Source organism: Methanoculleus sediminis (assembly GCF_001017125.1).
GTDB classification, from domain to species: domain Archaea; phylum Halobacteriota; class Methanomicrobia; order Methanomicrobiales; family Methanoculleaceae; genus Methanoculleus; species Methanoculleus sediminis.
The window spans coordinates 1-53,689 of sequence record NZ_JXOJ01000004.1 but is presented as its reverse complement, the minus strand read 5'-3'; the positions used below and the strand labels follow the sequence as shown (position 1 = coordinate 53,689).

The 53,689-nt window shown below is 61.8% G+C and carries 64 protein-coding genes and 5 tRNA genes (1 of these 69 cut by a window edge); 22 read left to right on the top strand and 47 right to left on the bottom strand.

Annotated elements, in window-relative coordinates; translation table 11 throughout:
• The 4 genes from SZ63_RS08830 to SZ63_RS08815 all read right to left on the bottom strand — a co-directional run.
• Nucleotides 1-587, bottom strand: partial view of a DNA-methyltransferase gene (locus tag SZ63_RS08830; protein WP_082122740.1) — the 5' portion only. Its footprint begins 268 nt before the window's first position; only the first 587 of its 855 coding nucleotides appear in the window; the start codon lies at nt 585-587; the stop codon falls past the left edge of the window.
• A 54-nt stretch (nt 588-641) separates the two neighbouring features.
• The gene (locus SZ63_RS08825) at nt 642-911 is read right to left on the bottom strand and encodes a hypothetical protein (RefSeq protein ID WP_048184362.1); all 270 of its coding nucleotides are present in this window, start codon (nt 909-911) and stop codon (nt 642-644) included.
• Between the two features lie 191 nt (nt 912-1,102).
• Complete coding sequence (locus SZ63_RS08820) at nt 1,103-1,915, bottom strand: phosphoribosylformylglycinamidine synthase subunit PurQ (protein ID WP_048184359.1); 813 nt, start codon at nt 1,913-1,915, stop codon at nt 1,103-1,105.
• Nucleotides 1,916-1,917: 2 nt separating this feature from the next.
• Nucleotides 1,918-4,863: a phosphoribosylformylglycinamidine synthase subunit PurL gene (locus SZ63_RS08815; protein ID WP_052959117.1), complete on the bottom strand. Its 2,946-nt coding sequence runs from the start codon at nt 4,861-4,863 to the stop codon at nt 1,918-1,920.
• A gap of 332 nt (nt 4,864-5,195) precedes the next feature.
• Here SZ63_RS08815 and SZ63_RS12995 point away from each other — a divergent pair, with 332 nt between their 5' ends.
• Nucleotides 5,196-5,576, top strand: a complete 381-nt coding sequence (locus SZ63_RS12995; protein WP_156168463.1) for a hypothetical protein — start codon at nt 5,196-5,198, stop codon at nt 5,574-5,576.
• Nucleotides 5,577-5,833: 257 nt separating this feature from the next.
• Here SZ63_RS12995 and SZ63_RS12990 read toward each other — a convergent pair whose 3' ends face one another.
• The 3 genes from SZ63_RS12990 to SZ63_RS08805 all read right to left on the bottom strand — a co-directional run bounded on the left by SZ63_RS12990 (nt 5,834) and on the right by SZ63_RS08805 (nt 7,321).
• A complete protein-coding gene (locus SZ63_RS12990; RefSeq protein ID WP_156168461.1) occupies nt 5,834-6,634 on the bottom strand; it encodes a hypothetical protein in 801 nt (266 codons plus the stop codon).
• A 290-nt stretch (nt 6,635-6,924) separates the two neighbouring features.
• A tRNA-Thr gene (locus SZ63_RS08810) sits at nt 6,925-6,997 on the bottom strand.
• 51 nt (nt 6,998-7,048) lie between these two features.
• On the bottom strand, nt 7,049-7,321 hold the full coding sequence (locus SZ63_RS08805) for a DUF504 domain-containing protein (RefSeq protein WP_048184357.1): 273 nt from the start codon (nt 7,319-7,321) through the stop codon (nt 7,049-7,051).
• A 133-nt stretch (nt 7,322-7,454) separates the two neighbouring features.
• Between SZ63_RS08805 and mmp10 the strand changes: the two genes are divergently transcribed.
• Nucleotides 7,455-8,681, top strand: a complete 1,227-nt coding sequence (mmp10, locus tag SZ63_RS08800) for a methyl coenzyme M reductase-arginine methyltransferase Mmp10 (RefSeq protein WP_048184355.1) — start codon at nt 7,455-7,457, stop codon at nt 8,679-8,681.
• Here the strand turns inward: mmp10 and SZ63_RS08795 are convergent.
• The gene (locus tag SZ63_RS08795) at nt 8,669-9,238 is read right to left on the bottom strand and encodes a type 1 glutamine amidotransferase (protein WP_048184353.1); all 570 of its coding nucleotides are present in this window, start codon (nt 9,236-9,238) and stop codon (nt 8,669-8,671) included. The genes mmp10 and SZ63_RS08795 overlap by 13 nt on opposite strands.
• Complete coding sequence (locus SZ63_RS08790; RefSeq protein ID WP_048184351.1) at nt 9,235-9,915, bottom strand: diphthine--ammonia ligase; 681 nt, start codon at nt 9,913-9,915, stop codon at nt 9,235-9,237. Before SZ63_RS08790 ends, SZ63_RS08795 begins: the two co-directional genes overlap by 4 nt.
• A gap of 205 nt (nt 9,916-10,120) precedes the next feature.
• Between SZ63_RS08790 and SZ63_RS08785 the strand changes: the two genes are divergently transcribed.
• Nucleotides 10,121-10,312: a hypothetical protein gene (locus SZ63_RS08785; RefSeq protein ID WP_048184349.1), complete on the top strand. Its 192-nt coding sequence runs from the start codon at nt 10,121-10,123 to the stop codon at nt 10,310-10,312.
• A gap of 359 nt (nt 10,313-10,671) precedes the next feature.
• Here the strand turns inward: SZ63_RS08785 and SZ63_RS08780 are convergent.
• Nucleotides 10,672-10,756, bottom strand: a tRNA-Leu gene (locus SZ63_RS08780).
• Between the two features lie 175 nt (nt 10,757-10,931).
• On the bottom strand, nt 10,932-12,359 hold the full coding sequence (locus SZ63_RS08775) for an MATE family efflux transporter (RefSeq protein WP_048184346.1): 1,428 nt from the start codon (nt 12,357-12,359) through the stop codon (nt 10,932-10,934).
• A gap of 364 nt (nt 12,360-12,723) precedes the next feature.
• On the opposite strand from SZ63_RS08775, the gene SZ63_RS08770 reads away from it, so the two are divergent.
• The 4 genes from SZ63_RS08770 (at nt 12,724) to SZ63_RS08755 (ending at nt 16,292) form a co-directional block, all read left to right on the top strand.
• A complete protein-coding gene (locus tag SZ63_RS08770) occupies nt 12,724-13,089 on the top strand; it encodes a tetratricopeptide repeat protein (RefSeq protein ID WP_052959116.1) in 366 nt (121 codons plus the stop codon).
• A gap of 183 nt (nt 13,090-13,272) precedes the next feature.
• Nucleotides 13,273-13,959, top strand: coding sequence for a 4Fe-4S binding protein (locus tag SZ63_RS08765; RefSeq protein ID WP_048184344.1), 687 nt, complete (start codon nt 13,273-13,275; stop codon nt 13,957-13,959).
• 332 nt (nt 13,960-14,291) lie between these two features.
• A complete protein-coding gene (locus SZ63_RS12765; protein WP_082122726.1) occupies nt 14,292-15,155 on the top strand; it encodes a PEGA domain-containing protein in 864 nt (287 codons plus the stop codon).
• A gap of 399 nt (nt 15,156-15,554) precedes the next feature.
• Nucleotides 15,555-16,292, top strand: a complete 738-nt coding sequence (locus tag SZ63_RS08755; RefSeq protein ID WP_156168459.1) for a hypothetical protein — start codon at nt 15,555-15,557, stop codon at nt 16,290-16,292.
• Between the two features lie 193 nt (nt 16,293-16,485).
• Here the strand turns inward: SZ63_RS08755 and SZ63_RS08750 are convergent.
• The 14 genes from SZ63_RS08750 to SZ63_RS08685 all read right to left on the bottom strand — a co-directional run bounded on the left by SZ63_RS08750 (nt 16,486) and on the right by SZ63_RS08685 (nt 27,115).
• Nucleotides 16,486-16,595, bottom strand: a tRNA-Met gene (locus tag SZ63_RS08750).
• Between the two features lie 73 nt (nt 16,596-16,668).
• Nucleotides 16,669-18,144, bottom strand: coding sequence for an acetyl-CoA carboxylase biotin carboxylase subunit (locus SZ63_RS08745; protein WP_048184337.1), 1,476 nt, complete (start codon nt 18,142-18,144; stop codon nt 16,669-16,671).
• 16 nt (nt 18,145-18,160) lie between these two features.
• Nucleotides 18,161-19,909, bottom strand: a complete 1,749-nt coding sequence (oadA, locus tag SZ63_RS08740; protein WP_048184335.1) for a sodium-extruding oxaloacetate decarboxylase subunit alpha — start codon at nt 19,907-19,909, stop codon at nt 18,161-18,163.
• 53 nt (nt 19,910-19,962) lie between these two features.
• Entirely contained in the window at nt 19,963-20,616 is a 654-nt protein-coding gene (locus SZ63_RS08735; RefSeq protein WP_048184333.1) for a hypothetical protein, read from the bottom strand.
• Nucleotides 20,598-21,296 carry an ATP-binding cassette domain-containing protein gene (locus SZ63_RS08730; protein ID WP_048184670.1) on the bottom strand — a complete coding sequence of 233 codons (699 nt, stop codon included), beginning with the start codon at nt 21,294-21,296 and terminating at the stop codon, nt 20,598-20,600. Before SZ63_RS08730 ends, SZ63_RS08735 begins: the two co-directional genes overlap by 19 nt.
• On the bottom strand, nt 21,293-21,964 hold the full coding sequence (locus tag SZ63_RS08725; RefSeq protein WP_048184331.1) for an ATP-binding cassette domain-containing protein: 672 nt from the start codon (nt 21,962-21,964) through the stop codon (nt 21,293-21,295). The genes SZ63_RS08730 and SZ63_RS08725 overlap by 4 nt, the downstream gene beginning before the upstream one ends.
• On the bottom strand, nt 21,961-22,470 hold the full coding sequence (locus SZ63_RS08720) for a biotin transporter BioY (RefSeq protein WP_048184330.1): 510 nt from the start codon (nt 22,468-22,470) through the stop codon (nt 21,961-21,963). The genes SZ63_RS08725 and SZ63_RS08720 overlap by 4 nt, the downstream gene beginning before the upstream one ends.
• Nucleotides 22,471-22,603: 133 nt before the next feature.
• Complete coding sequence (locus tag SZ63_RS08715; RefSeq protein ID WP_048184666.1) at nt 22,604-23,584, bottom strand: biotin--[acetyl-CoA-carboxylase] ligase; 981 nt, start codon at nt 23,582-23,584, stop codon at nt 22,604-22,606.
• A gap of 5 nt (nt 23,585-23,589) precedes the next feature.
• Nucleotides 23,590-24,033, bottom strand: coding sequence for a DUF2111 domain-containing protein (locus SZ63_RS08710; RefSeq protein WP_394298775.1), 444 nt, complete (start codon nt 24,031-24,033; stop codon nt 23,590-23,592).
• A gap of 10 nt (nt 24,034-24,043) precedes the next feature.
• Nucleotides 24,044-24,622, bottom strand: a complete 579-nt coding sequence (locus SZ63_RS08705; protein WP_082122725.1) for a BPL-N domain-containing protein — start codon at nt 24,620-24,622, stop codon at nt 24,044-24,046.
• Nucleotides 24,619-26,055 carry an RtcB family protein gene (locus SZ63_RS08700; RefSeq protein WP_048184325.1) on the bottom strand — a complete coding sequence of 479 codons (1,437 nt, stop codon included), beginning with the start codon at nt 26,053-26,055 and terminating at the stop codon, nt 24,619-24,621. The genes SZ63_RS08705 and SZ63_RS08700 overlap by 4 nt, the downstream gene beginning before the upstream one ends.
• Before the next feature lie 9 nt (nt 26,056-26,064).
• Nucleotides 26,065-26,472 (bottom strand): archease, encoded by a 408-nt coding sequence (locus tag SZ63_RS08695; protein WP_048184323.1) that lies wholly within the window; start codon nt 26,470-26,472, stop codon nt 26,065-26,067.
• Between the two features lie 3 nt (nt 26,473-26,475).
• The gene (locus tag SZ63_RS08690; protein WP_048184322.1) at nt 26,476-26,745 is read right to left on the bottom strand and encodes a hypothetical protein; all 270 of its coding nucleotides are present in this window, start codon (nt 26,743-26,745) and stop codon (nt 26,476-26,478) included.
• 55 nt (nt 26,746-26,800) lie between these two features.
• On the bottom strand, nt 26,801-27,115 hold the full coding sequence (locus tag SZ63_RS08685) for a DUF2551 domain-containing protein (protein ID WP_048184320.1): 315 nt from the start codon (nt 27,113-27,115) through the stop codon (nt 26,801-26,803).
• 459 nt (nt 27,116-27,574) lie between these two features.
• On the opposite strand from SZ63_RS08685, the gene SZ63_RS08680 reads away from it, so the two are divergent.
• The 5 genes from SZ63_RS08680 to SZ63_RS08660 all read left to right on the top strand — a co-directional run bounded on the left by SZ63_RS08680 (nt 27,575) and on the right by SZ63_RS08660 (nt 31,859).
• A complete protein-coding gene (locus tag SZ63_RS08680) occupies nt 27,575-28,429 on the top strand; it encodes a protein translocase subunit SecF (RefSeq protein ID WP_048184318.1) in 855 nt (284 codons plus the stop codon).
• Nucleotides 28,426-29,883, top strand: a complete 1,458-nt coding sequence (locus SZ63_RS08675) for a preprotein translocase subunit SecD (RefSeq protein ID WP_048184316.1) — start codon at nt 28,426-28,428, stop codon at nt 29,881-29,883. The genes SZ63_RS08680 and SZ63_RS08675 overlap by 4 nt, the downstream gene beginning before the upstream one ends.
• A gap of 61 nt (nt 29,884-29,944) precedes the next feature.
• Entirely contained in the window at nt 29,945-30,232 is a 288-nt protein-coding gene (locus SZ63_RS08670) for a thioredoxin family protein (protein WP_048184314.1), read from the top strand.
• Nucleotides 30,229-30,879 (top strand): NADPH-dependent F420 reductase, encoded by a 651-nt coding sequence (gene npdG, locus SZ63_RS08665; protein WP_048184312.1) that lies wholly within the window; start codon nt 30,229-30,231, stop codon nt 30,877-30,879. The genes SZ63_RS08670 and npdG overlap by 4 nt, the downstream gene beginning before the upstream one ends.
• 437 nt (nt 30,880-31,316) lie before the next feature.
• Nucleotides 31,317-31,859, top strand: a complete 543-nt coding sequence (locus tag SZ63_RS08660) for an aldolase (protein WP_048184310.1) — start codon at nt 31,317-31,319, stop codon at nt 31,857-31,859.
• Here SZ63_RS08660 and aglJ read toward each other — a convergent pair.
• Nucleotides 31,830-32,756, bottom strand: a complete 927-nt coding sequence (gene aglJ / locus SZ63_RS08655) for an S-layer glycoprotein N-glycosyltransferase AglJ (RefSeq protein WP_048184309.1) — start codon at nt 32,754-32,756, stop codon at nt 31,830-31,832. The genes SZ63_RS08660 and aglJ overlap by 30 nt on opposite strands.
• 39 nt (nt 32,757-32,795) lie before the next feature.
• Between aglJ and SZ63_RS08650 the strand changes: the two genes are divergently transcribed.
• The gene (locus SZ63_RS08650; protein WP_048184307.1) at nt 32,796-33,389 is read left to right on the top strand and encodes an endonuclease dU; all 594 of its coding nucleotides are present in this window, start codon (nt 32,796-32,798) and stop codon (nt 33,387-33,389) included.
• Here SZ63_RS08650 and SZ63_RS08645 read toward each other — a convergent pair.
• The 3 genes from SZ63_RS08645 to SZ63_RS08635 are packed head-to-tail and all read right to left on the bottom strand — an operon-like array spanning nt 33,348 to nt 35,350.
• Nucleotides 33,348-33,809: a universal stress protein gene (locus SZ63_RS08645; RefSeq protein ID WP_048184305.1), complete on the bottom strand. Its 462-nt coding sequence runs from the start codon at nt 33,807-33,809 to the stop codon at nt 33,348-33,350. The genes SZ63_RS08650 and SZ63_RS08645 overlap by 42 nt on opposite strands.
• A gap of 55 nt (nt 33,810-33,864) precedes the next feature.
• The gene (locus tag SZ63_RS08640) at nt 33,865-34,380 is read right to left on the bottom strand and encodes a type IV pilin (RefSeq protein ID WP_241481297.1); all 516 of its coding nucleotides are present in this window, start codon (nt 34,378-34,380) and stop codon (nt 33,865-33,867) included.
• A 58-nt stretch (nt 34,381-34,438) separates the two neighbouring features.
• On the bottom strand, nt 34,439-35,350 hold the full coding sequence (locus tag SZ63_RS08635; RefSeq protein WP_156168457.1) for a hypothetical protein: 912 nt from the start codon (nt 35,348-35,350) through the stop codon (nt 34,439-34,441).
• A 434-nt stretch (nt 35,351-35,784) separates the two neighbouring features.
• Here SZ63_RS08635 and SZ63_RS08630 point away from each other — a divergent pair, with 434 nt between their 5' ends.
• Entirely contained in the window at nt 35,785-36,723 is a 939-nt protein-coding gene (locus tag SZ63_RS08630) for a radical SAM protein (RefSeq protein WP_048184300.1), read from the top strand.
• A 68-nt stretch (nt 36,724-36,791) separates the two neighbouring features.
• Complete coding sequence (locus tag SZ63_RS08625) at nt 36,792-37,511, top strand: PP2C family protein-serine/threonine phosphatase (RefSeq protein WP_048184658.1); 720 nt, start codon at nt 36,792-36,794, stop codon at nt 37,509-37,511.
• Nucleotides 37,512-37,644: 133 nt separating this feature from the next.
• On the opposite strand, the gene SZ63_RS08620 is transcribed toward SZ63_RS08625, so the two are convergent.
• The 4 genes from SZ63_RS08620 to SZ63_RS08605 all read right to left on the bottom strand — a co-directional run bounded on the left by SZ63_RS08620 (nt 37,645) and on the right by SZ63_RS08605 (nt 38,970).
• On the bottom strand, nt 37,645-38,304 hold the full coding sequence (locus tag SZ63_RS08620; protein ID WP_082122724.1) for a HEAT repeat domain-containing protein: 660 nt from the start codon (nt 38,302-38,304) through the stop codon (nt 37,645-37,647).
• Nucleotides 38,305-38,425: 121 nt separating this feature from the next.
• On the bottom strand, nt 38,426-38,551 hold the full coding sequence (locus SZ63_RS13255; RefSeq protein ID WP_277619448.1) for a hypothetical protein: 126 nt from the start codon (nt 38,549-38,551) through the stop codon (nt 38,426-38,428).
• Between the two features lie 221 nt (nt 38,552-38,772).
• Nucleotides 38,773-38,845, bottom strand: a tRNA-Asp gene (locus tag SZ63_RS08610).
• A gap of 18 nt (nt 38,846-38,863) precedes the next feature.
• Nucleotides 38,864-38,970: transfer RNA gene (locus SZ63_RS08605), tRNA-Tyr, on the bottom strand.
• Between the two features lie 147 nt (nt 38,971-39,117).
• Between SZ63_RS08605 and SZ63_RS08600 the strand changes: the two genes are divergently transcribed.
• Nucleotides 39,118-40,656 (top strand): 2-isopropylmalate synthase, encoded by a 1,539-nt coding sequence (locus SZ63_RS08600; RefSeq protein WP_048184296.1) that lies wholly within the window; start codon nt 39,118-39,120, stop codon nt 40,654-40,656.
• A gap of 272 nt (nt 40,657-40,928) precedes the next feature.
• Here SZ63_RS08600 and SZ63_RS08595 read toward each other — a convergent pair whose 3' ends face one another.
• From SZ63_RS08595 to SZ63_RS08540, 12 genes are all read right to left on the bottom strand, one after another.
• Entirely contained in the window at nt 40,929-41,294 is a 366-nt protein-coding gene (locus tag SZ63_RS08595) for a prefoldin subunit beta (protein WP_048184653.1), read from the bottom strand.
• A 146-nt stretch (nt 41,295-41,440) separates the two neighbouring features.
• Nucleotides 41,441-41,695 carry a KEOPS complex subunit Pcc1 gene (locus tag SZ63_RS08590; protein ID WP_048184294.1) on the bottom strand — a complete coding sequence of 85 codons (255 nt, stop codon included), beginning with the start codon at nt 41,693-41,695 and terminating at the stop codon, nt 41,441-41,443.
• Entirely contained in the window at nt 41,692-42,096 is a 405-nt protein-coding gene (locus tag SZ63_RS08585) for a Brix domain-containing protein (RefSeq protein WP_048184292.1), read from the bottom strand. The genes SZ63_RS08590 and SZ63_RS08585 overlap by 4 nt, the downstream gene beginning before the upstream one ends.
• Nucleotides 42,093-42,224, bottom strand: a complete 132-nt coding sequence (locus tag SZ63_RS12760) for a DNA-directed RNA polymerase subunit P (RefSeq protein WP_011844513.1) — start codon at nt 42,222-42,224, stop codon at nt 42,093-42,095. Before SZ63_RS12760 ends, SZ63_RS08585 begins: the two co-directional genes overlap by 4 nt.
• Before the next feature lie 6 nt (nt 42,225-42,230).
• Nucleotides 42,231-42,521: a 50S ribosomal protein L37ae gene (locus SZ63_RS08580; RefSeq protein ID WP_048184290.1), complete on the bottom strand. Its 291-nt coding sequence runs from the start codon at nt 42,519-42,521 to the stop codon at nt 42,231-42,233.
• Between the two features lie 55 nt (nt 42,522-42,576).
• The gene (locus SZ63_RS08575) at nt 42,577-43,278 is read right to left on the bottom strand and encodes a ribosome assembly factor SBDS (protein WP_048184651.1); all 702 of its coding nucleotides are present in this window, start codon (nt 43,276-43,278) and stop codon (nt 42,577-42,579) included.
• 11 nt (nt 43,279-43,289) lie between these two features.
• Complete coding sequence (psmA, locus tag SZ63_RS08570; RefSeq protein ID WP_048184288.1) at nt 43,290-44,012, bottom strand: archaeal proteasome endopeptidase complex subunit alpha; 723 nt, start codon at nt 44,010-44,012, stop codon at nt 43,290-43,292.
• Complete coding sequence (locus SZ63_RS08565; RefSeq protein ID WP_048184286.1) at nt 44,012-44,494, bottom strand: Rpp14/Pop5 family protein; 483 nt, start codon at nt 44,492-44,494, stop codon at nt 44,012-44,014. Before SZ63_RS08565 ends, psmA begins: the two co-directional genes overlap by 1 nt.
• The gene (locus tag SZ63_RS08560; RefSeq protein WP_048184284.1) at nt 44,491-45,135 is read right to left on the bottom strand and encodes an RNase P subunit p30 family protein; all 645 of its coding nucleotides are present in this window, start codon (nt 45,133-45,135) and stop codon (nt 44,491-44,493) included. The genes SZ63_RS08565 and SZ63_RS08560 overlap by 4 nt, the downstream gene beginning before the upstream one ends.
• 30 nt (nt 45,136-45,165) lie before the next feature.
• Nucleotides 45,166-45,756 carry a 50S ribosomal protein L15e gene (locus SZ63_RS08555; RefSeq protein ID WP_048184282.1) on the bottom strand — a complete coding sequence of 197 codons (591 nt, stop codon included), beginning with the start codon at nt 45,754-45,756 and terminating at the stop codon, nt 45,166-45,168.
• A 390-nt stretch (nt 45,757-46,146) separates the two neighbouring features.
• The gene (gene moaC, locus SZ63_RS08545) at nt 46,147-46,641 is read right to left on the bottom strand and encodes a cyclic pyranopterin monophosphate synthase MoaC (RefSeq protein ID WP_048184279.1); all 495 of its coding nucleotides are present in this window, start codon (nt 46,639-46,641) and stop codon (nt 46,147-46,149) included.
• Between the two features lie 58 nt (nt 46,642-46,699).
• Nucleotides 46,700-48,103, bottom strand: a complete 1,404-nt coding sequence (locus SZ63_RS08540) for an NAD(P)H-hydrate dehydratase (protein ID WP_082122723.1) — start codon at nt 48,101-48,103, stop codon at nt 46,700-46,702.
• Between the two features lie 297 nt (nt 48,104-48,400).
• Between SZ63_RS08540 and SZ63_RS08535 the strand changes: the two genes are divergently transcribed.
• From SZ63_RS08535 to SZ63_RS08520, 4 genes are read left to right on the top strand one after another with little or no spacing between them, the layout of a single operon-like run.
• Nucleotides 48,401-49,798: a DHHA1 domain-containing protein gene (locus tag SZ63_RS08535; protein ID WP_048184649.1), complete on the top strand. Its 1,398-nt coding sequence runs from the start codon at nt 48,401-48,403 to the stop codon at nt 49,796-49,798.
• Nucleotides 49,743-50,240, top strand: coding sequence for a PUA domain-containing protein (locus SZ63_RS08530; protein ID WP_048184274.1), 498 nt, complete (start codon nt 49,743-49,745; stop codon nt 50,238-50,240). The genes SZ63_RS08535 and SZ63_RS08530 overlap by 56 nt, the downstream gene beginning before the upstream one ends.
• Nucleotides 50,222-50,563, top strand: a complete 342-nt coding sequence (locus SZ63_RS08525) for a nascent polypeptide-associated complex protein (protein WP_048184272.1) — start codon at nt 50,222-50,224, stop codon at nt 50,561-50,563. Before SZ63_RS08530 ends, SZ63_RS08525 begins: the two co-directional genes overlap by 19 nt.
• Nucleotides 50,560-51,285, top strand: a complete 726-nt coding sequence (locus SZ63_RS08520; protein WP_048184271.1) for a methyltransferase domain-containing protein — start codon at nt 50,560-50,562, stop codon at nt 51,283-51,285. Before SZ63_RS08525 ends, SZ63_RS08520 begins: the two co-directional genes overlap by 4 nt.
• 2 nt (nt 51,286-51,287) lie before the next feature.
• On the opposite strand, the gene SZ63_RS08515 is transcribed toward SZ63_RS08520, so the two are convergent.
• On the bottom strand, nt 51,288-51,476 hold the full coding sequence (locus SZ63_RS08515; protein WP_048184270.1) for a hypothetical protein: 189 nt from the start codon (nt 51,474-51,476) through the stop codon (nt 51,288-51,290).
• Between the two features lie 183 nt (nt 51,477-51,659).
• Here SZ63_RS08515 and pyrB point away from each other — a divergent pair, with 183 nt between their 5' ends.
• Both pyrB and pyrI read left to right on the top strand, forming a co-directional pair.
• A complete protein-coding gene (gene pyrB / locus SZ63_RS08510; protein ID WP_048184269.1) occupies nt 51,660-52,556 on the top strand; it encodes an aspartate carbamoyltransferase in 897 nt (298 codons plus the stop codon).
• Nucleotides 52,553-53,020 carry an aspartate carbamoyltransferase regulatory subunit gene (pyrI, locus tag SZ63_RS08505; protein WP_048184268.1) on the top strand — a complete coding sequence of 156 codons (468 nt, stop codon included), beginning with the start codon at nt 52,553-52,555 and terminating at the stop codon, nt 53,018-53,020. Before pyrB ends, pyrI begins: the two co-directional genes overlap by 4 nt.
• Here the strand turns inward: pyrI and SZ63_RS08500 are convergent.
• Nucleotides 53,013-53,471, bottom strand: coding sequence for a phosphopantetheine adenylyltransferase (locus SZ63_RS08500; RefSeq protein WP_048184267.1), 459 nt, complete (start codon nt 53,469-53,471; stop codon nt 53,013-53,015). The genes pyrI and SZ63_RS08500 overlap by 8 nt on opposite strands.
• Nucleotides 53,472-53,689: the final 218 nt, after the last annotated feature.

The window sequence follows — 53,689 nt, the reverse complement described above, 5'->3', positions numbered from 1 at the left end:
CCCCGGTCCCGGAGATCGCGCTCCGCCGCCTTCCAGCGGCCGATGTTGCTCTTGTCCTGGTAGGGGACGCCGACCGCCAGTCTGTCGATCGCCACGTCCCCTTTCTTCGTGAAGTGGAAGATGTGCTCGTGGCACTGGCTCAGGTAGCGGGCGCTGTTCACCGGCTGGTAGTGGCCGACGGCGATATCGCCGGTGATCTTCTCGTAGCCGCCGACGTCCTCCTTCTCTATGGCGATCGACTTGACCCAGTGAATGACGTTCTGCAGTTCGAAGTGGGGGCGGAACCGCTGGACGGCGTCGAAGGGGATCCAGGGGTCCCGGGGTTTGCCGCCGATGTTGAGGAAGAACGAGCCGTCGTCGGCGAGGACCCGCGCCGCTCCGGCGGCGAACTCCGCGAGCCAGCCGAGGTAGTCCTCGCGGGGCTTTCTGTCGTCGTAGGAGTTGTAGTCCTTCCCGATGTTGTAGGGCGGCGACGTGACGATGACGTCGACGGAGCCCGCCGGGAGGCGCCGCATGCCCTCGATGCAGTCCATGGTATGGATGGTGTTGACGGCAAGCCCGCCCACCCCTCTCTCCTTTTCCGTCACTCCGATCACGTATCGGTTCGCGGTCCCGGGCAAAAAGGTGAACGAAACATGATGTCAGGCGCTGTCGTCGGCGAGAGCCTTCTGCCGCGTCCGCTCGAGCGCGTCGACGAAGTCCTCGACCTCGTAGGGGTTGAGCCCCCCCGAGCCTTCGGGCTCGAGGCGTATGACCTCGAGGAGCGCGTCCTTGAGGATCTCGAGGCGGCTATCGGGAGGGAGGACGATCTCGAACCGGCGGAAGATGCGGTCGGAGATGCAGACGAAGTTCCCGTGGACGGAGGCGAACGAGAGGATCTCGTCTGCGGCAGGAACGTCCGCCTGCTCCACCTCGATCTCCAGGACCGCAGGCGTATCGGCGCTCTCCTCCGCAAAACAGCGGGCGATCCTGATCTTCGTGGCGATTCCCTCCGGTTCCGGCCGGATATTCTCCCGGGAAGATAATATAGTTTTTACGCCGGGGCACGGGAGGTATCCGTCGCGGGTGGAGTTCCGCCCTCCCCTAAAAAAATCGGGAATGCTTATCTCCCGAAGTAATCGACGACGTTACGGAAGAACCGCATGTTCATCGATTCGGTGGGGAGGGGTTTTCCCTCGCGCTTCAGCCGCTCTTTTTGGATCGGCCAGTCGTAGAGGTTCACGAACTCCATGGCCCTCTCGGGGTGCGGCATCAGCCCGAGAACCTTGCCGTCCGCCGACGTTACTCCGGCGATGTCCGCGAGCGCCCCGTTCGGGTTGTAGGGGTACTCCCCTCCCGCGGGGGAGAGGTCGTCGCGGCAGTAGCGGAACGCGACCATGTTCTCTCTCTCGATGCGCTTCAGGGTCTCCTCCGAACAGGAGAAGTTCCCTTCGCCGTGTGAGACGGGACAGTAGAGGTGCGAGATGCCCTTCGTCCAGAGGTTATCCGCGGCAGGCTTCAGGGTGACGAACCGGCACTCCAGCACGCCCTTCCTGTTCGGCATCAGGGCGATCTCGCGGGGGTAGTCCCGGTCGAACGCCGGAACCAGGCCGAGGTTCGCGAGGATCTGGAACCCGTTGCAGATCCCGAGAACCAGGTTGTCGCCCGCGAGGAACTCTTTTACGTCGCTCCAGAGGTTGTTTCGGACGCGGTTTGCATAGGCGTTGCCGGCCCCCGTGTCGTCGCCGTAGGAGAACCCGCCGGGGAAGACCATCAGCCGGTAGTCGGAGAGGGTCTTCTCCCCCGCGATGAGGTCGTTGATGTGGACGATATCGGACGCCATGCCCGCCCGCATCAGGGCTTCCGCCGTCTCCATCTCGGAGTTGATCCCGTAGCCGCTCATGATGAGGGCTCTGGCGTTGTATGCGCGAGCCATGCTCAGTACCCCCCGAAAGGTGCTTTGTACGCAGTTTCCATTGCCTTGATGGGCTGCTCGATGAGGGTTCTTTCTCCCGCCGATACCCGGAACGTTTCGCCGCCGACGCTGCCGAGGAGGTGCGCGTCGCCGCCGAAGATCTCCTCGAAGGCTTTGCGGTCGCCGGGGGCGACCGTGACGACGAACCGCCCGAGCGACTCCGAGAAGAGGTAGGTGTCCGGGCGCATCCCGCCGGGGATTGTCAGATCCATGCCGGCTCTCCCGGCAATCGCGACTTTTGCGAGGGCGGCGAGGAGCCCCCCGTGCGTCGCCGGGAAGGCGGAGGCGACAATCCCTTTTGTGATAGCGTCGGTCATCTTCTCGTAGCGCACCTTTGCGGTCTCGATGTCGAGGGACGGGACCGCGCCCCCCTCGATACCGAGGTGCGCAAGGTACTCCGACCCGCCGAGTTCTTCCCCGGTCTCCCCCACGACATAGACGAGGTCGCCGTCGAACTTCGCGTCCATCGATACCGCGGTCGTGACGTCGGGGTGGACGCCGATCGAGGTGATCAGGAGCGTCGGCGGCACGGAGACCTTCACGGGGTTCGAGTCGGCGTCGAACCCGGAGAAGTCGTTGAACATGCTGTCTTTCCCGGAGATGTACGGTGTCGCGAACTCGACCGCACCGTCATAGCACCCGAACGCGGCGCGCTTGAGCTGCCAGAGCCTTGCCGGCTCGTCGGAGGAGCACCAGCAGAAGTTGTCGAGGAGCGCGATGGTATCCAGCGGGACGCCTATCGCGACCAGACCCCGGATCGCCGCATCGATGGCGGCGAGCGCCATCCGGTAGGGGTCGAGCTCCGAGTAGGACGGGAAGAGGCCCTGCGAGAGCCCGACGCCCTTCATCGAGCCGGGGACGACCTTGGTGAGGGTGGCCGGGGCCTGGACCCGCCCGGCTCCCTGCACCGGCCCGAGGACGTGGCCGCCCTGGACGGTGTGGTCGTAGCGGGTCGAGATGAACTCTTTGGAGCAGATGTTCTTTCTTTTGAGCATCGCGAGGAGGAGGTCGTCGAGCCGGTCGGGGCACGGCACGTCGGGCTCGGGATAGGTCGCCTCCACGGGCTTCGTCCGGAGGTGCTTCTTCGGGAGGCCGTCGTGGAGGAAGTCGAGGCCGACGTCCATGACGGTCTCTCCACCGTATTCCACGACGCATCTCCCCGTATCGGTGAACTCCCCGATGACGGTGGCCTCGACCTCCCTCCTCTTCATCAGGTTCATGAACGCCTCGATCTTCTCTTCCGGGACGGCGAGGGTCATCCGCTCCTGCGATTCAGAAATCCAGATCTCCCACGGCGCCATGCCGGGGTACTTCAGCGGGACGCGGTCGAGGAGGACATGGCACCCGCCCGACTCCTTCGCCATCTCCGCGACGGAGCAGGAGAGCCCTCCCGCCCCGTTGTCGGTGATGCTCCGGTAGAGGTCGAGGTCGCGGGCCTCCTTGACGATGACGTCGGAGAACTTCTTCTGGGTGATCGGGTCGCCGATCTGGACCGCGGTCACGGGGCTCGCGGGGTCGAGGGCTTCTGAAGAGAAGGTGGCCCCGTGGATGCCGTCCTTGCCGACCCTGCCGCCGACCATGACGATGAGGTCGCCGGGCAGAGCCTGCTTCTCGTGGAGCGGTTTCCCGTTACGGGTGCGGGGCATCACGCCGACCGTGCCCGCGAAGACGAGTGGTTTTCCCACATACCGGTCGTGGAAGCAGCACCACCCCTGCGGTGTCGGGATGCCCGAGCAGTTGCCGCCGACGTCGACGCCGCGGACGACGCCCTCGAAGATCCTCCGGGGAGGGAGGATGGGGTTTTCCCGGTTCTTGCCGCGGAAGAGGGCCGGCTCGGTGTCGGGGTCGCCGACGCAGTAGCCGTAGATGTTGATGCAGGGTTTGGCGCCGAGGCCGAAGCCGATGGTGTCGCGGTTCACCCCGACGATCCCGGTGAGGGCGCCGCCGAAGGGGTCGAGGGCGGAGGGGGAGTTGTGCGTCTCGACCTTGCAGGTCACCAGGTGCTCGTCGTCGAAGACGATGGCGCCGGAGTTGTCGGTGAAGACCGAGACGCAGATGTCGTCGTCGCCCTTCTCCTTGCGGACGGTGTTGGTGGCCGCCTGGATGCAGGTCTTATAAAGCCCCCGCGGGACGTCGTCGTCCATCGCCGAGGCAAAGATGGTGTGCTTGCAGTGCTCGCTCCAGGTCTGGGCGAGCGACTCGAGCTCGACGTCCGTCGGCTTTCGCCCGAGCTTCCGGAAGTAGTCGCGGATCGCGTGGAGCTGGGCGAGGTCGAGGGCGAGCGGCCCGCGCCGCTCCCCCGTCCCGGGGTCCAGGATGCCCTCTTTTCCGATGCGGGCGAGTTCCGCGTCGGGGAGGTCGAGGTCGACGGTCCCGGCGGCCTGGAGGTCGTGGAGGTGGACGAAGGGCGTTACCGCATCCATCCCCTTCCCGGCGTACTCCTCGCGGCTCCTGACGTGCACCCGGTTGACGAGCGGGTTTGCGAGGGCGGCGGTGAGCCGCTCCAGGGATTCGGGCGTGAGGTCGCCGCAGACGAGGTAGAGCTGCGACGAGAAGACCGCCTCCCCTTCACCGAACCGGAACCCGAAGTAGTCCTCGATGGTCTGCTTTGCCGTCGTCCCGGCGTTGTCGGTGACCCCGGGCAGGAACCCGACCTCGATCGCGCAGTCGAACCCGGCCTCGGTCGGCCGGTCTACGGAGTACCGCTGGACGACGGGATTGCTGAGCTGCGCGCCGATCTGCGAGAGTTCCTCGGGGGAGAAGTCCCTCCGGGCGGTCGCTATGGTATAGACATCGACGAGATGCAGCTCGCGCAGGGGGAAGCCCAGCGAGCGGAACCTCTCGGTACGCGTCGGCAGCCGTGGATCGCGGGAATATTGTACCTCTATCCGGTGGACGTACGAGGCCATGTATAAATATGGGTTGGGTTGGGTGAAAAGGACTACGATGGGGTGGGGGTGGGGGAGTGTATGGTCGGGGAAATGGAGTATCTCAGGAGAGATTCGAACCCGCGACCTTATCCTTACCAAGGACGCGCTCTACCAAATGGTTGCGTAAGAAGAAGGGATTGCTAAAGATCAACAGTAACGTAATGCAAATAACGAAGAGGGGTTTTTAGAGGACTGTCTTAAGCATACGTGATTATATAACACGTGCTTCAATAGTTGTTTCTAATGGCCTAGCACCGAACGCGGTGGCGCCTGTATAGGGTGAGGAGAGAGTTCACACATTGGGAATATCTATGAAACAAGAAGAATACGAAGAATTTAGGACGTTGACGCTAGAATTCATTGAAAGACTGAACGATGATCCAGAAATGGTTGAGGCCTTGAAGAACTGCCCTGACTCCGTCACAGTACCAATTTTAATCGGGCTGTTCGAAGAACAGGCAAAATCTTCCATAGTAGCACAAGCCTCAATGAAACTTGCGGCAACTGCATCGATAATTGCTACAACCTCAATGGGAATTTCTGCAGTTTCACTTGCTATTGTGTCCGGGAACATAGTTATAGGGATAGGAGTCATCGCTCTGATGGCATTAGCTTGTGTGTACATCAAAGTGGTCAGTGATGAGCCGATATCGGGTTTCAAAAAACCAGATTTAGACAATAAATCGCTTTAAGCGCACGGATAAGAGCGCTGATTTTGAGGGAGTAGACTCAAAACATACTATTTTTACATCCGGGCGGCGAAATGCCTCGTATAGATGATCACATAACTGGCGAGAACTTCTCTATCTTGGCGAGTGGGAGTTCGGTTCTTCGTCGGCGCATTGGTGGTCTGGCTGGTCTACTGATCCGCCGTGAATATACCACTATATGGGTGTGGTTGGAATAATGGGAGTGGTAAAGTCCTTATCGGCGAGTAATATCGCTGAATTTAGATTCTCCACTGCTCGTCTTGGAGAATTTGTTTAACATCCCTTCGATTCTTGAAGGTATCAGTCACTCGATTACTTGAATAACCCCTACCTTCCGATATGATACTAAACAGAGGTTCGTCGGTTCCGCCATTACAGTGAAATTGATAGACATATTTCTTTTTATGGGCAATATTTACCATAGAATATTCAAAAAAACCATCTCTACAACTTACGCCTCCCCTGTCTCCATGTCCAAAAATCCATAAACTTTGAGCGAGAGGATCTGAGATTATTGCTCTGACTTCCTCTTTGAGGTCGACGTGGAAGATCTGATAACTAATCTGATTTTTGCTAAAAAAATCTATCAAGAGATCAATAGATCCGTACATCCTTGATCTTTTATAACACTTATCTGAAACGATGATGATGGCATCGTATTTTTCTGAATCCTGCTTTTTCAGCTGATAACATGCCCTCTTATAGCCGCGATGCATAAAGTAGAGATCGATGATAGACAGGTAGATAATATACTCAAGATAAAATTGTAGTATTCTACGCCCTTTTTTTATTAAAGAGGGTACATTATCCCAAAAATTTTGAAACTTTGATGGTTTTGGTGCAGGAGGTGTTTTCCAATCATATTTGGTACATACACTATGCAAATACAGGCATAACATAACAAAATTGAGAAATAGGATAAAATCTCCTACAATTACTAATAAGCGAAAAATATTGTATGATAAATTTGCTCCAAGGATGACTATTTGAATATCCACCAAATATATAATGAGTACAACCAGTTCCGATAGCAGATCCATAATAAATGATTTTACGTTTGTTTAAATACAATGTAGTTTTATGGTTTCAAATGACGGTGCAACGATGATCGTCAAGTTGCTCTCGTAGAATACGATTGAGATTGAATTCAAAGTGAAGAAAAGCGACTTGTGCCCACGACCTCGTCTTTGTATGGCACGCTCTACTGAATAGGGATGTCAGAAGAAGGGATTCGAACTTCAAGTTCTGATGCGCCGACCGGGACTCAAACCCTATCCATTCCTGAATAAGGATCAATCACATCATAAGGGCATATGAACTAAAATGAGAAAGCCCCAGCCGAGATTTGAACTCGGGACCTGCTGATTACAAGTCAGCCGCTCTGCCAGCTAAGCCACTGGGGCATACCTTATATCGTGGGCGGTCTGCGGTAAAAAAGGTGGCGCCGGTTCTCCTCACGCTTCCCCGGCATCCCCCGGTTGATCGCCATACTGCCACCTGGTTTCACCGTCATACAGTATCCGCCGGACCCTATGATACGGAATACACGCCACGTGCGTCCCGGCGTCCACCTCCAGGTACTGCGCATCGAGCGCGACGACCCGGTCGCCCCGGACCGTCGAGCGGTCGCCGGGCGCCCCCCGGTCGACGTACTCGACCTCGATCCGGGAGAAGTCGTAGCCGGGGTCGTGATAGAACCGGAGCAGCAGCCGGTGGCTCGTCCGCATACCGCGACTCCGTCGCCCCGGCGTGGCATAAAGGTGCCGCCGTCCGCCCGGAGCAGCGCCCGTTCTCCCCGCGAACCTGCGCCGGGAGAGGTCTGCAACGTTCATAACAGAGGAGCACAGAAGTACCAGCAGAATGTCGCATCTCACCGTCGATCTCGGAGGCCGGCCCGGCCTCGACTGCCGGGGATTCTGTTCGTACTGCTACTTCAAACACGTCAAAGGAACGACGGCGTTCGGCTGCAGGTACTGCCTCCCCTTCCAGAAGGGCTGCGACTACTGCACCCGGGGGGTGCGGGAAGGCTACGAGGGGTTCAAGAGCCTCCGGACGGTCGCCGACGAGACGCTCGCGAACCTCCAGGTGATGAGCGACGACGTCGACCGGATCACCATCAGCGGCGGCGGCGACCCGAGCTGCTACCCGGAGTTCGCCGACCTCGTCGAACTGCTCGGCAGCATGGAGGTGCCGCTCCACATCGGCTACACCAGCGGCAAGGGGTTCGACGACCCTGCCATCGCCGACCACCTCATCGAGAACGGCCTGTCCGAGGTCTCCTACACGGTCTTCGCCGCCGACCCCGAACTCCGGCGGCAGTGGATGCACGACCCGACGCCGGAAGCCTCGCTCGCGGTCCTCGACCGGCTCTGCGGCGCAATCGACGTCTACGCCGCGGCGGTCGTCATCCCCGGCGTCAACGACGGCAAATCCCTCGAAGATACCTGCGCCTGGCTGGAGGAGCGCGGCGCAAAAGGGCTGATCCTGATGCGGTTCGCGAACCGGACCGACCAGGGGCTGATCCTCGGTAACGCCCCGATCATCGAGGGGCAGCGGGTTCACGCCGTCGACGAGTTCCACGAGATGGTGACGGACTTGAACGACCGGTTCTCGATGAAGATCAGCGGAACCCCGCTCGGCGACCCCTCGATCGGTTCGCCGTTCGCGATCCTCCACGAGCCCGACCTCCTGAAGAAACTCCCCCGTGTCAGGAAGCGTGCGACGGTGATCACCGGGAGCATCGCGGCCCCGTTCCTCCAGCGGGTCCTCTCGATCCGCGGCTCGGCCTCGAGGGTCGTTGCGGTCAAAAAGGAGATCGCCTGTCTCATCACCGCCGACGACCTCGCCGGGGTGAACCTAAAGAGACTCGAGGACGTCGTGATCCTCCCCGGCCGGGCGTTCGTCCACGACGCCGAGGCGAGAACGATCCTCTCCGCCGACGGCGTCGACCGCGAGGTGGTGCGCGGCCCCGAGTCGCTGACAGCCGACGCGGAGACGAGCATGGGCATGACCCGGACGGAAGTGCTCGACAAAGAGATGGAAGGGTTCGCGGCCCTGATCAACACGATCAACCGCTACGGGCTCTGACGATCCACCAGCCCGAGGAACCGCTCGACAACCCACTCGTTCCTGACCTCGGGGTGGAAGAGGAGGCCGTAGAGGGGGAGGGAACGGTGCCGGATCGCCTGGACGCATGCATCAGAGGCGGCGAGCGCTACGAACTCCCCGGGAACCTGCACGGCGTACTCGTGCACCGTGTAGGCGGGAAAGACCTCCTGCCCGGCGAAGAGGGGGTCGGGCGCGAGCACCCGGACATCGGCCATGCCGATCTCGCGGCACGGCTCGGTGCCGCCGCCGAACGCCGCCGCGAGCGCCAGCATGCCGGAGGATATCCCGAGCACCGGCCGCTCGAACGTAAGAAGCCACCGGAACAGTTCCGGGTGTTCCGTATATCCCGTATCCATCAGCGCCGTGCCGCAGAGGATCGCCGCATCCGCGCTCTCTAAGTCCTGTGCGCCGACGGTGGTGTAGTGGCGGATCGTAAACGCCACCCCGATCCGGCGGAGGAGCCGTTCGACCGGCGCGACGAACTCGTCACGGGAGAGCGAGCCGTCCCGGTAGCAGAGGTCGATTAGCAGGATCATTTCGCCACCAGCCCCGCACGCTCGATCCGCAGAACGCCGTTGTAGTTCCGGTAGACCTTCGATGTCTCCTCGATCGCGATCCTTCGAGCGAAGAAGGGGGCGTCGACGACGAACGTCTCGAACTCCCCTCCTTCGCCGGTGAGGGTGACCTGGTATTTTTTGGCGATCGTCCGGAGTTCGTCGAGGGTGCGGCGGTCGATCTCCCTCCCGAGCCAGGATTCGTCGAACGGGGAGGAGAAGACGCCCACGATGACGACCGTAAAGCCGGCATCGATGAGTTCTTCCATGTAGGCCTCCTGGTCCGCGAGCCAGAGCGGGTTGAACGACCAGAGGCCCAGTTCCCGGCAGACCCGCTGCACCCTCGCCGCCTGGTAGACCGAGAGGACCGCTCCGGTGACGACCCCTTCGATCCCGTACTGCTCCCTGGCGGCGAGGAGCGCGCGCTTCAGGTCGAGAAGTTCTTCCTCCTTCTCCCCCGCCGTCTCCACCTCCACGAGCGGGAGCCCCGCCGCTTCGGCCTGCAGCGCGGCGAGGCGGATGTTCGGGGTGTGGAACATATAACTCTCCGGGTTTCGGGAGACGACCGTGATCAGACAGGCCACCTCCTCCTTCCGGATCGCCTGCCAGCAGGCGAACATGGAATCTTTCCCGCCGGAGAAGAGTACGCCGAGTTTCATATCGCTCCCATACTCTTCTCTCCGGAGCACGATAACCCCTGCGGCGGCGGCGCCGGAAACGGTTGGGCGGCAAAAGGCGGGATCCGGCACGCCGTCCGGGAAAATCGCACGATTATCGGCCGCCGCCACCGGGGAAGGATCAGGATTATATGCTGTCGAATCTCCACCGGATGTGAGCACCTGGGGTGTATCGGGAGGTCTTAACATGGTAGACGTCGGCCAGCATCCGGAAGAACAGATCGAAGTGGTGGTTGATTGCATCCTGGTAAACTACCGGGGGGACTCCGAGTCGCGGGGCAGAATCGTCCACGCGATCCTGGAGTGGGCGGAAGAACACCCGGACGAGTGGGACGAACTGCAGGAACGCTGCCAGCAGCGTCACGAAGTGCTGGCATAAACCCCCTGGACAGGGTATAGATTCTCTTTTCTCCTCCAATCTCCCGGAGGCAACGGCCGCAGGAGCGCTGTCGCATCTATCGCCTGAACGAGCGGCTATGTTTCGAAGCCGACGGGATCCGGGTGTCTTCGAGGAGTGGGCGCACATGAACGTTGTCCTCTGCGCTCAACAGATACGGGTCTATGCGAGACATCGCGGAGCTCATCGCCGAAAACCTGCGGGAGCACGGCATGCAGGCGGAGAGCCGGCCGCACGGTCCTTCCCGGTGCAACGTATGAGGAACTATCGAGGCCGGCGGCGTTGCGCGGACGCCTTCGCGACAATAGGGGACGCGAATACATTGACTCTGTAGAAACGAATGCGAGGGGTGAGATTCGAACTCACGAACTCCTACGAGACTAGGCCCTCAACCTAGCGCCTTTGACCTGGCTTGGCAACCCTCGCCCGAACGGAGACGGAAGATGCATCGGTTGCGCTTTCGCGCCCCGTTTACCTCACTTAATCTGTTGTCATACATAAAATACCTTTGTGCGGGGCTGCGATGGGGGGCCCGGCCGTACCCCTGAAGACACCGGCGACAGAGGCCATGCGGTCATACCGGCGCAGGGCGTCCGGCCGTTCAGGCGGCCGCCGCACCCTGTTTTCTGCTCACGACAATGAGACGGGCGATGTAGATCCGGGCCCAGCCGTATCCGAAAAACGCGCCGAGGATGTTGCCGACGACGATCCCCCACCAGACCCCGGTCTCGCCGAAGTCCATGACGATCGCGAAGACGTAGGCAAAGACCACGATGGCGCCGAGGTTCCTGAAGAACTCGAGGGCAAGGGCGAAGAGACCCTTTCCCGTTCCCTCGAAGACTCCGGCGGACATCATGCCCGGCGAGACGAAGGGATAGAAGAAACACATCGTCATCAGGAAGGCGGTGATCCCGCCCGCAAGGTGCACGCTGCCCGCCGAGTAGGCGAAGATCCCGGAGATGGCGGGCGCGAGGAGCCAGGTGGCGACGGAGAGGCCGATGCCGATGATGATGCCCGAGCGAACCGCAAAGGAGTGGGCGACCATGAGTTTGTCGTGCTTCCTGCCGCCGTAGGCCGCCCCCGAGACCGAGACGACGGCGATCGACATGGCGATGAAGGGTATCAGGGCGAAGAAGACGATCCGCCACCCGCCGGTGTAGACGGCGACGGCATCGGGCCCGGAGACGTGGACGAGGAGCCCGTTGACGACCATCGCGGTGACCGACATCAGCACGAACTCGAGGCTTGCGGGGACGCCGACGCCGAAGATGTCCATTGCCGTGCGCCCGTCGGGCGAGAAGCGCTTCCAGTCGAGGGTGATGTAGGTGTCCTTCCTGACCAGGAACCAGTAGAGGAGGAGGGCGCAGACGGCGGCCATCGAGATGAGCGTCGCCCATGCGGCACCGGCGACGCCCATGCCCGCGCCGTAGATGAGGATGGGGTCGAGGACGATGTTGAGGACGGCGGAGGCGGCGACGGCGTACATCGTCCTCCGGGTGCTCCCTTCGCCCGTGAAGACGGCGTAGAGGATGTCGGAGAGGAGGATGAAGACGGTTCCGGCAAAGACGATGCTGCCGTATTCGACGGCGTATCCCGCGGTCTCCCCGGCCCCCAGGGCCAGGACGAGCGGCTCGATGAAGAGGAGGAGCGCGGGGGTTGCGACGGCTGCGAGAGCGAGCACGACGGCGATGCCGTGCATGGCGACGTTGTCCGCTCCGGCCCTGTCCCCGGCCCCGATGCGGCGGGAGGCGGCCGAGATGACGCCGGCTCCAAGGCCGTTCCCGAGGCCGACCAGGATCAGGAAGATGGGGGTGATGAACCCGACGGCGGCAAGGGCGTCCGAGCCGAGGCCCGCGACCCAGACGGCGTCGGCGAGGTTATAGACGGCCTGGAAGAGCATGGCGACCATGATCGGGCCGGCAATCTTGAAGATGGCACGTCTGGGATCGCCGGTGAGAACGGCGACCCCTTCGGTGATTGTGTCCCGGCGTTCTGCCGGTTCGGGGGTGATGGCGGTGATTTCACTCATAGGTATCCTTCAGGTACGGGTTCTTTCTCCGGGGGTCTCGGGAGAAGAGAGTTCATGCTCGATCTGAGCACGTTCGCTCGCCGCCGGGAAGAAGCAGATTGATTCGCTCTCTAGCGGCATAGTGATTGCGTTCTACTCTGTCTTTCGTCTTTCGGGACGGGTTAACGGAATGCCTGATCCAAATCGCCGTGCGGGGGGATAATACACCGGAGTCTGACCCGGGGGAGGGTTTCGCGGGGCATGGGTTCGGGCGAGCAGTTTTTTCCGTCCGCGGCGTTTCCGGAACGGGGAGACCGGGCTCCCGCGTGGATGTCGTGCCGGCAGCGGCAGAGGTTTGATTAGCCGCCGGGTTCAATACGGCTCTATGAAGGCTCCGTCGCCGACCGCATGCCTCTGCTGTGCGTTGATACTTATTCTGTTTACCAGCGGCTGTATAACCAAAAACCAGGAATACTACGATAACCGGGTTGCAGCGGAGCCGGACAATGCCGAGGCGTGGTGCATCCGGGGGATGTACTACAACGACAACTACGGCCAGTACGCAGAAGCGATGGAGAGCTGCAATAAGGCGCTTGAACTGGACCCGGAATACGGGCTGGCCTGGTACCTGAAAGGAGTCATTCTAACGAACATGAATAAGACCGACGAAGCGGCAGCGTGTTTTGAGAATGCGACGAGGTACGATCCCGGGCTGGAGGAGGATGTGCAGTTCATCGTCGGCAATGCGTGATGATGCGGATTTGTGGGACATTACCCGGGAGCATCGTCCTTCCCGGCCGGGGTGCCGGGAGGGGTTGTACCTTCGGTTCGATCACCGGGTTCGCGTCGTAGAGGATGCTCCGGTCTACCAGTGCACTTCCCGTACCTATATGCAAAACCGCCGCCAAACCTGAAACCGCAGGTGAATACCAGAATGAGCGATGACCCATACATCAATCAGTTACACCAGATCGCCGTCGAGATGGGTGCGGATCTCTTCGGGGTTGCCGACGTGCGGAACTTCGAGAATCCGGAGTACGCGGGCAACAGCCCTCTGGAGATCATGGAGGATGCACGCTCGGTGCTCGTCCTCGGCGTGGCGGTCCCGCGAGGCTCGATCGAGAGCCTGCCGAAGGGCAGGGCCGAGTATACCAATACCCTGATGGCGGGTACGGCGACGCTGCGGGTCATTGCGTTCCGGCTGGCGCGCCTGATCGAGAAGGAGGGCTACAAAGCCACGATCGTCCCCACGGAGGGCAGCGAGTTCGGGTACTGGTACGCAGACCGCGAGACGCTCATGGCAGATATGTCCATCAAGTACGCGGCGTACTGTGCGGGCCTCGGGACCTACGGGATCAACCACCTCCTGATCACGGACGAGTTCGGGCCCCGGGTCCGCATGACCGCCATCGTCACGGATGCCCCTCTCAAGGGACCGGAAGGCCCCCTGCGCCCTCTCCTGAATGAAGACTGCAAGAGTTGTATGAAGTGCGTCGAGGCGTGCCCGGCCGCGGCGTTCACCGCCGACGGAGAGATTCACCGGGAGCGGTGCGCCGAGTATATGTTTCAGGCGCTCGGGGGGCTCCGGTGCGGCCTCTGTGTCAGGGTATGCCCGAAGTGAGGAGACGACCAATCGCCCGTACCAGCACCGCCACCACCCTGCCTGAATCCACGAACTCGCTCTTCTTGCCCGGGCGGCAGCCCGAAGCGCGCGTTCCCCCGCGGCCCACCCGGTACCGGCAAGACCACCACCCACTGAGTCACCCCGCGGGGATCGTCTAATACACTGACCAATCATTCAATATGCTCAAGGTTCGCTCCTGTCCCTGCCCAAAAATTGCCCCCGGTGGTGATATGCAGCCGGGGTTGTTTTCAGTCAGTTCTCCGAATGCAATAATGCTTAAATAATCCAATTGCCTGTGGTGAACCAGCTCTGTAATGAGGGGTGGTTAAATGAACTCTCTCTTTAAGCAGATAATAGAATTAGTTCTCATCTCAGTTCTCCTTATGATATTTTGTGTGCCGGCATCTTCTGCTGACGTAAGCGGTACAAACGTTACAGATGTTCATTATAGCAATCCCGCAATTTCGGGAGATACCGTCGTCTGGTGGGAAAACACTCATAACAAGAGTATAGGCAACGTAATCTCACGCAACATCACCTCCGGAACGAACAGCACGCTCATCGAAAATGTCTCCGTCCATACAATTGCCCTATCTGGAAACTGGATCGTGTGGGAGGCAAACTATGATATCTATTGTTATGACATCAGCAGCAAATCCATGATCCAATTGACTAACGATTCAGCGAAACAAGTTTCTCCTGACACCGATGGTTACCGGGTTATCTGGATCGATTACCGTACAGGAAGGTATGATATCCGTATGCAGACTTTTTATGATATCCGTATGCAGACTCTTTTACAAAAAATCCAAGAGAATGAAACCAACTATACAGCGATTAGTGAGAGACTCCGAGAGAATGAAACTACTTATACAACAGGTATTGAAACAGTCCACCCAGCTGCTGCTCCAGGTCCTGTTCCCCATGTCATGCTTGCGGTTCAGTCCGATCCCGAAGGTGCCGCGATTATCCTTGATGGTGAAGAAAAAGGATTAACTCCGATGGAAATCCCTCTGGCTCGCCCTGGACAATATAATCTCAGTTTGATTCTGGAGGGTTACCCTCAACATTATGAGACGCTCGACATCGACAAATCTACAACGATTGAACTAACGTATAACTCTGAATCTGACAGTTGGATCTCCACCATAACTTCCACAACCCCGGGTTGGCCTCTCAGCATATTTGGATAACATTTAAACAAAACCTTTTTATGCCACCATGGCTCCCACCCCAAACCCGGGGTATGGAGAATGCCATCAAGTAATGATCGAATCAACCTTAGTGCGATTTTCTGTCGCCTTTGCACCCCCTGTCCTATAGCACCAATTCTCCTATCAAGTATGATATTTGTTGTCTTCCTCCTTTTTATGATAAAAGTAAATTTTTTCCCGCCCGATCGTTATAGTATGGTAACGTCGCTATCGGTGAGTATACTCGTCGGATTTCAACTTTCGGGCTTATGTTACATGTATACTCAAATTCCGGCATTGTTCAAGAACTTACTTTTCTGCTCACAGCACGACAAGAATGCCGAAATGTTATTGTCCAGGTTTCAAAGGCAGATCGGTCTATCACGAGGATATTTCCTGGTGGTTTTGATTCTTTTCATTGTATTCATAGGGGGATCTTTTTTCGAGTATATCGGCGGAAGGCCGTTATTTGCCTTCAGTATGGAACCTACGCTCTGGAGCGCACTATTTGACATTTTCAATCAAACAATTGGAACCCTTATTCTTTTTCTATTTGCGACAATGGTCTGGTTCATGGTTAATGTTGCATTTGTCCTTGATGAAGTAAGCAAACCAGAGTACAGGGAAAACGTCATTGTGGACATCTTGTGTGTCGACCGGGTTGGTGGGTTGAAACGGTTAAAATCTAGCATCTTGAAATTACATGCCATATATACAATTACAATTACATTACTGATCCTGTCCTATATCTCTCCCTTTGGAGTGACCTATGAAATCTTTGTGCTTGCACTGCTCCTCTTCATCAGCCTATTCTTCATTATGCGAAGTATAGGCGCATTACGAAAGATTGTAAGAAATTGTATGGAGCAGCAGGTTGACAATATCAACAACAAGTACCATGAACTCAGTGGGAAACTTCTAGATGTGATCTCTAAAGGCGATCTCGTGAGAGATGGTTACGAGGTTATGGCTGTCAAGCTTTCTATGGATACCCTCTACGCAGAACGAGAAAGGTTAGTGCACCTTTATTCCGGTAGCCGGACAGTGGACGCCGGGTTACTCATTCAATTTATAGGATCCGTTGTTATCCCGATCGTGACCTTTATTGTTAAAGTCATTTCTGGCGTACCAACCTAACCTCATTTCCAGTGTCTCTGTCCAGGAGCCTGTCGGGCAGCCCCTATTCCGGATCTTTGCCGAACTTGAACACATCAAAAAAGATCGTGCACGTTTACGTGACCGCCAGAACGACCGGACGAAGTACCTGAACTCTGCCGGATTCAAAGGAAAAGCACTTTTCCAAATTGGATTACAAACCTTCTAAAACAAATGCTGCGGGTGGGATCCGAACCCACGATTTCCAGATGTCCCAGGCTTGGACGCACCGTTTTCTCGAAAACCCTATGAGTCTGGCGCCCTAACCGACTAGGCCACCGCAGCACACAAAGTGCAGTATAACAATGCTGTATTGGCAAATAAACCTTATGGCTCCCCGGAAAAATTGGATAAAGGGTTACTTCGTGTTTTTCCGGATATAGACGTCGACCGCCGCCGTGATCGCCGCCACGTGCTTCCCCTGGCGGAGCGAGGCGGCCAGCGTCTGCATACGGGCCTCCTCCTCATGGAGGTAGCGGCGCAGGCTCGTCGCGATGTGCTCCTCCTGCAGGAAGTGCGTGTGGGTGTCGCCGGCGATGAAGTGGGCGTTGTGCATGATCGCGTAGTGGAGCGGGAGCGTCGTCTTCACGCCCAGGATGACGTACTCGTAGATCGCCCGGCGCATCCGCTGGATCGCCTCCTCGCGGTCGGAGCCGAGAGCGCAGAGCTTCGAGATCATCGAGTCGTAGTGCGCCGGGATGGTGTAGCCCATGTGGATGCCGGAGTCGACCCGTATCCCCGGGCCTCCCGGTGAGCGGTAGCGGACGATCTTGCCCGGATCGGCGGCGAAGTTGTTCAGCGGGTCCTCCGCGTTGATCCGGCACTCGATCGCGTGCCCCCGGATGCCGATATCCTCCTGGCCCATCGCGAGGTCTTCGCCCGCCGCGATCGCGATCTGCTGCTTCACCATATCGATCCCGGTGATGAACTCCGTGACCGTGTGCTCCACCTGCAGCCGGGTGTTCACCTCCATGAAGTAGTAGTTCCCGTTCGAGTAGAGGAACTCCACCGTGCCGGCGTTCTTGTAGTTCGCCGCCTTTGCCGCGGCGATGGCCGACGCCGTCATCTGCTCCCGGAGAGCGGGCGTCATGATCGGGCAGGGCGCCTCCTCCAGCAGTTTCTGGTGCCGGCGCTGGATCGAGCACTCGCGGTCGTAGAGGTGGACGGTGTGCCCCTTCGCGTCGGCAAGAACCTGGATCTCGATATGGCGCGGCTTCGTGAGATACTTCTCCACGAAGATCGTCGGATCGCCGAAGGCCGACTGGGCGATCCGCATCCCCTTGTCGATCGCCTCCTCGAGCTCGCCCTCGTTCTCGGCGATGTGCATCCCGATACCGCCGCCGCCCGCGCTCGCCTTCACGATCACCGGGTAGCCGATCTCGGCGGCGACCTTCTTCGCTGCATCGACGCTCGTGACACCCTCGGGCGTGCCCGGGAGAACCGGGACGCCGGCCTCGCGCATCATCCGCTTCGACCCGATCTTCGAGCCCAGCGCCTCGATCGTCTTCCACGACGGGCCGATGAACGTCAGGCCCTCTTCCTCGACCAGTTTCGCGAACCCGGCGTTCTCCGCAAGGAACCCGTAGCCCGGATGGATTGCCTCGGCCCCGGTCTTTCTCGCCACGTCGCAGATCCGCTCCTTGTTGAGGTAACTCTTCGACGGGTGCGCTTCGCCGACACAGAACGCCTCGTCGGCGTACTTGACGTGGAGCGCGTTGTTGTCCGGCTCGGAGTAGATCGCGACCGTATCGATGCCCAGCTCCCGGCATGCACGCATGACCCGGATGGCAATCTCGCCGCGGTTGGCGATCAGGATCTTGTCAAAGTATTTCATCGCGCCAGCCAGCCTCTCATTCAATGACCATCAGCACGTCGCCGTTCTGCACGACGTCCCCGGCGTCCACGAAGATCTCCGAGACCGTGCCGTCGCGGGGGCTGGGGATTGGGTTCTCCATCTTCATCGCCTCGAGGACGATGAGCGTGTCGCCCTTCTTGACGGTGCTCCCGCGCCGGGCCATCACCTTCAGGACCATGCCCTGCATGTTGCTCTTGACGCCGCCGGCGACGTCCCCGCGGGGAGCCCTGGCCGACTCGGCGGCGGCCGACGGGGCCGCGACCGAGCCTCCCTCGACGGTGATGATCCGGACGGAGAAGATCTCGCCGTCCACCTCGACCTCCATGGAACGGGGGATCTCCGCAACCCCCGCCGGTGCGGCGTGCACCTTCTCGGGGATCGCCTCGGGCTGGCGCTCGCCCCGGAGGAACGACGGCGCGACGCTCGGGTAGAGGATGTAGGTCAGGACGTCCTCATCCCGGGTGACGAGACCCTGCTCCTCCGCCTCCTTCCTCATCTGCTCGTAGATGGGCGCGAGTTGGTCCGCCGGGCGAACCGTGACCGGTTCCTCGTCGCCGATGATCGTTCTGCGGATCTCCGGGCCGATCGGGGCGGGAGAACGGCCGTAGAGGCCCCGGACATAGTCCTTCACCTCTTTCGTCACGTTCCGGTAGCGGTCGCCGCCCATCAGGACGTTGAAGACCGCCTGGGTGCCCACGATCTGGCTCGTCGGCGTAACGAGCGGCGGGTAGCCGAGATCCTCCCTTACGCGCGGGATCTCGCGGAACACCTCTTCCAGACGGTCGAGCGCGTCCTGCTCCTTGAGCTGCGAGACGAGATTCGAGATCATCCCGCCCGGGAGCTGGTAGATCAGCACGTCCGAGTCGACCCGGTCGGCGATGGAGTTGAAGAGGGGCTCGTACTTCTCCCGCATCTCGCGGCAGATGTTCCTGACCTTCCGGAGCGGGAGAAGATCGATGCCCGTGTCGCGCGCCGTCCCGGCAACGCTTGCAACGACGCTCTCCGTCGGAGGCTGGGAGGTGCCGAGGGCGAACGGCGACATCGCCGTATCCAGGATATCCACGCCCGCATCGATCGCCGCCTGGTAACTCAGGGGCGCGACGCCGCTCGTGCAGTGGGAGTGGAGGCAGACCCTGACGTCCGCCGTCTCCTTGATCCCCGTGATGAGGTCGCGGGCATCGTGCGGCATGATCAGGCCGGCCATATCCTTGATGCAGATCGAGTCGCAGCCAAGCGCATAGAGTTCTTCCGCCATCTCGACGAACGTCGCGACGGAATGAACAGGGCTCGTCGTGTAGGATATCGCGCCCTGCAGGTGCGCCCCGACGTTCTTGACCTCCTCCATCGCTTTCTTCATGTTCCGGATATCGTTCAACGCATCGAAGACCCGGAAGATGTCGACCCCGTTATGCGCCGACGCCTCTACGAACTTCTCCACCACGTCGTCGGGATAGTGCCGGTAGCCCACGAGGTTCTGGCCCCGCAGGAGCATCTGGATAGGCGTGCGCCGGAGCTCGGCCTTCAGCACCCGGAGACGTTCCCAGGGATCGTCGTTGAGGAACCTGATGCAGCTGTCAAAGGTCGCCCCGCCCCAGGCCTCGACGGAGAAGAAACCCACTTCGTCGATGGCCCGGGCAAGAGGGAGCATGTCCTCAGTCCGGAGGCGGGTGGCGATGAGCGACTGGTGCGCGTCCCTAAGCGTGGTATCGGTTATATTGAGTGAATCTAATTTGGCAGCACACATCGAATTGTACACCTCGAAGGGCTGAGAAGATATCGATAAAGCCTCTCAAAAATTCATCCTACTAATATAAAAACGTCGCGAAGGGGGAGAGTCGATAAAAGGGCGGGTATTACGGCCATTATTGCGGCAGGGACGTCCAGAGGATCAGCCCTGAACCGGGGACAGATTCGGCCACCGATCGTGTATCCCCGTACCACGAGCAGCCGTGCAATCTCGTCGGCCCGCCGGATCTGGGTGACGATGAGGGTGACGGCGAGCGGCACGACCGAGCGGACACCTGGCCGGATACCCTTCAGCGCTATCGCCGTCCGCACCTGCTCGATCTCCTGGCGGAGCACGGATAAGCCGGAAATTCCCATCTCGGCGACGAGCCCGGCCTCGAACCCCACCCGGTTCCCGAGCGCCCATACCGCCACGGCAAGCATTTCTCCATCCTCCGTCTCGGCATACGCCCACGCCGCGAGGAGAAGGATCACGGTCATCCGAAAGAGGTAGGAGAGCCCCGCGCCGCCGCCCCACGAGGAGACGAGCGCCGTTGCGGCGATCATCGCGACGAGCGGCAGCAGAACCCCCGGCCGGGGGAGTGATTTCATGCGCGGCGTAAACAGCAGCCACCAGACGAGTGCGGCGGCGGCTCCCGCGGTGCTCGCGAACGCCGCGAGCGAGAGGAGGGCGACGGAGAGAAGCCTCAGCCGCGGATCCTGCATAGCGCCTCCCGGGCATCGGAGAGCCGGATGTTCACAGGACGGGCCCCCTGTTCCAGGGCATACCGGAGATACGGCGGGGCGTGCCGCCAGGAGGGGATCGCGTCGGGCACGCTGCCGCGGGCCGCGAGAACCCCTCCCTCCATCTCCCAGATCGCGTCCACCCGGGGAAGAACCGCGCGCTCGTGCGAGAAGACGATCGTGATCCCCGCATCGCGCTCCTCGAGCATTCCGCAGGCCTTCCTCTTCGTGGTGCAGTCGAGAGAACTGAACGGTTCGTCCAGCAGCAGCAGGTCGGGATTTTTGAGGAGCGTGCAGGCCAGGGTCAGCCTCTTGAGTTCGCCGCGGGAGAGGTGGAACGGGTCGTCGTCCGCACGCCCCGACAACTCCGCCAGCGCGAGCGCGTCCTCCGGCACGAGCCCCCAGGAAGCGGCCTCCCCGGCGACCGTCGGGCAGGTGATGTGGTGCTCGGGGAACTGCAGCAGGAGATCTGCCGAAAGAACGCCGTGCCTCCGGACTGTCCCGCTTTCGGGCCGGAGGAGCCCCGCAAGCAGAAGGGCGAGCGTCGACTTCCCGCTCCCCACCGGCCCGCTGACCAGGTGCACGCCCTCGCCGAAGATGCCGCTGCCCCGGAGAGTGAACGAGTCCCGCGAGAAGACGAGGTCCATAAGTTCGACCCTCACCGGCAGACCCTCCACATCGTGGGATAAAAGCACGTCTCCTCGAGCGCGGAGAAGACCTCTGCCGGCGTGCCGTGGTGCCGGACGCGGCCTTTCTCCATGAAGAGGACGTAGTCCGCGGCAGCCGCGGCGTCCATCGACTGCGTGCACCAGAGGACGTGGGCTGCGGTGCTCTCCCGCACCACGCGGGAGACCCGCTCCGCCGTCACGGCGTCCAGGTGCGAATCGGCCTCGTCCAGGACGAGCACCTCGGGATCGCCGGCGCAGGCGGCGGCCAGCGCGACGAGCGCCTTCTCGCCCCCGGAGAGGGACGAGGTCTCCTTGCCGAGGAGGTGGCGGATGCCGACCTCCTCCGCGGCCGCCCGGGCCGTCGCGTCCGTCTCGGGGCAGGGGCGGTGGCGGAACCGGGGGGTCGACGCGATCTCGTCGTAGACCAGGGAGAAGAGGAGCGTCCGGTCGGGGAACTCCCCCACCCACCCGACCTTCACGGCCGACGGCGGACGGTCGAGGAGCCGGACCGTTCCCGCATCGGGCTCCTCGATCCCGGAACAGACGGAGAGCAGCGTCGTCTTGCCGCTCCCGTTCGGCCCGATAACGGCAATATGGCGCGCATCCACCGCAAGGCCGGGGATATCGAGCAGCCGGTGACGGAGATCGGCGATACGGATCATGCCACCCGCTTTCCTATGGCATATGCCGCCGCGACCTTTACGGCGGCACCGACGACGAACGGGGCGACGCCGACCAGGATCGCCTGGTAGATCGAGAGCGACGCCGACCAGGCGAGCCATGCGACGCCGAAGGCGTAGGTGAGAACGGTCGCCGCGATCAGCCCTGTGATCCGCGCCGTCGGCGACTTCTGTTCGTAGGCGAGCCCGGCGACGAGGGCGGCGGGGATGAAGCCGATCAGGAACCCGCCCGTGGGGCCGAGAAGCACCCCGAGGCCCGCCGTGCCGTTGTGGTAGACCGGGAGGCCCGCCGCCCCGAGGAGGACGTAAAGGGCGACGGGGATCGCCCCGTAGCGCTTCATGACGATCCCGGATAACAGGACGAAAAGCGTCTGGAGCGTGAGCGGTACCGGGGGAAGCGGGATGGAGATCCAGCTCCCGGCGGCGATCAGCGCGATGAACGTACCACTGTAGGCGAGGATCCGGGCTCGGTGCATCATGTCAACCATTTTATTTTGGATGGTTGACAAGAAAAATCCTGTTGATGCCTGACGAACTGCATCACATAACCCCGGGAGATTTCCGTTCCGATGGGGAGACCTTCTCGCCGATCCAAAAAGTGTACGGGTGTTGACCGGCAGGTCAGAGCTGGAAACAGTCGCCGGCGATGACCCGCTCTATCTTTCCGTTGTCTTTCCGGATGATCAGGGCACCGTGCTCGTCGATATCGATGGCCTCTCCCGAGAAGGTCTTGTTGACGGTCTTGATGGCCACCCGGTGATCGAGCGTCCGGGAGAGGCTCTTCCACTCGCGGATGATGGAGTCGTACTCGCCGTCCTCGAGCTGCTGGTAGCGCAGTTCGAACTCCCGCAGAACCCGGGCAAGGAGCGCCACCCGGTCGACCTCGCGGCCGACCTCGGCCTGGAGCGTGGTCACGGTCTCCCGCAGGTTCGAGGAGAGGTCGTCGAGAGAGACGTTCGCATCGATCCCGAGCCCCAGGAGGGCGTAGTGCACGGTATCCGCCTCGGCAGCGAGTTCCAGGAGCAGACCGGCGACCTTCTTGTCTCCGATAAAGATGTCGTTGGGCCACTTGATGAGCGTACTGATGTCGTACTCCTTGCGGATGGCACGGGCAATCGCGACCGACCCGGCCATGGTGATCATGAAAAGGTGGTCGAGCGGGATCTTCGGTTTCAAAAGGATGGTGGCCCAGATGCCGCCGGCAGGAGAGACCCAGGCGCGTCCGAGCCGTCCCACCCCCCCGGTCTGCTCCTCGGCGATGATCACCATGCCGTGCAGGTTTTCAGGATCGGTCTCGGCGGCAAGTTTCTTCGCGATCCAGCCCGTGGAGGCGGTGCTGTCGAAGTGACGGATCTGCCGTCCGATGGTCCGGGTACGGAGCATCTTGTTGACCTCGTAGGGGAGGAGCCGGTCGGTCTTCGCCTCGAGCCGGTAGCCTTCCGCCCGGGACGACGATATCCGGTACCCCAGCCTCCGGAGTTCGCGTATCTGCTTCCAGACGGCCGACCGGGTGATGCCCAGCTGCTCTGCAATCCGTTCGCCCGATACCGGGCCGGGCGATTCTTCGAGTATCTTCAGTACGTTGATTGCCGTGTCCTTCATGTCCATTACCTTTTCGCTGCAGGCGACTCGGTCGGGAGCGGACACGGGTCCTCGCCGCAGACCTGCCTCCGGATCACCGTATTCTGCTCCATGAAACCCGCCAGATCAAAGATGCCGGTCACATCGACGATGCCGATTGCACCGATTGCACTTCCTTCCTCGTCCCTTACCGGCGCCACCACAACCGGGATGCCCTTGTACGGGCCTCTCGGGGGCCTGACCCTCAACGTTACGTTCTCCGCCAGGACTTCCTCGAGGATCGGGCCGGTATAAGCCTCGTCGACAACCTTTCCGTCCTCGACCCTGACCCCGGGATGGTCGCGGGATCGTGCCGTAACAGGCAGCCGACCAAGCAGATCGTGAATACATACCACGATCGGGGCGAGATCGCGCGCGCTCGAAGACGCAGAGACGATGTATTGATCCATGGCCGTATCCATACTGTTCATCACGGTTTATCTAAAATAATGTTTCCCTATCACCGCAGGAGAACTCCTTCAAGAATTCACGCGACGGGTACTCATGGATGCTGGTTGCCAGGATCATCCCGTCGCCGAGCGGCTTCCCGACGAGGAGCGTCTCTCCTCCGGGCGTGGCGGCAAGCGTCTCGCCGCCGTGTGCCGGGAACGAGCCGTCGCACTCGACGGCGTCGAGGTCGTACCCCGAAAAAAGGGAGTTGAAGGTGCTCTCCCCGGCAAACCGGACGGCACGCGGCCCGTAGCCAAACGAGTAAGTCACCGGGAACGGGAGCCAGTCGTAGGCGTCCTCGCGCGAGCATCCCGCGCCGAAGACCAGCAGCCGGCCGCCGTTCTCGACGAACCGGCGGATACGGCCTTCTGCAGCCCGGAGAGCGGGGAGGAGGTTCGAGTAAGCCGGGTTTGCAAACCCCGTCGGCACGATGAGTGCAGCAAACTTACCGCGCCAGAAGGGCGAGGCAAGCATGTTCGGGTTGACCGATTCGCAAGCGGCGCCGCAGTCCTCGATGAGCCGCGAGAACATGAGGGGTGTGTCCCAGAGCAGTCCCGTCCTGCCGGTCACCCTTTGATCACCCCGAGCGGCTCCAGCCGGGCGACGATATCCGAGAGGCCCGCTTCGTGCACGACACGCACCACTTCCCGGCTCGGCTTGTAGACCCCGGGCGCCTCCTCCGCGAGAGCGGCGTCGCTGTGGGCACGCACCAGGATGCCCTCTCCCGCAAGGCGCTCCCGGAGTTCCTTCCCGCGAACCTCTTTCTTCGCCTTCGACCGGCTGAGCACCCTCCCCGCCCCGTGGCAGGTGCTCCCCCACGTCTTCTCCATCGCGGCCGTCGTGCCGTGGAGGAGGTAGGACGACGTCCCCATGCTCCCGGGGATGATCACCGGCTGCCCGATCCCGGCATATTCGCGGGGAACGCCCTCCGCTCCCGGGCCGAACGCCCGCGTCGCACCTTTGCGGTGGACGCAGACCTCCGTCGAGACCCCGTCGACGTCGTGGCGCTCGAACTTCGCGACGTTGTGGGCGACGTCGTAGACAAGCCGCATCTCATCGTAATCGATCCCGAAGAGGTCCGCGAAGACCTTCCTCGATTCGTGCATGATGACCTGCCGGTTTGCCCAGGCGTAGTTGGCGGCCGAGACCATGCCCCCGTAGTAGGCACGGCCTTCCGGAGAGTCGATCGGAGCGCAGGCGAGCTGCCGGTCGGGGAGGCGTATCCCGTACTTCGCGAGCGCGGCTTCAAGCGTCCGCAAATGATCGGTCGCGACCTGGTGGCCGAGGCCGCGTGAGCCGCAGTGGACCATGAAGCAGACCTGCCCTTCGGTGATCCCGAAGGCCTTTGCCGCTTCGGGGTCGACGATCTCCTTTGCAACCTGAACCTCCAGGAAGTGGTTTCCCGCGCCGAGCGTCCCGAGCTGCGGCACGCCCCGCTGGCGCGCTTTGGCGCTGACCGCTTCAGGGTCGGCGCCCGTCATCGCCCCTTCGCCCTCGCACCGGACGAGATCGGCTTCGGTGCCGAGCCCGCGTTCGACCGCCCACCGGGCGCCGTCGACCATGACCGCGGAGAGATCCTTGTTCGAGACCCGCATGGTGCTCTTCGCGCCCACGCCGGTCGGCACAGCGGCAAAGAGCCGCTCGATCAGTTCCCGTTTCCGGCGGGCGAGATCGGCCTCGGTCAGGGGCGTCGTGATCAGCCGGACGCCGCAGTTGATATCGAACCCGACCCCCCCGGGGGAGATGACCCCTTCGGTCATCTCGAACGCGGCGACGCCCCCGATGGGAAACCCGTATCCCCAGTGGATGTCGGGCATGGCAAGCGAGTGCTTCACGATCCCGGGGAGCGTCGCGACGTTCGCGAGCTGGCGGACGGCTCCCTCTTCGAGCGTCTCCGCCAGTGTCCGGGAGAGGAAAAACCGCCCCGGCACCCGCATATCGGGGACGTAGCCGATAGGAACCTCCCATTCGAGGTCTCCGATCTTATTGATTCCGGCAAGCATGGCAACCTCTCAGATATCGAAGATGATCTCCACCACGTAACCCTCTTCTTCTTTAACGATTTCGAGCCCGAAATAGGATATGCCCTTGACGAGCGTTCCTGCCGAGTGCCGTGCGGGGTCGAACAGCTCGCCCCTGATGACGGCGGAGAGCCGGGTGCCCAGGAGTTCGACGTCGAAGGTGCAGAAGACGGTGTTCTCGACCTCGGTGACGAAGAGCAGTTCCGAGAGGTAGTCGATGAGAAGCGATTCGAGGTTCTCCGCCTCGATCTCGATCCTTCGTTCGACATCCCGGTCCTCGCAGGGCCCGTACATCACGGAAAACATCGCCCGGCCCGCCTCGGCAAAGAGCTCGTTCAAGGTCGCGCCCCGCACCCGCATGAGGACGTCGGCGGTGTGCTCCAGTTCTTCGAAGCTCATGATCTAGAAGTCTTCGTAGAATATAGGAATCATTCCCCTGTGGATGGAATCGATGTAGCGGGCCTGGTACTTCGAGATATAGACTGTAAAGTCACCGATTGGCACCTGCAGGTCGGTCGCCTTCGGCGGTTTGACCGATACCGGCAGGAGGATGGGTCCGCTGCAGGATGTGCTCACTCGAAAGTCGCGTTTCCTCTGGAGGACATACGATCGGACGTCCTCCGTAACATATATGCCCCGTGACCGACCTGGCTCCCCAACGTCGCTCTGCATGGTAATCCCTCATATTGGTGCTGAGGCTAAAAAAAGAGGTATGGTTTCCGGGGAATTATGCCGTCCCGAGGATCTTCGCCACCACGTCGACGTACTGGTCTTTCAGCTCGTAGATAGAGTTCGTCCCCTCCGCGTTCCGCCTCACGTGCAGGATGCCGATACGGGACGCGATGATGCCGACCATGGACGCGATGGAGTGGTAACTGATCGAGAACCGCTTCTGCAGCCTCTCGTAGATCTGGGGTATGGTGAGAGATTTTACTTTAACGAACAGGTTGAGCAGCTCATGCCGGATTCCATCCCGGTCACGTGAGAGATAACCTTTGAGTCGAGCTTCTATCTCTTTTTTGAGCTCACCGGGTGATCTCATATGTGCTTGTGATTCGGTATTTTATATATATCTTTTCTTTTCAATCATTAAATCGGGTATTCTGCCAGGAGGACGACAATTGTCTGACGAAATGAAACCGTGCCGGCTATGGGGACACCGTTTCCCACAAACCCGGATATTATAACCCGGATACGTGTTTAACGGAATACAATCGCGATTATGCGGCACCCCATTCCCGCACCCGTCTCCACGGCGCGCATACGGATGGACAAGACGTCCGGAGCGTGAACGCCGTCCGTGTGACCGGCGGATGTGCATGCACCGGAGCGAACCGCATGAGGGAATGCCCCGGGGAAGGAACCCCCTGCAGTCCCCGGACGGAGCCCCCCTTTACCGGGCATTTCCCGGGGGATTTCAGTAATATCCGGGCGGATTCAGGGTTCCACCACATATCCATGAGCAACCCTTTAACCTTTCACAATCGTACACTAATACAGCATGGAAATTGCCAGATACGACGTCAACAAATACTCTCCGCGGCAGATGGTAGCGCTGCCCCTCGTTCTCCTCCTCTTAGCCGGGATGCTGCTGGGCTACACCACGCTCGCCACCGGCCTGCCCCTGACACCGGGCATCGACTTCGCGGGAGGAACGGCGGTCACCGTCTTCACGTCCGACAGCAGGGAGGCTGTAGAGGCGACCTTTGCCGGGTATCCGCTGTTGTCGGTGGGTGAGGGGATCGGCGACGGGAAGTACATCCAGTTCGGCCCGATGGACGACGCTCAGTACCAGAGCCTTGTAACGCTCATCAACGAGAAGTATCCCGATGCGAAGATAGACCAGATCGGCGAGACGTTCGGAAAGACGCTCCAGAGCCAGGCCTTCCTCGCCCTGATCTTCTCGTTCATCGGCATGGCCGTCGTGGTCATGATTGCGTTCCGCAACTTCGTGCCGGCGGGTGCGGTCGTCCTCTCCGCCTTCGCCGACATCGTCATCACCGCCGGGATCATGCAGATCATCGGCATCCCGCTCTCCCTCGGGACGACGGCGGCCCTGCTGATGCTGATCGGTTACTCCGTCGACAGCGACATCCTGCTGACGACGCGCCTCCTGAAGCGCAAGGGGAAACTCGAAGAAAAACTCTCCGGCGCGTTCAGGACCGGAATCATCATGACGACCACGACGCTTGCGGCCATCGCCGCGATGTGGGTCGTCGCTACGGCGGGACAGATTCAGATCATCGCCGAGATAGCGAGCGTCCTCATCATCGGGCTCTTTGTGGACATGATGAACACCTGGATGCTGAACGCCGGCATTCTGAAGGAATACGTCCTCCGGGGGAACAAGAAATGAACAGCGAAACCATCAAGAATCTCGTCAAAGACTGGCGGGTCGCCCTGGTGCTCCTGCTGGTCGTCGGCTCCCTCGTCGGCATCTACCTCGCCCCCCCGAGCCCGGAGAGAGGGCTCGAAGGAAACCTCCAGTTCGGCCTCGATCTCGAGGGCGGCTCGTGGCTGCAGATGGAGTTCCAGTCCGTGGTCGTGGCATTCTCGACCGATGGATCGGTCGGAGACCTCATGGACGATCTGCGGACGGATCTCGAGACCGAGGTCATCCGTATCGACGAGAACCACCTCGAGATCCGCAAAAGCGTCACCCGTGCCGACCTCGAACCGATCTTTGCGCAATCGGGCGCCTCGATCGTAACCTACCAGAAGGGCGTATCGCCGTTCACCGCGGACGAGGTGAAGCGGATCCTCAATGAGAAGGTAAACGCCCTCGGGATGCAGGACGCGAGGATCAACCTGCTCACGCCGACCGGAAGCGAGTTCCCGCAGTATGTGCGGATAGAACTCGCCGGCGTGGATATGGCGACGGCGCAGGATATCGTCGGCCAGCAGGGTCTGTTCGAGATACGGGTCCAGACGACCGGGAACGAGACCGAGCACGTCCTCTACGGCGACCAGATCACCAGCGTCGGCGTGCCGCAGAAGGACTACGATGGCCGCTGGGGCGTCGGGTTCTCGTTCACCGAGACGGGCGCAGAGGCCTTCCGCGAGGCCGCCATCGAATCCGGAGCGGTCGACAACCCGGACGCCCACAACCTCGTGATGATCCTCGACAACGAGACCGTCTACAGCGCTCCCCTCTCCGGGGAACTTGCAGGACAACTCCGGTCGGGCCCGGTCAGGTCGCTCTCCGCGAGCACCGGCACCGGCGACGCCGGACTTACCGATGCGATGACGCTCCAGATCCACCTGCGGGCCGGCGCCCTGCCGGTGAAGGTGGATATCGTCGGGTCCGGTTCCGTCCCGGCGGCGCTCGGCGAGCAGTTCAAGACGACGGTCGCACTCGCCGGTCTGCTCGCGCTGCTCGCGGTAGCGGTCGTTGTCTACTACCGTTACCGCGAGCCCTCGATCGTGATCCCGATGGTCGCGATCAACCTTGCAGAGATCATCATCCTGCTCGGGATCGCCCGGTTCATCATCCAGCTCGATCTCGCCACCATCGCCGGTCTGATAGCGGTGGTGGGTACCGGCATCGACCAGCTCGTCATCATCACGGACGAGGTTCTCCACGAGGGGCGTGTCCCGTCGCCGAACCTCTATATGAAACGCTACGGGCGGGCGCTCGGCATCATCGCCATTGCTGCCGCGACGGTCTTCATCGCCATGCTCCCGCTGGCGCTGATGGATCTCTCCACCCTCCGGGGCTTCGCCATCATCACCATACTCGGTGTCCTGATCGGCATCCTGGTCACGCGGCCCGCGTACGGAAAGATAATTATGGCGATCCTCTCAAAATAACAACCCTACAACAACCTTTATTGCCCCGTTCACACACAATGTTTGAACGGGGTACAGCCTTATGGGAAAACCGGTTTTAATGGATTTTTTCGCCGAGTGGTGCGGTCCGTGCCACCAGCAGACACCGATCATCGATGAGCTCAAAGCAAAGATGGGCGACCGGGTCGACATCCAGAAGATCGACGTCGGCGTCGACTCCGAGCAGACACGGCAGTATGCCGCCAGATACGACATCCAGTTCGTACCTACGCTCGTCATCGAGAAAGACGGGCAACTCGTCCGGAAGCTGGTGGGCGTCCAGGACCTCGGCACGCTTGAAAACATCTTAAAACCGCTGGTGGAGCAGTGAAGATCGGGATCGTCGGGGGAACCGGCGACATCGGGGAAGGCATGGCGCTCCGGCTCTCGCCGAAGTACGACGTGATCGTGGGATCGCGTGAGGAAGTAAAGGCGGTCGCGACCTGCGAGACGTGCCGGGAGACCCTGGAGGTGCAGGGAATGGAGTGCAGCCTCGTCGGCGTGACCAACCAGCGTGCGGTCGATGAGGCGGATATTGTCGTCCTTGCGATACCCTTCAAGCACGTGGCTCCCACCCTGAACACCATGACCGGGTTTGAGGACAAGATCGTCGTCAGCCCCGTCAACCCGATCGAGCGGACGACCCACTTCTACTACGCTCCTCCGCCGGAGGGCTCGGCGGCGATGATGATCAAGGGGATGCTCCCCGAAAGCGCGACCGTCTGCGCCGCGTTCAACAACATCGCCGCGAACAAGTGGAAGATGCTCGAAGAAGAACTGGACTACTCGGTCGCCGTCTGTTGCGACGACGACGGTGCGAAGCAGAAGGTCATGGAGATCGTGGACAACGTTCCGAGCCTCCGCGCCTACGACGCGGGGCCCCTTGCAGCCGCATCCATCGTCGAGAGCGTGACGCCGCTCCTCCTCAACATCGCCCGGTTCAACAAACTGCGGGACGTCGGCGTGAAGTTTGTATAATTTTCTTTTGTTCGGGAGGGGTTTATGGCTCGGAACCCGTGCCTGGCCCCAGAAGCCGAAAATCTTTGAAACCTTCCTCCTACGAAGATCAGCTTAGATCTCGGAAGTTCTGTTAATCCTGTCCCCGGATACGGCTTTCCAGTGGATCGCGTAACTCGCAGCCTGCAGCGCTCGAACTCCGCTCCGAGTGTTTACGCAGCAAACCCGGTACAGTGGACCGTGGGGGTATCGGTGTACGGGTGTGAGCACCCACAGGCCAGAGGCCAGAGTTCGAGCACCGAGAACGATGCCTCCCAGATTTGACATTTCTACAACCCTTTCTTAATTCATACTTGACCGTCCAAACCCATACCGCCACCCCGCCCCCGTGCCCCAAGCGGCATGCACATATCCCGGAGTACGCCAAACCATTCTGTACAAAGATCAGGGTGCCGAGAATGCTGGATCGGGAGTTCGAACGGATCGGAAAGCGGCTCTTTCTGGAAGGGCTCGTCGGAGCGAATTTCGGGAACATGAGCGTTCGGGGACAGGGCGGCTTTAACATCACCCGGACCGGCGCATACCTCGACGCGAGGGAGATGCCCGCCTTTGTGCCGGACGCGGGGGACGCCCCGCGCGAAGCCTCGAGCGAGTACCGCGTCCACCGGGCGGTCTACCGCGAGACGCCGCACTCTGCGATCGTCCACGCCCACCCGGTTCACGCCGTCGCCGCCTCGCTCGATACCGACCTCGTCCGGCCGGCCGACAGCGAAGGAGGGATGCTCTGCCCGACGATCCCGGTCGTCACCGGGAACCCCGGGACCGACGAGATAGCAGAGAATGTCGCCGGGGCGCTCCGGAGCGGCCATATCGTCATCGTCAGGGGGCACGGGACGTTTGCAGCCGGAAAAACGCTCGACGAGGCGTATATCTACACCTCGATCGCCGAGTACGCCTGCCGGATTCTCTTCTTATCGGGGAGGCTTCGGGGGGTTCTGTAACTGCTCGATCTGGCGGGTGGTCTCGCGGTGAAACCCGAGCAGCATGTCGCTGATCACGCCGAACATGAAGATCTGAAAACCCATCGTGATCAAAAGGACCGTGAGAATGGTGAGCGGCAGGTGCTCGATGTTCTTGAGCCACTCGAGGACGACGTAGACGCCGATGACGCCCCCGATGAGCGATATGAAGAGGCCGATGATCCCGAAGTAAAAGATCGGGTTGTTCATCTTCGCGAGCCGGTATATCGTCGAGAAGATCCTGAGACCGTCCTGGAACGGGTTCAGTTTCGTGACGGTGCCGGGCCTTGCCAGGTACCGGACCGGGACGACCGTGACCTGCTGCCCGTTCCTCACCGCCTCGACCGCCATCTCCGTCTCGATCTCGAACCCCGCCTCCTTGAGAGTCATCTGCCGGATCGACTGGAGAGTAAAGGCGCGGTAGCCGGAGAGGATATCGCTGAGGTCCTTCCCGTGCGCTATCCGAAACATCACGTTGAGGAGCTGGTTGCCGAGGAGGTTCAACCGCGTGAACGCTCCATTTTCGGGATTGGCGAGGCGATCGCCGATGACGTGATCGAATCCCCGGCCGAGGGGTTCGAGCATCTTCTCCGCGTCGTCCGGCGAGTAGGTGCCGTCGCCGTCGAGCATGAGCACGTAGGGCTTGTCGATGATATCCACGGCCTCGATGATGGCGTTGCCCTTTCCCTTCCCCGTCTGGCTCCGGACAACCGCTCCCGCGGCCCGCGCGATATCGGGTGTGTTATCGGTGCTGTTCCCGTCCATGACGAGGACGTGGGGAAAACCGCGCTGTCGGAAACCTTCGACCAGCTCGCCGATCGTCGGGGCCTCGTTTAACGTTGGGATGAAGATACAGACCTCATCTCGCTCGACGCTCATTGGTGTACTATATCCGATTGAGCAACATAAGGACTTCGCATGCACGTAGCCAAATCGGGGCTCCGTGCTCTCGGTATCGCCGAGAGTTATTCGGGGCGGGAGGAGTCCACCCTTGCCGGCGTCGTCATGCGAAAGGACCTCCGGATCGACGGAGCGGCCTTCGCCCGGGTGACCGTCGGCGGATCGGATGCCACCGATGCGGTCGTCCGGCTCTTCACCCGTCTCGCCCGACGGGACATCAACCTCCTGATGATCGGCGGGAGCGTCATCGCCTGGTACAACATCATCGACCCGGCGGCGGTGCACGAGGCGACCGGTCTTCCCGTCATCGTCGCCACCTACGAGGAGTCGGAGGGGCTCGACGAGGATATCCGCCGCCACTTCCCGGGTGACGTCGAGAGGCTCGCGGCATACCGGAGGCTCGGCGACCGGCTTCCCGTCCGGCTGCGTTCCGGGTATACGCTTTTTGTCCGCTCATGCGGCATCTCCCCGGAGGACGCCGCAAGACTCTGCAACGACTTCACGTACGAAGGGAGGGTGCCCGAACCCATCCGGGTGGCGCGGCTCGTCGCCCGCGGCATCGTCCGATCTTCAGGATGCGTCGGGTTCGCCCCTGACGACCATGACCGTTGACGCCGCATGGTCGACGACGTAGGAACTGGTGCTCCCGAGAAAGAAGCGGCCGAGCCGGCCCTTGCCGTGCGACCCGACCACGGTCAGGTCGGCACCGAGTTCCCGTGCCAGCGCCATGATCTCCGCTCCCGGGTGCCCCCAGCGCTTGTGGGCGGTGAGCGGGACACCGGCGGCGGCAGCCCTTTGCTCCGCATCGGCGAGGATCTCGTCGGCCTCCCGGTCGAGCGCATCGAGAAGCGCCTGCTGGGCGATATCGGGAGGTTCTAGCTGGTCGAGGGTCAGCGAGGGATACGTGGCGGTCTGAACGACGTGTACGGCATGCACGGAGGCCTCCATGGCGCGGGCGACGGCCAGGGTCTCTTCGAGCGCCCGGTGGCCGATCTCCGATCCGTCGACCGCCACGAGAATTGATTTGAACATAACAGTCTTTAGAAGCGTTCCGATACAAAAACATGGTCTTCGGGAACGACGTATCTCATGCCCTCATCGTGTGTTTCGAGATTATCCTCCCGCTGCGTTTATCAACTACCTGCAGAGTGACCTCTGCGCCCGGGTAGAAGGTTCCGTCGGAGAGATCCGCCGTCATCGTCTCGCCCGGGTTCCAGAAAGGGGTGCGGCACCCCTCGCCGCTGAGGGTCTTTACCCCGTAGTGGTGCGACGGAATGAGAAGATGACCGTTTAAGGTATGGACGATGCAGGCCCTGTAACCATTCACGTAGAAGACCGCCCTCAGGCAATCGTTCTCGTATACCGTGCTCCCGTTGTTCTTGAGGGTGACCCTGCTTGCATAGGTCAGCGTTCCGGTACCTGTGCTGACGTGGGAGATCTCGGTGATGATGATCGGCGGCTGCGGTTCGACCCACGAACCGGCGGGGAGCATCGAAAGCAGTATCAGCAGAAGAATCGCGGCGAGAATGACGGTGACCGCAACCATCAGAAGCACGCCGTGCGTGTCCGAAAGAGCGGTCTCGCCTTTGGAGGTCCGCCTCACCAGGGCTGCCGGTGAGCCGGAGGGATGCGTCCTCCGTGCTGCACCGGACAATCGGCTTCTATCCGCCGTATGGCATCCCGTATGTCTGCGCTAAATTCCGGTAACGCCCGTAGTTGTATGAGTCGAGTTTGGGGCCCATGCCCCGTATCCTGTTCCACTCGACGGCATCGGCGTGCTCGCGCCAGATGCTCTCGAAGGAATCTCCTTCGGCTATGACGAAGACTTTCGGGTTCGACGTCAGTTTCTTCCCGGCATCCCCGTATTCACCTCCGGCATCGGTCGGAATGGCCGGCACCGTGGTCTCGATGAACGCGTACCCCGTGTCCCGGTAGCAGTACTGGTCGGGAGCCCTGATGCCCACGGCCATATGGCTCTCCTGCTCGAATTCGAAGAGCGCGACGCCGTACCCCAGGTCACGAAGAATGTACGCGAGCAGGAGCGACTTCTCGTCGCAGTCCCCGTCCTGGTGGTAGAGCACGTGGTACGGGTACTTGGCCGCCGTATCGAACGAGTAATCGGCGTAAGGGATCTGCTGCACCATGCTGATCGCGGTACGCACCTGGTTGTCGGGTTCGGACTCGGCAGCCCGGATGTTGCCGGCCAGCGGCTTGAGGTAGCGGTCCTGGACGCTTTCATTGATGAACTGGATCCAGTAATCGCGTTCGATGCGGAACGGGGTAGGATACTTCGTGGACAGATAGTCGTTTACACCCCGGTAGGCATCGAACCGGATCGAACCCGGCTTGCCGCGGAGGACATACGGGCAGTTGATGGTCTTTGGTCCTTTCTCCAGGGTCTCGTTGGAGATCTCCGGTGAACTGAGGCCCGACGCTTCAAGCGTCCCGGTGACCGTCGTTCCTACCGACGAAACGATCTGCCCGCCCCAGATGGCGGCTATGCCGATGATGACGAGAATAACGATCACAGCCCCGATAGGGAATTTGCGCGGATGGTAAGGGTCGCCTGACATACGATGATAAATTCATTACCAAATATATAAATATTTTCAAAATTATTCGATGCCGAGGAGGGAGATACGGAGATTGTAATCCGTGAAACCGGCGGTACGGGGCTTACGCCGGATCGAGAGGAGCCGCCGGGAAGATCGGATCTCGGGGATTTGCGGCCCCGGATTATCAGGAAAGGCGGAATCGCCCCATCGACAGGGCTCGCTACGGACCGCTCGCCGTCCCTCGCGGGGAACGACCGGCCAGGTGGCAGGAGTCGAAGCACCAGAGGTGCGTCCGGGGAGCGCAGATCGCGAGCTGCAGGAACCGCAGGCCTCCGCAGGGGGCACCGGACCCCCGGCGCCCGGATGATACGGCCCGAAGATCCGTCTTGAGGCTGTGTTCCTCCGCAGGCTCCGGGGACAAACTTTCTTCTTCTCCGCACCCAGGGAGGATCATGGCCGAAGCGGAACGAACACAACTGCCCGGATACGTGCGCCTATCCCGGAGCGGCGAACTGGAGGAGCGGGCACGGCGAGCGTACGAGGTGCTTCGCGAATGCGTCGTCTGCCCCCAGGAGTGCCGCGTGAACCGTATCGAGGACGAGGAGGGGTTCTGCCGGACCGGCCTTTCGCCACGGGTCTCGAGTTACAGCCCGCATTTCGGGGAAGAGCCTCCGCTTGTCGGGAGAAACGGTTCGGGAACGATATTCTTCGCGGGCTGCAACATGCGGTGCGAGTTCTGCCAGAACTACGAGATCAGCCAGTGCGGGGTCGGCTACGCTGTCTCGTGCGAGGACCTCGCCGCGATCATGCTCCGCCTGCAGGAACGCGGGTGCCACAACATCAATTTTGTCTCCCCCTCGCACGTCGTCCCCCAGATCCTTCGTGCGGTCGCCATCGCCGCCCCCCGGGGCCTCGACATCCCGCTGGTCTACAACAGCGGCGGCTACGACTCCGTGGAGACCCTGCGGCTCCTCGACGGCGTCATCGACATCTACATGCCGGACGCGAAGTACGGGCGGGACGACGTGGCGCTGGAACTCTCCCACGCCCCCGGCTACACCGGCCGCATGCAGGCCGCACTAAAGGAGATGCACCGGCAGGTCGGCGACCTCGAGGTCAGGGACGGTGTTGCGGTGCGGGGGATGATCATCAGGCACCTGGTGCTCCCGGGGAACCTTGCAAACAGCGAGATGGTGATGAAGTTCATCGCGGAGGAGATCTCGCGCGACTCCTACGTGAACGTCATGGCCCAGTATCACCCGGCATGGAGGGCAGCTGAGGGAGGGAGGAGTCCGGCGCTTGCGGCGCTGCAGCGCCCGATAACGGCGCGGGAGTACCGTTACGCCGTCAGCTGCGCAAAGGAGAACGGCCTCACCCGGGGGTTCCCGTGAGGGGCAGACGGGAGACCCCGCCACCAAAAGACTATCCGCTCGAACGGAGAGTAAACTCTGGAGTGCAGGTGAGAAGAGAGGCAGGGCTCCGGTACGCGGCGCTGACCGATACCGGAAAGCGGGAGCAGAACGAGGACGCGTATTTCGCCGGCCGGATGAACGGGTATCACCTCTTCGCCGTCGCGGACGGTCTCGGGGGGCATGCCCGCGGAGAGGTTGCGAGCAGGATGGCGATCGGGATGCTTGCGGAGGCTGCAGGCAGGGAACTCACGGAGAGCGAACCCGCCGAAATGCTCGAACGCGCGTTTCAGCGTATCAACTCCGTAATTTTTGCGTATAATAGCGATAACGCCCTGAACGCGGGGACAACACTCTCGGCGGCGGTCGTCGACGGGCCGGGCAGATGCTGGATCGGCACGGTGGGCGACAGCAGGACGCATATCGTCACGCCCTCCTCCGTCTGGCATACGCGCGACCAGACTTACGTCCAGAGCCTGGTCGAATCGGGGACCATCTCCCCGGCCGAGGCGCTGCTCCACCCGCGAAAGAACGTTCTGACCCAGGCGCTCGGCCTCTCGGCCCGGGTACGGATCGACCTCGATGTCGCGGAACTCGCCGGGGGAGTTCTCCTGATCAGTTCGGACGGGCTGCACGATTACGTCCCGGAGAACGTCATCCGTGAGATCGTGCTCGAAAACGATCCCGCTACGGCATGCCGGAGATTGATCGATGCCGCCAGGGACGCAGCGAGCACCGACAATACCACGGTGATCGTCGCTAAAGGGTGATCGCCGGCCCGCTCGCACCTGCGATGCTCCAACTCCGGACTCAAAGCCTGACGGCTTCTCATGCTCCGGACGTCCCGTCCGTCGCACCCTACGGCCCGTTGTAGTCGCACCTGCGGTGCTCCTGCTCCGCCCCTCACGGGGCATCGCAACTCGCACCTGCGGTGCTCCAACTCCGGCCGCTCGCTACGCTCCCGCCCGTCGTTACTCGCACCTGCGGTGCTCCAACTCCGTACTCGCACCTGCGGTGCTCCAACTCCGGCCGCTCGCTACGCTCCCGCCCGTCGTTACCAGCATCGCGGAGCGCCTCAAGGATCGCCGCCCGGACGGCGTCCGTCGTCTCGCCTTTGAGACCCTCGCGAAGCGCTAAAACGGCCTCCTCGCCGCCGATCGCCCCGAGGGATCGGGCGGCGCTCCGTCGCACGAACTCGTTCTCGTCGTTTCGCATCCGCCCGAGCCGCTCGACCGCCCGGGGATCGCCGAGCAGCCCGAGTCCTTTCGCCGCCATGTAGCGGACGTGATCCTTCTCATCGTCGAGGGCGGCAACAAGGGGCGCATACGCCCGGGGATCGCCGAGCAGCCCGAGGGCCTCCGCCGCACGATAGCGCACCCTCCAGTCGCCGTCCGATAGCAGGGCAATGCAGGCGGGCACGGCCGGTTTTCCAATCGCCGCGAGCCCGTGCATCGCTTCCGCCCGCACACCTTTGTCCGTGTCCGATAGCCTTGAGATGAGAACCTGCAGGTCCCGGCTGTTCAAACGATCATCTTCCGGTTCGGGGGGTATACTCTGAGTCATGGTACCGTCACATCCGCGGTGTAAGCCGGGACGTAGATAAACGTTGAAGCGGCTGCGTAATAAGTTCTCAGGAACGCCGGAACTCTCTGCAGGCACCGAATCCCGGCGGCAGCCCCTGCCGTCAGAGACCCGATGCGTAGAGGGCCAGGCCTGCAAAGATAAGAACGAGGATACCGGTCCCGAAGATGAGCGTCCCCAGAATGTCGAACACAGGATCGCTCGCGATCCATTTTCCCAGAGCGTGCATGAGAACGGATACCTCATCAAGGTATATATATTTTACTCGGAGGATAAAAATAACATTTAACATATAATGGTTGTCCAACACCGATACGTCCGGAATTTCTGTATTGCCGGATTATCGACAAAATCAGGGGGCGACAGGGTTATTCCCGGCAGCACGTGAGTTAGGTGTTCCACGGCCGGAGGAACGGCTGCGCTAAAGGCTTGAAAAGTGAAAGAAAGTGACGCCCAGGACGGAATTCGAATCCGTGTCGACGGCGTGACAGGCCGTCATGATAGGCCACTACACTACCTGGGCACTCAATGTTCGGGGTGATCCCGCCTCCCGGATTCGAACCGGGGACATCGCGGTAGCCGCGCAGTTCGCCCGAGAGCGAAGACCATACTACAGCCGCGCACTCTACCAGTCTGAGTTAAGGCGGGTCTCTGCTCTAATAATGTTAGATAGAGTTGTTATTAAATATTTCGCAGAATTTGCGAGGAACGGTGCAACACGGACGTTATTCTTTATATACAACCTCGGATAACGAGTAAGTATGAACCCTACAAACGCTGAAGCACGCAGGAACGCTGAAGCGTACTGTCTTCTTCACCGATAGCCGTGCGAAAAAGAACGTCACTGTTTTCGACACCACACTGCGCGACGGTGAACAAACTCCGGGCATCTCATTCACGCTCGAAGAGAAACTCGGTATTGCAGAACAGCTCTCCGGAATAGGAGTCCACGCCATCGAAGCGGGCTTTCCCGCATCCTCGGATGCCGAACGCGAGATAGTCCGGGCCATCACGAATCTCGGGCTCTCCGCACAGGTCTGCGGCCTTGCGCGATCGCTCCGGGCCGATGTGGATGCGTGCATCGACTGCGGCGTCGACATGGTCCACGTCTTCATCCCGACCTCCGACGTCCAGCGCGAGTACACCATCAAAAAGACCCGCGAGCAGGTCCTCGAGGCAACCGGCGATATCATCGCGTATGCGCGCGACCACGTCGACCGGTGCATGTTCTCCGCGATGGACGCCACGAGAACCGACTGGGATTACCTGATGGAGGTATACCGTGTTGCGGTGGACGCCGGAGCGACGATCATCAACGTGCCCGACACGGTCGGGGTGATCACCCCGACGGCCATGAAGCACCTCATCGAGCGGATCGACCGCGAGGTGAACTGCCCGATCGACGTCCACTGCCACAATGACTTCGGGCTTGCGGTGGCGAACACCATCGCGGCGGTCGAGGCAGGCGCCTCCCAGGTGCAGGTGACGGTGAACGGCCTCGGCGAACGGGCGGGCAACGCCGATCTCGCGCAGACGGTGATGGCGCTCTCGTCCATCTACGGTATCGATACCGGCATCCGGACGACCGGCCTCGTCGAGACCTCACGGCTCGTCGCCCGCTACGCAGGGATGAGCATCCCGGCAACGCACCCGATCGTCGGCGAGAACGCCTTTGCCCACGAGAGCGGGATCCACTCCCACGGCGTCATCACCCGGTCGGACACGTTCGAGCCGGGGATCATGACGCCGGAGATGGTCGGACACCGGCGCAGGCTGAAACTCGGCAAACACGCCGGGAGGCATGCGGTCAAGCAGATGCTTGCCGAGGTGCACATGGAGCCCGCCGACGAACAGATCGACGAGATCGTCCTCCGGGTGAAGGCGATTGCCGGCAAGGGCAAACGGGTGACGGACGCGGACCTCTACGAGATCGCGGAGAGCGTCATGCAGCTCGCGCCCGACGAGAAGACCCTGGAGCTCCAGGACGTCGCCATCATGACCGGCAACCACGTCATCCCGACGGCGAGCGTCAGGGCGACGGTCGACGGAGTCGAGCACACCTTCTCGAGCATCGGCAACGGCCCGGTGGACGCGGCCGTGCGGGCGATCCTCGGGATCATCCCCGCCCCGGTTCAACTCAAGGAGTTCAACATCGAGGCGATCTCCGGGGGCACCGATGCTCTCGGGCACGTCACCATCGCCGTAGAGGACGAGCGGGGCCGGGTCTTCGATGCCAGCGCCTCGAGCGACGACATCATCCTTGCGTCGGTCGAAGCGGTGATCACCGCGATCAACCTCGTCTGCCGGACGCAGAAACTCGACCGCGAGGAGTGAGCGACTCACTCCTTTTTCGGGTCAACCTCTGGATAAGCCCGGTTACCCATAGAGGTCTCCGGATTATCCATACATCACCAAAGTCGAATCATCGGTGATGTGGCCTCGCGCGAAGACGCGAAGGCGCGAAGTCTGGATGGGCATTGACAACCTCCTTCGCGTTCTTCGCACCTGTGGTGCTCAAACTCCGGGCGTTCCGCCCATCGCTCTTCGCGGCTTCGCGTGAGTCAGAGAGAATTTCAAGAAAGGCCTTTTTCAAAAAAGTTGACGGATCAGGCGGGGCCGGGAGGCTGCTGTTTGCCCTCCAGCGCTCCCCTGATCTGCGAGGATAACTGCTCGAACCTGCCCTGCAACGCCTTCTCCTGCTTCTCGAGCGACTTGACGCGGAGATCGAGCGTCTCGATACGCTCGTTTAAGGACGCGAGCACCTGCTCCTTGCTCTTCTGCATCATGACGCTGCCGACGTTCATGAAGACCGCCGCATCCTCGGGGACGTCGGCCAGGTCCTCGACCGCGCGCCGGGCTTCGCGGATTGTCAGTTCATACTGCGCTTTCTGCGATACCACGGTCTGGAGCTGCTGCTGCATCTGCTGGAGCATCGCCAGCTGGTTCTGTACTTTTGGCGGGATGTTTTCCATATTCATCTACTCCTCGACGAAGATCGGTAACAATATTTCGGGTGGCGGACAGCGGCCTTCCCGGCACCCTGCCCTTTCTCTACATGATAGGGGCGTGAAGGCCTTTAAATGTGAGGGTTCAAAGGAGGGGTTCCCGTCTCGCTCCCCTACGGGGCCGCACCGGACGGGACGGCAAGTTCCCGCATCTCGACGGCTATGGTGATCAGCCGCAGCCAGGTGTTCAGGGCCGCCCGGAGCGCGGGTATATCGGAGGCGGTCACCTCGAGGACGAGCGTATCGTCGTCCGCGAGCCCGACCCGGACGGACGACCGCTCGCCCACGTCGCCCATCTCCTGGCAGACGGAGAGGTAGAGGGCACGGGCATCGGGGGTCGCGAACCGGAAACGAGCGGTATGCGTCATGGGGCCACCTTCAGGGTGTAGCGTTTCCGCTGCGTTCCGTCAAAGACGATACGGTGTCCCGTAAGGGACTCCCCGGCAAACACGACGTCGACGTGATCCTTGAGCGCCTCGTACACGGGGCGATCCGAGACGAAGAGCCCGCGGGCGATCGCTCCGGGCCGCTCTTCGACGGCAAACGACCCGACACGGATCTCTGCCGCAGGCTCTCCGTCGTCATACACCTGAATCAGAAAAAAAGGGCCGGATTTCGAGACGACCAGAACCGATCCGTCAAGGGCAAAAAGGTCGCCCATGCCCGCTTTGCCGCGGGTGACGTATCCGGCGCCGATCGAGAACGCCAGATCCCGCGCAAGGGTGCGCACCTCGGGAGCGGGTTTGCGTGACGTCGTGACGACCGTCATCGAGCCTTCAGATCTTTTATTCCGGCTCCGCGCTCCTTGAAGAGGATGCGGTGCCCACAGTAGGGACAGCGTATATTGACGTCGATTTCCACTTTTTGTTTACAGCGAGCGCACTTATAGGCAGCCACGACCGATTAACCCTCCTTCTGCAGCGACCGCTCGATGCTCCGCGCGGCGACGCGCATCGCCGGCGTCTCCGGGACATAGCTGCCGCCTGCAAACTTGAACCCGCACTTGCGGCACGTCCAGATGCCTGTTCCCTCACGCTTGACCGCTTTCTGGTCGCAGCGGGGGCACGCGTGGCTCGCGCGGGAGACCGTCTCGATCTGGTTGACTCTCTTCCGGATAAACCGGCCGTACCTCGGGCCGAAACGCCCGGAACTTCCGACTACCCTGCCCTTTGCACTCTGTTTGCGACTTGCCATTTCGCGTACCTCTTGTATGTCCTCTAATTTTTGTGCTGTCGATTAATATAGTTACTCACGACATCCGTTCGACGATCCGGGTCTCCGCATTCCCCTTGGAAACCTTGTTGACCAGGTCATAGAACTCTTCCTGGATGCCCGCCGGAATTTTGACGACGGCGATCCAGGATCCGTCCTTCTGCCACTCTTCCCGCTCGAGCGATCCTGCGGTCGTGATCTCGTAGGCTCTCGCGGCATAATCCGCCGGGATCTTCACGGCGATCCGGATCTCCTCGAACCGGATGGGGAGGAGCGGGCGGAGCGCCTTGACCACCTCTTTGACCTGCTCCTCGACGGACTTGAAGGGGTCGATGCTCACCCGCGCCTCTTCCATCGCAAGCTCGATGCGCTGCGGCGGGTGGGGGAACCCGGACTGCGGGTTGACGGCGTTCCTCGCGATGAACGTGATGACCCGGTTCCGCTTCTCCGCGATGAGGTGCCGGCGCTGCTCCGCCGTAAGATGGATCTCGCCCTTCTGGATGATCCGGAGTGCCGCCTGCTCGAACTCGGTCGTCTTGAAGACCTTCAGGAGAGCCTCCTCGGAGGCCCGTTCCGCATGGGCGGCGTTCGAAAAGATGGAATCGGCGGCGACGACATCCTCCAGGTCGATCGATTCGCCCTGCCGGATACGCATGGCCTGGTTGGGGTCGACAAGGACCTCGAACCGTTCTCCGTAGCTTTCAAGCCGCGCTACTACTGCCTGGTCGAGAGGAATCATACGGATGACGCTCACTCTTCGAACTGGTCGACGTAGGCCTTTACCTCATCCTTCTCCAGCTTCCGGAACTCCCCGGTCTCGATGGAGACGACGCCGATCTCGATGGCGCTCACGTCGAGTTTGCCCTCCGTCGCGGCGTGCAGGGCCTTGATTCCGAGCCTGATGGCGCCGGAGAAGTCAGCATCCTCCTGGTACTCGTCCTCGAAGGTCTTCATGACCGCAGGACGTCCGGTTCCGATTCCGGTCGCCTTGTACTCGAGCAGCGTGCCGCTCGGATCGGTCTCGAAGAGCCGGGCCTCCCCGTCGCTGACTCCTGCGATCAGGAGAGCGGTTCCGTAGGGGCGTGCACCGCCGAACTGGGTGTAGGTCTGCATGTGGTCGCAGAGTTTTTTCGCGAGGATCTCGACGTTTATCGGCTCGTTGTAGGAGACGCGGTTGATCTGGGACTCAACCCGCGCCCGGTCCACGAGAGATCGCGCATCGCCGACGAGGCCGGAGGACGCAACGCCGATATGCGCGTCGATCTTGAAGATCTTCTCGATAGAAACCGGTTCGAGGAGGCGGGACGTCACCCTTTTATCGACGATCAGCACGACGCCTTCGCTGCACTTGATTCCAACGGCCGTCGTGCCCCGTTTCACCGCTTCTCTGGCGTACTCGACCTGGTAAAGCCTTCCGTCCGGGCTGAACACCGTGATTGCCCGGTCATATCCCATCTGATATTGTGGTTGCATTATCGTTCCTCCAAATCGGCTTCGGTGAAAAACAATGACTTCTGATGCTTAATACCTTTTTCAACCAAATCAACCTTTTGACGCGGATAGCGATAGACCGCGAAATAAGTTTCCCCGACCTTCACTTCCTCGTCCCCGGCGAGATGCCGGATCGGTTTCATCCGGCGCCGCAGTGCGTGAATCGTCCCCGAGGTGGCGACCGTCCGGAGCGCGATCCGCTCGTCGGCGACCGAGGTGACCGTTGCAAGCGCGACGGCAACATCCTTCTCCGTTCCCCGCCGGCACCGGACGACGACGTATCCCCCTTCACAGAAGACCACCGCGGGCTGCGCAAGACCGGCGGCCGCATCGCCGAGGAGCGAGGTCGCGGCCTCGATGACCGAGAAGTACAACTGTCTCTGGTCTACCTGCGCCCTGTAGGGAAGGAGCCGCGCCAGGATGTAGCGCCGCTTCGTCCGCATAGCCGGGGGTCTCGGCCTCATTCGACCACCCTCACGGGCCGGTGCGGCTCGATGATCCGGCCGACGGACGAGAGCGCTTCGGTCACTTCCGCCCCGGTCATGCCGAAGAGTGAGCAGAGACCGCGGATCTCGCGAACCGACCGCTGCCCGAGTATCGAGCGGGCATCGGACGATATCGTCAGTGGAAAGCCGTATCGCCGCTGCAGCGAGAGGACGTCCGCATACCGCTGCAGCGCCCTCTGGCGCTTCGTCCCGCGGAGGTGAACGATGGGGGCCATCGAGATGTCCACCGCCACGCCCTGTTCCGCCGCCGTCCGTGCGGCGACGTGGTCGAATGCGTTTCTCCTGGTGGCGTGGATGCTCCTGACGACGTTCACCTCTTTGATGGAGACGACCGCCCGGTTGAAGGCGATCTCCCCGGCGTCGACGTAGACGACGTCGGCCCGCCGGACGGCGGGATCGCGCACCCTCTTTAAGACCTCCTTTACGGACGCAGCACCGATCACGGCACCCCGGAGAACCTCGACGCCGGAAGACCGACAGACGGCATCTCCGATAGCGACGGCGCTATCGAACCCGAGCCCTGCCGCCTCGAGCGCCATCCGCGCAACCGTCGAGTCACCGGCAGGATAGGGATGTATACCGGCATCTGTGATCTTCATCGTGGGTAGGCCGTATGAAAAAAGGAGTATTTATTTGCCGCGGTTCGCGTGAGAACGGATGCTCGGGCGGGTCTTCTCGGTTCCACGCCCGCGCGTCCGCATCCCGCGCCCCTTTATGCCGGCGGAAGTCTTGCCGCGCTCCGCCCGGCCCCGGTGAACCGGGTTCGCCAGCCACGCGAGGTTGCGGTCGCTCTTGATCGACGGGTGGTGCCCGTCGACCATGATGACCTCGAACCACTTGGAGCGGCCGTCCTCACCGACCCAGTAGGAGTTCAGGGCTTCCATGTTCGGGAACTTGCGGGATGCGCGCTCCTCGGCCATGCGCTGCAGGCTCTTTGCGGGAGTCAGCCGGCGCATGCCCATGCGTGCGGATCTGCGCCCGCGGGTGTACCGGGGCTTCCTCCGGCCGCCGCGGCGAATCTTGACCCGCACGACGACGATTCCCTGCTTGGCCTTGTAGCCGAGCGACCGGGCCCGGTCGATCCGGGTCGGGTGCTCCACGCGCACGATACTTCCCTCGCGCCGCCAGGTCTGGAGCCGCTCCCAGAGGAGGGCTTTCACTTCCGACCGGTCGGGCCGCTTCCATGCCTCGCGTACGTAGGCATACATCGATTTTGCCATGTTTAGAATCACCTCAGGTTCAGCGTTTCCGCCACATTCCTTTTCGGGACGTATCCCGTGGTTCCTAACAGGTTGACGGGAGCACAAATAAAGGATTCCCCCAGGGTCCCGCGCCCACCGGGGGCTCCGGTATATTGACCCTCCTTGTTCTGGTATTTCACCTCACGCGAAGAGCGCGAAGCCGCGAAGCGCGACTGGCCGAAGGGCAGGGGCATGAGAAACCCAAAGGGTTTCGAAGTGCGATCTCCCTGTAGGGGAGGGAGGGTGAGAAGCATCAGACTTCTCAGGGAATCCGCCAACAGCCAACCGATCTTCGCGTTCTTCGCGGCTTCGCGCGATGCCGGATCCTTCACACGAAGGGGCATGTGGGAAGATCGATCCCGCAGTGCCCTACACGCCCTTGCGTTTCTCCACGACGCGGATGGCATCCATCCGGGTGACCGGGTACTGCCCGTTCTCGTCTTTCTCCGCCGACTTGACCATGTCCCAGACGGTGAGAAGGGCGACGGAGACGCCGGTGAGCGCTTCCATCTCGACGCCCGTCCTCCCGTAGGACCTGACGCGGGCGGTCGCCTCGATGTAGCCGTCGCCCTCCTCGAAGTCGACGGTGATGCCCCCGAGCGGTATGGGGTGGCACATGGGGATGAGGCGCGGCGTATCTTTCACCGCAAGGGTTGCCGCCACCCGTGCGGTCGCTAAAACGTTGCCCTTGACCGCGGTTCCTTCCCGGATGGCGCGGAGCGTCTCGTCCCGGAGGTAGATCCTGCCGCTCGCAACCGCTTCCCGGACAACCTCGGATTTTGCCGAGATGTCCACCATCTGTGCGCGGTCGTTCTCGATGTGGGTGAAGACCGGGGTCTTGCCGTGTTCGCCGGACTCGCTCATGTGTATCGCAGGAGATCTTCTCTCTGTTAAGGGATAAAAGAAGGCGGCTTAAGGCAGTTCATTCGGATGCGGAGCGCCGGAAGAGGATTTCCGGGATGTGGTCGGGCATATCGGTCGCGAGCATGCCCTCCCCCCGCTCCTCCGCGGCGAGCATGCCGGCCCTGCCGTTTACGTACGCGGCGAGGCAGGCGGCCTCGAACGCAGGGAGGTGGCAGAAGAGCGCGCCCGCGATGCCGGCTAAGAGGTCGCCCGTCCCCCCGGTGGTCATGGCGGGAGTTCCGGTCCGGTTGAACCGGACCCGCGACCCGTCGGATACGACGTCGACCGGGCCTTTGAGCAGGATGGTCCCCGCCGTCGCGGCGGCCTTCACGCACCGGCCGCGCGCCGCAAGGTCCGCCGGGGGCTCCGCGCCGGTCATCCGGGCGAATTCGCCCGCGTGCGGGGTGTAGATCGTCTTCCTCGCCGCCGGGAGGGGCAGGGCGAGCGCGTCGGCATCGAAGACCGCCTTCTCCGCCGCCTCCGCGACGGCGAGCACGACGTCGTGGCTCTCCTTCCCGAGGCCCATGCCGCAGACGACGACGTCCGCCCGGTCGACGAGGGAGAGGATCGTCTCCAGGTGGTCGGCGGTGATCGCCTTCCCCTCCAGCCGCTCGTAGATCAGGTCGGGCATGGGGACGTACGCGGGGGAGGCGACCCGCACGATATCGGCCCCGGCGCGGAGCGCCCCTATCGCCGCGATGTAGGGCGCCCCCTGGTAGGGTCCGCCCCCGACGACGAGCACCTCGCCGCCGGCGCCTTTGTGGGCGCCGGATGCCCGGGCCGGGACGAGCGTGAGGTCTCCGGGGCCGGTGAATATCTCCGCCTCGAGCGGGATGCCGATATCCGCGACGTCCGCGCCCTCCACCTTCGGCCGATGGAACGAGAGGATCCGGCTCGCACGGATGCCGGGGGTGGGGATGTCGACGGCGACGACCGGGACGCCGCTCGCGTTCGCCCGGGCAGCGAGGGACGCGAGCGGCTCCCGAACCGCGCCCGACGCTCCGGTGCCGAGCATGGCGTCGACGATGATGTCTGTTTCGTCAAACAGGCGGGAGACCGCCTCGACGTCCGCGGCGCACCGGACGGGGTGAAGGGCGACGGAGCAGTGCCGGAGGAGAGCGAGCTCTGCGGCGGCGGAGGCAGTCGTCGAACCGCAGTCGGGGTAGACGACGTCGACCGAATCAAGGTGCTGGAGGTAACGGGCCGCCACCATCCCGTCGCCGCCGTTGTTCCCCCTCCCGCAGAGAACGAGGACGCGGGAGGGACCGCGGGCGAGGACGGCATCCGCGACCGCCCGGCCGGCGCACTCCATCATCAAAAGCGACGGCTGGCCGAGCGCGACGGCGTTTCCCTCGACCGCCCGCATCCGGGCGGCGTCGATCACACCGGTCTCCAGAAACTCCCGCATATTGTTTGACGTCACGTACCGCCCCTCCAGGAGTGTTGCCTGAATGGTGCTATGGCGTTTCTTTCATAGATAGTTTTTGAGTTGCAGGAACGGAGCTTGAGCACCGAAAGGTTGCGAAGATAGTGCGGGGGCAGCAATGAAGTCTCACGCGAAGACGCGAAGAACGCGAAGGCGACCGCCAACACAAGCACTCACTTCGCGGCTTCGCGTGAGGTAATGCGGCATTTCAAAGGCGTGAGACGATGTGGTATGTGCAAAAAGATGGCCTGGCCCCCATGCATTATTGACCTTTCACCACCCACTACTATGGAGATGAGCCTCGAGAACGATGTGCGGAGAGCGGCGGATCTGATCTGCGATGCGGAGTCGGTGACGATCGTCTCCCACATCGACGCCGACGGCATCAGCACGGAGGCGATCCTCGCGCAGGCGCTCACCCGCGAGGGCATGCCGGTCGAATCCGTCTTCGTCCGCCAGCTCGAGCCGATGGCGATGCGCCACGTCCCAAAGGACGGCTCCCTGAAACTCTTCGCCGACCTCGGGGCCGGGCAGCAGAACCTCCTCGAGGAGCACGGCCTTTCTGCCGACGAAGTCCTGATCCTGGATCACCACGTCGGCCAGCCCTGCGGCACGGCCTACCCCCAGGTGAACTGCCTCGATCACGGTATCAGCCGGATGAGCGCCGCCGGGATCGCGTACCTGGTCGCGAAGGCGATCGACCAGACAGGCATCGACCTCGCGAAACTCGCCGTCGTCGGGAACGTCGGGGACATGATGGCCCGGGAGAACTGCGGGCTGGTCGGCCCGGCACGCGAGATCGTCCGGGACGGCGTGGAGTACGGCAACATCGTCGTGCAGGACCATGACCTGAACTGTTACGGGACCTCCACCCGCCCGGTCCACGTCTGCCTCGGCTACTGCGACGACCCCTACATCGACGGGATCTCGAACAACACGAACGCAGCGCTCCGGTTCCTCGAGCGGCTCGGCGTCGAACTGAAGAACCCGCGGGGCGGGTGGCTCGTCTGGGAAGAACTCCCGTTCGAGGACCGGCGCACGATCATCAGCGCCCTCGCCCAGCAGCTCATCGCCCACGGGAGGGAGACCGACCGCCTGCTCGCCGAGACCTACATCTTCCCCGACGAGCCGGAGCGGACGCCGCTCCGGAACGCCTCCGAGTACGCCACCCTCCTGAACGCCTGCGGCCGGTGGGCGAAACCCCGGATAGGAAGCAGCATCTGCCGCGGGGAGCGCGGGGAGGCCTACCGCGACGCGGAGCACATGCTCGCCCACCACCGGTCGGTCATCCGCGACCTGCTCCAGTACATCCTCGATGCCGGGGTGACCGAACTCTCGCACCTCCAGTATGTCCACACCGGCGACCGGTTCCCCGACACCATCGTCGGGATCGGGGCGGGGATGGCGCTCTCCAAGCTGAACTGGAAGAAGCCCATGATGGTGCTCGCCGCGATGGTGGACGAGCCGGAGGTGACGAAGGTCTCGATGCGAACGAACGAGTGGGCGCTCGGCCGCGGGGCCGATCTCTGCGAGGCGCTCATCGAGGCGGCCGCCGGAGTGGGCGGCGCAGGCGGCGGGCACCGGATCGCCGCCGGGGCATTCATCCCCCACGACACAGAAGAGGAGTTTGTTGATAGTGTCAACCGAATACTCAAACGACAGTTCGCTCCGGCGGATCCGGACGATAGCTGACTTCCAGTTCGGCGCCGGGGCCGGAACCGCGATCTTCCCCGACGAGTGCACCTTCCAGTTCTCCACGACCGGGCGCATCCGCCAGGTCCGGCTCGGGAAGGCGAGGCTTGCGACCGTTCGCGCGCAGGACGGCCGCCTGACCCTCGGAATAGCCGCAGCGGCGCGGCTCGCCGCCCATCTCGCCCCCCCGGCCTACCGGGTGGCGGTGCAGGAGGACGTGGCGCCGTTCGTCGCGGACGGGAAGAACGCGATGGCGAAGCACGTCGTCGTTGCCGACGAGGGCATCCGCGCCGGCGACGAGGTGCTGGTGGTGACCGGCGACGACGTGCTCCTCGCCACCGGGGCGGCTTTGCTCTCCGGGCGGGAGATGCTGGCATTTAATTACGGTGTAGCGGTAAAAGTACGGCAGGGGAGAGGATCCGAATGTTTCCAGGAAAGATAAACCCGAAAAAGATGAAGCAGATGATGAAGCAGATGGGCATGGAGATGGAAGAGCTCGAGGGCGTAGAGAAGATCGTCATCTACACGCCCGCGGGAAACTACGTCTTTGACGATGCCCAGGTCGTCGCGACCACCATGCAGGGGGTCACCTCCTACCAGATCACGGGGGAGGCCCGGTTCGAGGAGGCCGTCCCGGAGATCCCCGACGACGACGTCGCCCTCGTCGCATCGCAGGCCGGGGCAACCGAGGAGGCCGCACGGGCGGCGCTCGTCGAGACCCGCGGCGATATCGCCGAAGCGATCCTGAAACTTGCGCAGCAATGATCGGGACAGGCGAACGTCTTCTGCTTGTCGGTGAAGACCGCGAGTACTTCGTGACGGCGGGCGAAGGAAAGTTCTCCACCGACCGGGGGATGATCGATCTCGGGGCCCTCGCAGGCATGAACTCCGGGGACGAGGTCCGGACCCACCTCGATATCCCGTTCACCGTGCTCCGCCCCCGGCCGACCGATTTCTTCGTCCATGCAAAACGGAGCGGGGCGCCCATGCTCCCCAAGGACATCGGCATGGTGATCGCCTACACGGGGATGAACCGCGACGACCGTGTCCTCGACGCCGGAACCGGGAGCGGGGTCGCCGCAATCTACTTCGGGAGCATCGCCCGCAGCGTGAAGACCTACGAGGTGCGCCCGGAGTTCGCGAGACTCGCGGAGAAGAACATCAGAAACGCCCGCCTCGAGAACGTCGAGGTGGTCGCTGCCGATATGCTCGAAGCGGCCGGCGAGTTCGACGTCGTGCACCTCGATCTCACGATAACGCCGGCGCACGTGGAGCACGCCTTCTCGCTCCTTACCCCCGGCGGCTATCTCTCCTGCTACACGCCGTTCCTCGAGCACACCTTCGTCGCGCTCGATGCCGCAACGCCGCTCTTTCGGGACGTCCACTGCTACGAGTGCATGGAACGGGAACTGACGCGCTCCGCCCGGGGAACCCGCCCGTCAACCAGGGTCGGCCACAGCGGCTACATTACGGTCGCGCGAAAATAGAGTTAGTATTCCTTCAGCGGCCGTTCCCACCCGGTGTAGCCGCAGTAGATACAGCAGTCCCCGTCGCAGTGCCTGCACTTCTGCGCAGGCTGCGGCACCATCACGGTGCCTTTTTTGTTGCAGTACATGCACCCGATCCCCCCGCAGTGGCAGCAGACTTCGGGTGCGTACTCTGCATTCTCTTCTGACATGCGCTTATTCTCCAGAAATAGTATGAGGCGGGCGAAGGTGACAAAGGTTGTCATGGAGGTAGGGCACGCACCCGAAAAAAAGGTATTTAGTGGGTGCGCGGCGAACCACTATTCAGGAGAGAAGAGGGACGAAACAATCCGGGCGCCCGCGCCGGATTGAAAGCCCCGGAAGGTAGCCGCACGATGTACCACATTATCTCGATCCGCGATTTTGAAAGGAGCGAACTCGATTACCTGCTTGATCGGGCGCAGGAGTTCGATACCGGCACGTACCGGCCCGGAATGCTTGACGACAAACTCGTGGCGCTTCTCTTCTTCGAGCCCAGCACCAGAACAAGGATGTCGTTTGCGACGGCCATGGCCCGGCTCGGCGGGAAGTCGATCAGCGTCGACTCCGTGGAGGCGAGTTCCATCGTCAAGGGAGAGACGCTCGCAGATACCATCCGGGTGATAAGCAGTTACGTGGACGCCATCGTGCTCCGCCACCCGAAGGAGGGGGCGGCCAGGCTCGCAAGCGAGTTCGCCACGGTGCCGGTCATCAACGCCGGCGACGGCGCGGGGCAGCACCCGAGCCAGACGCTGCTCGACCTCTACACCATCAGGCAGTCGATGCCGGTCGACGGGATCGACGTCGGGTTGCTCGGGGATCTCCGCTACGGCAGGACAGCGCACTCGCTGGCGCTCGCCCTCTCCCTCTACGGCGTCACGCTGCACACGATTGCACCGGGAGGACTCGAGATGCCGGCAAACATAGCCCTCGAACTTCGGGAGCGCGGCATGGAGGTCGTCGAGCACGAGAACGTCGAGGAGGCGATCCGGGAACTCGACGTCCTCTACGTGACGAGAATCCAGCGCGAACGGTTCCCGGACTCGGCATCCTACTACAACGTCGCGTCCAGTTACCGGATCACGACCGATCTTCTCGACGGCGTGAAAGAGCGGCTGATGATCCTCCACCCCCTCCCGCGCGCGGGTGAGATCGACCCGGCGGTGGACCGCACGCCGTATGCGCGCTACTTCGAGCAGGCGAGGAACGGCGTGCCTATCCGGATGGCGCTCCTTCACGAGGTGATGAAGTGACCAGAAAAGACCCGTCGGGCGGGCTGCTCGTCAGCCCCATCAAGAACGGCACCGTCATCGACCATATTACAGCCGGCGAGGCGCTGAACGTCCTGCGGATCCTCGGCATCACCGGGTCGACCCGGGAATGTCTGAGCATCGCGACGAACGTCGAGAGCAAGCGGATGGGGAAGAAGGATATCGTCAAGATAGAGAATCGCGAGCTCCGCACGGAGGAGGTCGACCGGATCGCCCTGCTTGCGCCGCAGGCGAAGATCAACATCATCCGCGACTACAAGGTCGTGGAGAAGAAGGGCGTGGAGATCCCGGAGGTCATCAGGGGCGTGGTCAGGTGCCCGAACCCCGGCTGCATCACGAATACGAACGAGCCTGTCGCGAGCACGTTCGAAGTGCTCGACAAGGGGCTGCACTGCCTCTACTGCGACTGGCTGATCAAGGACGATATCGCGAACCACATCATCTGATCAGACGTCCGTGCCGGTCGATCTCACCCCGGCAGATCCGGGTGCTCGAGATCCGCCGGCCGTCCTCGGCGAGGACGCACGAGATCTCGTGAAGATCCACTTTTCTCTTCCCACGCTCGCGCCGGAGTTCGTTGATCTCCACGGCGACCGGGAAGGTCTCCTCGGAGACGACGAGAATATCGAAGTCCGCATCGAGGGCGCTGCCGTAGCGGTCGGCGAGCGGTTCGACCTTCCACGTTGCGGTGTAGCCGTGTTCGCGGATAAACAACGTGATGTTTTCAAGCCGTTTTTCGTAGGAGTGGACGGGGTGCACCTTTGCACCGGCAAACTCCTCGGTCGTCAACCCGATGGTCACCTCTCCATCGGGCCCGGCAAGTTCGAAGGAACGGGCGAGGAGTTTCCGGTGCCCGGCATGCAGGGGATCGAACGTCCCCCCGACCATCACTTTCATCCAGAGGCGTTTGCCGCGAGGGGTTTTATGGGTAGTGATCGGCGGTGGGGTGGGTGAGGGGTTTCAGGTAGGCGGACGAGGAACCGCAGGACCAGGCACCTGGCATCTCCGGTGCTCGTGCTCCGGTCCTTACAAACCATCGCGCTTCAGACAGTCGTTCCTACCGGAACATCGTTCTCCGGTGCTCGTGTTCCTGCCCTTCAAATCTGCTAATTCCT

What these genes read in the sequence shown, in the direction of transcription:
- SZ63_RS08660 (WP_048184310.1), top strand. Translation starts at nt 31,317, where the DNA reads ATGCTGGATCGGGAGTTCGAACGGATCGGAAAGCGGCTCTTTCTGGAA.
- oadA (WP_048184335.1), bottom strand. Translation starts at nt 19,909, where the DNA reads ATGTGTGCTGCCAAATTAGATTCACTCAATATAACCGATACCACGCTT.
- SZ63_RS08520 (WP_048184271.1), top strand. Translation starts at nt 50,560, where the DNA reads ATGATCGGGACAGGCGAACGTCTTCTGCTTGTCGGTGAAGACCGCGAG.
- SZ63_RS08690 (WP_048184322.1), bottom strand. Translation starts at nt 26,745, where the DNA reads ATGCAGAGCGACGTTGGGGAGCCAGGTCGGTCACGGGGCATATATGTT.
- moaC (WP_048184279.1), bottom strand. Translation starts at nt 46,641, where the DNA reads ATGAGCGAGTCCGGCGAACACGGCAAGACCCCGGTCTTCACCCACATC.
- SZ63_RS08500 (WP_048184267.1), bottom strand. Translation starts at nt 53,471, where the DNA reads ATGAAAGTGATGGTCGGGGGGACGTTCGATCCCCTGCATGCCGGGCAC.
- SZ63_RS08515 (WP_048184270.1), bottom strand. Translation starts at nt 51,476, where the DNA reads ATGTCAGAAGAGAATGCAGAGTACGCACCCGAAGTCTGCTGCCACTGC.
- SZ63_RS08585 (WP_048184292.1), bottom strand. Translation starts at nt 42,096, where the DNA reads ATGACGGTCGTCACGACGTCACGCAAACCCGCTCCCGAGGTGCGCACC.
- SZ63_RS08700 (WP_048184325.1), bottom strand. Translation starts at nt 26,055, where the DNA reads ATGCTTGCCGGAATCAATAAGATCGGAGACCTCGAATGGGAGGTTCCT.
- SZ63_RS12765 (WP_082122726.1), top strand. Translation starts at nt 14,292, where the DNA reads ATGAACTCTCTCTTTAAGCAGATAATAGAATTAGTTCTCATCTCAGTT.
- SZ63_RS08680 (WP_048184318.1), top strand. Translation starts at nt 27,575, where the DNA reads ATGGAAATTGCCAGATACGACGTCAACAAATACTCTCCGCGGCAGATG.
- aglJ (WP_048184309.1), bottom strand. Translation starts at nt 32,756, where the DNA reads ATGAGCGTCGAGCGAGATGAGGTCTGTATCTTCATCCCAACGTTAAAC.
- SZ63_RS08745 (WP_048184337.1), bottom strand. Translation starts at nt 18,144, where the DNA reads ATGAAATACTTTGACAAGATCCTGATCGCCAACCGCGGCGAGATTGCC.
- SZ63_RS08555 (WP_048184282.1), bottom strand. Translation starts at nt 45,756, where the DNA reads ATGGCAAAATCGATGTATGCCTACGTACGCGAGGCATGGAAGCGGCCC.
- psmA (WP_048184288.1), bottom strand. Translation starts at nt 44,012, where the DNA reads ATGCAACCACAATATCAGATGGGATATGACCGGGCAATCACGGTGTTC.
- pyrB (WP_048184269.1), top strand. Translation starts at nt 51,660, where the DNA reads ATGTACCACATTATCTCGATCCGCGATTTTGAAAGGAGCGAACTCGAT.
- SZ63_RS08635 (WP_156168457.1), bottom strand. Translation starts at nt 35,350, where the DNA reads ATGTCAGGCGACCCTTACCATCCGCGCAAATTCCCTATCGGGGCTGTG.
- SZ63_RS08670 (WP_048184314.1), top strand. Translation starts at nt 29,945, where the DNA reads ATGGGAAAACCGGTTTTAATGGATTTTTTCGCCGAGTGGTGCGGTCCG.
- SZ63_RS08815 (WP_052959117.1), bottom strand. Translation starts at nt 4,863, where the DNA reads ATGGCCTCGTACGTCCACCGGATAGAGGTACAATATTCCCGCGATCCA.
- SZ63_RS08525 (WP_048184272.1), top strand. Translation starts at nt 50,222, where the DNA reads ATGTTTCCAGGAAAGATAAACCCGAAAAAGATGAAGCAGATGATGAAG.
- SZ63_RS08775 (WP_048184346.1), bottom strand. Translation starts at nt 12,359, where the DNA reads ATGAGTGAAATCACCGCCATCACCCCCGAACCGGCAGAACGCCGGGAC.
- SZ63_RS08735 (WP_048184333.1), bottom strand. Translation starts at nt 20,616, where the DNA reads ATGCAGGATCCGCGGCTGAGGCTTCTCTCCGTCGCCCTCCTCTCGCTC.
- SZ63_RS08685 (WP_048184320.1), bottom strand. Translation starts at nt 27,115, where the DNA reads ATGAGATCACCCGGTGAGCTCAAAAAAGAGATAGAAGCTCGACTCAAA.
- SZ63_RS08805 (WP_048184357.1), bottom strand. Translation starts at nt 7,321, where the DNA reads ATGCGGACGAGCCACCGGCTGCTGCTCCGGTTCTATCACGACCCCGGC.
- SZ63_RS12995 (WP_156168463.1), top strand. Translation starts at nt 5,196, where the DNA reads ATGAAACAAGAAGAATACGAAGAATTTAGGACGTTGACGCTAGAATTC.
- SZ63_RS08675 (WP_048184316.1), top strand. Translation starts at nt 28,426, where the DNA reads ATGAACAGCGAAACCATCAAGAATCTCGTCAAAGACTGGCGGGTCGCC.
- SZ63_RS08575 (WP_048184651.1), bottom strand. Translation starts at nt 43,278, where the DNA reads ATGATTCCTCTCGACCAGGCAGTAGTAGCGCGGCTTGAAAGCTACGGA.
- SZ63_RS08770 (WP_052959116.1), top strand. Translation starts at nt 12,724, where the DNA reads ATGAAGGCTCCGTCGCCGACCGCATGCCTCTGCTGTGCGTTGATACTT.
- SZ63_RS08580 (WP_048184290.1), bottom strand. Translation starts at nt 42,521, where the DNA reads ATGGCAAGTCGCAAACAGAGTGCAAAGGGCAGGGTAGTCGGAAGTTCC.
- SZ63_RS08590 (WP_048184294.1), bottom strand. Translation starts at nt 41,695, where the DNA reads ATGACGCATACCGCTCGTTTCCGGTTCGCGACCCCCGATGCCCGTGCC.
- SZ63_RS08725 (WP_048184331.1), bottom strand. Translation starts at nt 21,964, where the DNA reads ATGATCCGTATCGCCGATCTCCGTCACCGGCTGCTCGATATCCCCGGC.
- SZ63_RS08535 (WP_048184649.1), top strand. Translation starts at nt 48,401, where the DNA reads ATGAGCCTCGAGAACGATGTGCGGAGAGCGGCGGATCTGATCTGCGAT.
- SZ63_RS12990 (WP_156168461.1), bottom strand. Translation starts at nt 6,634, where the DNA reads ATGGATCTGCTATCGGAACTGGTTGTACTCATTATATATTTGGTGGAT.
- SZ63_RS08790 (WP_048184351.1), bottom strand. Translation starts at nt 9,915, where the DNA reads ATGAAACTCGGCGTACTCTTCTCCGGCGGGAAAGATTCCATGTTCGCC.
- SZ63_RS13255 (WP_277619448.1), bottom strand. Translation starts at nt 38,551, where the DNA reads ATGCACGCTCTGGGAAAATGGATCGCGAGCGATCCTGTGTTCGACATT.
- mmp10 (WP_048184355.1), top strand. Translation starts at nt 7,455, where the DNA reads ATGTCGCATCTCACCGTCGATCTCGGAGGCCGGCCCGGCCTCGACTGC.
- SZ63_RS08785 (WP_048184349.1), top strand. Translation starts at nt 10,121, where the DNA reads ATGGTAGACGTCGGCCAGCATCCGGAAGAACAGATCGAAGTGGTGGTT.
- SZ63_RS08795 (WP_048184353.1), bottom strand. Translation starts at nt 9,238, where the DNA reads ATGATCCTGCTAATCGACCTCTGCTACCGGGACGGCTCGCTCTCCCGT.
- SZ63_RS08645 (WP_048184305.1), bottom strand. Translation starts at nt 33,809, where the DNA reads ATGTTCAAATCAATTCTCGTGGCGGTCGACGGATCGGAGATCGGCCAC.
- SZ63_RS08765 (WP_048184344.1), top strand. Translation starts at nt 13,273, where the DNA reads ATGAGCGATGACCCATACATCAATCAGTTACACCAGATCGCCGTCGAG.
- SZ63_RS08620 (WP_082122724.1), bottom strand. Translation starts at nt 38,304, where the DNA reads ATGACTCAGAGTATACCCCCCGAACCGGAAGATGATCGTTTGAACAGC.
- SZ63_RS08720 (WP_048184330.1), bottom strand. Translation starts at nt 22,470, where the DNA reads ATGGTTGACATGATGCACCGAGCCCGGATCCTCGCCTACAGTGGTACG.
- SZ63_RS08715 (WP_048184666.1), bottom strand. Translation starts at nt 23,584, where the DNA reads ATGAAGGACACGGCAATCAACGTACTGAAGATACTCGAAGAATCGCCC.
- SZ63_RS08565 (WP_048184286.1), bottom strand. Translation starts at nt 44,494, where the DNA reads ATGAGGCCGAGACCCCCGGCTATGCGGACGAAGCGGCGCTACATCCTG.
- SZ63_RS08710 (WP_394298775.1), bottom strand. Translation starts at nt 24,033, where the DNA reads ATGAACAGTATGGATACGGCCATGGATCAATACATCGTCTCTGCGTCT.
- SZ63_RS08820 (WP_048184359.1), bottom strand. Translation starts at nt 1,915, where the DNA reads ATGGCTCGCGCATACAACGCCAGAGCCCTCATCATGAGCGGCTACGGG.
- SZ63_RS08630 (WP_048184300.1), top strand. Translation starts at nt 35,785, where the DNA reads ATGGCCGAAGCGGAACGAACACAACTGCCCGGATACGTGCGCCTATCC.
- SZ63_RS08595 (WP_048184653.1), bottom strand. Translation starts at nt 41,294, where the DNA reads ATGGAAAACATCCCGCCAAAAGTACAGAACCAGCTGGCGATGCTCCAG.
- SZ63_RS08695 (WP_048184323.1), bottom strand. Translation starts at nt 26,472, where the DNA reads ATGAGCTTCGAAGAACTGGAGCACACCGCCGACGTCCTCATGCGGGTG.
- SZ63_RS08560 (WP_048184284.1), bottom strand. Translation starts at nt 45,135, where the DNA reads ATGAAGATCACAGATGCCGGTATACATCCCTATCCTGCCGGTGACTCG.
- SZ63_RS08650 (WP_048184307.1), top strand. Translation starts at nt 32,796, where the DNA reads ATGCACGTAGCCAAATCGGGGCTCCGTGCTCTCGGTATCGCCGAGAGT.